Source organism: Streptomyces endophyticus, assembly GCF_035798155.1.
Classification (GTDB): Bacteria; Actinomycetota; Actinomycetes; order Streptomycetales; family Streptomycetaceae; genus Streptomyces; species Streptomyces endophyticus.
Genome location: NZ_JAOZYC010000148.1, coordinates 1 through 56,757 on the forward strand (window position 1 = coordinate 1; position 56,757 = coordinate 56,757).

Here is a 56,757-nt window from a genome sequence, read left to right on the forward strand (position 1 = left end):
GACTTTTCGGCAACGCCGCGAGCGCGCGTGCCAGACGCCGCGGCGCAGACGGGAGTTTGACGACAGGCCCTAGGCCGACAGGGCCCGGGCGCCGTCGTGCCCCCTCCCCCACCGCGCCTCACGGTGTCATGCTGAGACACATCAGCACCCCGGCGGAGGGAGCCTCCCGTGCCGCACATCGCCGTCGTCGGCTCGGGGCCGAGCGGGGTCTACACCGCGCAGGGCCTCGTTGGACAGGATCGCGTTCCGGACATCCGCGTCGATGTGCTCGACCGGCTCCCCTGCCCGTACGGGCTCGTGCGCTACGGCGTCGCCCCGGACCACGAGAAGATCAAGTCGCTGCAGACCAATCTGCGGTCGATCCTGGAGGACGAGCGGGTCCGCTTCCTCGGCGGGGTCGAGATCGGCGCGTCCCTGCCTCCCGCCAAGCTTCTGGAGCTGTACGACGCGGTGGTGTACTGCGTGGGCGCGGCGGCCGACCGGCGGCTCGGGGTGCCGGGCGAGGATCTGCCGGGCAGCTGGTCGGCGACCGACTTCGTGGCCTGGTACAGCGCCCACCCGGACGCGGTCGACGGCGGTTTCGTACGGGGCGTGCGCACGGCCGTCGCCATCGGCGTGGGCAATGTGTCGGTGGACGTGACCCGGATGCTGGCCCGCGGCGCCACCGAACTCCTGCCCACCGACATGCCGCGCGCCGCGCTCGACACCCTCGCCGCGAGCGAGGTCCGGGACGTGCACATGGTGGGCCGGCGCGGCCCCTCGCAGGCCCGCTTCACCACGAAGGAGCTGCGCGAGCTCGGCGGCCTTCCGGACACCCAAGTCCTCGTCGACGAGCGTGAGTTGACGCTCGACGCGGCGTACATCGACCCGTCCGGACTGCCCGCCGCGCAGCGACGCAACGTGGAGGTGCTGCGCGGCTGGGCCGCCGAGCCACCACGGGGCACGCGCCGCCGGATCCACCTGCGGTTCTACCTGCGCCCCGTCGAGGTGCTCGCGGGCGGCGACGGCCGCGTGGCCGGGGTGCGCTTCGAGCGGACGCGGCCCGACGGGCACGGGGGCGTGGCCGGAACGGGGGACTTCGAGGAGGTCGGCGCGGAGCTGGTGCTGCGGTCGGTGGGCTATCGCGGAGTGCCCTTGGAGGGCCTGCCGTTCGACGAGTCCGGCGGCACCGTGCCGCACGAGGCCGGGCGGGTGCTGCGGGGCGCGCGGGTGGCGCCGGGCGAGTACGTCGCCGGGTGGATCAAGCGCGGCCCGACCGGCGTGATCGGCACCAACCGCCCCTGCGCCAAGGAGACCGTCACCTCCCTCCTGGACGATCTGGATGATCTGGATGATGCCGCCACCCTCGTCCGAGACGGAGCGGACGACGGTCCTGCGCGGGATCCGCTGGCCGGATTGGTCGCGGCCGGTGCGCGGCCCGTGCGGTGGGACGGGTGGCGGGCGATCGAGCGGGCCGAGGCGGAGTTGGGGCGGGGGCTCGGGCGGGGCTCGGTGAAGATCCCCGACTGGGAGGGCCTGTTGAGCGCGGCGCGGGGTTCGTAGACGACCCAACGCGATTCAGGGGCGCGGACACGTAGCGGCAACACGACGGAAATCAACAAAACGTTCAAGTTCATTACGTTCTCGTCCATGACAACGCACCCCGTGGACCAGGTCCCACCCGCGCGCCAGTTGGTGGCGTTCGGGTTGCAGCACGTTCTCGCCATGTACGCGGGCGCGGTCGCCGTGCCACTGATCGTGGGCGGCGCGATGAAGCTGTCGCCCGCCGACCTCGCGTATCTGATCACCGCCGACCTGCTGGTGTGCGGCGTCGCGACGCTCATCCAGTGCGTGGGTGTGTGGCGCTTCGGCATCCGACTGCCGATCGTGCAGGGCTGTACGTTCGCGGCCGTGTCCCCGATGGTGCTGATCGGCACGACGGGCGGCGGACTGCCGGCGATCTACGGGGCGGTGATCGTCGCGGGCCTCGCCATGATGCTCCTGGCCCCGGTCTTCGGCCGGCTGCTGCGCTTCTTCCCACCCCTGGTCACGGGCACGGTGATCCTGATCATCGGCCTGTCACTGCTGCCGACGGCGGGTACGTGGGCCGCGGGCGGCTCCGGCGCGGAGGATTTCGGCGACCCGAAGAACATCGGGCTCGCGGCGCTCGTCCTGGTGCTCGTGCTCGGCGTGCAGCGGTTCGCGCCGCCCGCCCTGAGCCGGGTCGCGGTGCTCGTCGGCATCGTGGTGGGCACGGCGGTGGCGATACCCACCGGCTTCACCGACTTCTCCGCCGTCGGTCAAGCGCACTGGTTCGGAATCAGCACGCCGTTCCACTTCGGCGCCCCGGAGTTCCACGCGGCGGCGATCGTTTCGATGCTGATCGTGGCCCTGGTGACGATGACCGAGACAACGGGTGACTTCATCGCGGTCGGCGAGATGACGGGCCGCCCGGTGGACCGGCGCACGCTCGGCGACGGGCTGCGGGCCGACGGGTTCTCGACCGTCCTCGGCGGCGTCTTCAACACCTTCCCGTACACGGCGTTCGCGCAGAACGTGGGCCTCGTCGGCATGACGAAGGTGCGCAGCCGCTGGGTGGTCGCCGTGTCCGGCGGCATCCTGGTCCTGCTCGGGCTGCTGCCGAAGCTGGGCGCGGTGGTCGCCGCGATCCCGTCACCCGTGCTCGGTGGCGCGGGCCTGGTGATGTTCGGGACGGTCGCGGCGAGCGGCCTCAAGACCCTGTCGAAGGTGGACTTCGAGGGCAACAGCAATCTGACCGTGGTGGCGGTCTCGGTCGCCGTCGGGCTGCTCCCGGTGGGCGTGCCGACGATCTATGAGCACTTCCCCAACTGGTTCCAGACGGTGATGGACAGCGGCATCAGCGCGGGCTGCCTGACGGCGATCACGCTGAACCTGCTCTTCAACCACCTTCCGCAGAAGCAGAAGGCGGGGTCAGGTCGGCCGGCTGTCGCCGAGCCGGTCCTCCTGCCGGGCAGCCGCGTCGAGGACGGCGTCGAGAAGGCCGGGGAAGAGCGCGTCTAGGTCGGCCCTGCGCAGGCCGTTGAGCTTGGCGGTCCCCCGGTAGACCTGCTCGACCACCCCGGCCTCGCGCAGCACACGGAAGTGGTGCGTGGTGGTCGACTTGCTGACGGGCAGGTCGAAGGCCGAACAGGACAGCTCGGCCTCAGCGGAGGCGGCCATCTCCCGGACGACGGCCAGGCGCATCGGGTCGGACAGCGCGTGCAGCACCGCTTCGAGCCGGATCTCCGTACGGGCGGGGTGCGCGAGCGTGCGACCGCCGGTGGCGGCGGTCTCGGTGTGCGGTGCTGCGGCCGTCATGGACGACTCCCCTTCGCGGTGCGGGTGGCTGGATGCCTGCGGTGCGTTGCGGTGCGTTGCGATGCGTTGCGATGCGTTGCGATGCGGCCATTGTACGAGAACCATCGTAGTTTGACATCTGCCGTACTACGGTGGCTATCGTACTACCGAGGTCGTCGCCGCGAACCGCGAGGCCGTTCCGCGATCCACACCGAATGGAGTCCGCCGTGAGCGCACTGTTCGAGCCCTACACCCTGCGGTCCCTGACCATCCCCAACCGCGTGTGGATGCCGCCGATGTGCCAGTACAGCGCGGCTCCCGAGGGCCCGCTCACCGGCGCGCCGAACGACTGGCACTTCCAGCACTACGGGGCGCGCGCCGCGGGCGGCACCGGCCTGATCATCGTCGAGGCGACGGCCGTGTCCCCCGAGGGCCGCATCTCGCCGCAGGACCTCGGCATCTGGAACGACACCCAGGTCGAGGCGTTCCGCCGGATCACGTCGTTCCTGAAGTCGCAGAACACGGTGCCCGGCGTCCAGCTCGGTCACGCCGGCCGCAAGGCGAGCACCGACCAGCCCTGGAAGGGCGGCTCGCCGGTGGGTCCGGACGCGTACGGCTGGGACGCCGTCGCCCCGAGCGCGGTGCCCTTCGACGAGCAGCACCCGGTGCCGGCCGCGCTGTCGGTCGAGGGCATCAAGGAGGTCGTCCAGCAGTTCGTCGACGCCACCCGCCGCTCCCTGGACGCCGGATTTCAGGTCATCGAGCTGCACGGCGCGCACGGCTACCTCATCGGCGAGTTCCTCTCCCCGCACTCCAACAAGCGCACCGACGAGTACGGCGGCTCCTACGAGAACCGCACCCGTTTCGCCCTTGAGGTCGTCGACGCGGTCCGCGAGGTGTGGCCCGAGGAGCTGCCGCTGCTCTTCCGCATCTCAGCGACCGACTGGCTGGACGGCGAAGAGGGCTGGACCGCCGACGACACCGTCCGGTTCGCCGCCGAGCTGAAGGACCACGGCGTGGACCTGATCGACGTGTCGACCGGCGGCAACGCGGCGGGCGTCCGCATCCCGCTCGGCCCCGGCTACCAGGTCCCCTTCGCCGCCCGCGTACGCAACGAGGCCGGGGTACCGGCCGCCGCGGTCGGCCTCATCACCGAGCCCGAGCAGGCCGAGAAGATCCTCGCCAACGGTGAGGCCGACGCGGTCCTCGTCGGCCGCGAGCTGCTCCGCGACCCGTCGTTCGCCCGCCACGCGGCGCGCGAGCTGGGCTCGGAGAGCCACGTACCGGACCAGTACCACCGGTCCGTCTGAGCGGATAGCGCACGGCCGTACGCCTCCGTGGTCCATGGACCACGGAGGCGTACGCGTGTCAGTGCCCGGCCACCACGCCGGACAGCTCATTGGTGCTCTTCGGCAGCTTCACGGACGTGCGCTTCTTGCCGGTGTCCAGGTCGATGGCGTGCAGGGCCTTCTCGCCGGGGTCGGAGACGTACGCCGTGTGGTCGCGGACGAACAGCGTGGGCCGGGGTTGCTGCCAGTCCAGGGGTTCCCGCCACTCGCCCACGGCGTCGATCCTCTTCTCGATCCTTCCGGTGTCCGGGTCGATGACGTGGATCCTGCCGTCGGTGCCCAGGACCAGCGCCTCGCCCTCAGGACCCCTGGCCAGCGAGCGGAACGAGTAGCTGGTCCCCAGGTCGACCAGGCGGAGCTTCTTCTTCTCCGTGTCGACGAGGGAGACGCGGGTGGGGCGTTCCAGCTCGGCCTCCTCGTCGGTCTTGTAGTCGCCGAGGAGGACCGGGGAGGCGTCGCTGCCGGCCTGGTTGCCGATGCGGCCGTAGTCGTCGGGGGCGTCGACCTTGGTGAACTTCCCGTCCTTGTAGATGAGGATGCCGTCCTCGCAGCCGACGCCGACCGCCTCGCCCTTGGCCGCGGCCTCGCCGTGCACGCCGGGGCACTTCTCGTTGCGGGCGATCTCCTTGTTGTCCTTGTCGAGGACGAGGACGCCGGTGCGCGTCTCCTTGTCGCCGAGCGTGCTGAGGAGTTCGCCGTTCTCCAGCTCGATGGCCACGCCGTGGTGCGCCTCCGCCGAGGTGTAGCTGCGGCCCTTGGGCTTCGTACCGCTGCCCAGGTCGGCGGGGTCGAAGACGTTGACCTCACCGGTGCCGTCGGTGAAGAGCACCGTCCTGCCCGCGTGCCGGACGACATGGCCCGGCTCCGAGCCCTTGTACGTGATGTCGGTGAAGCGCTGTCCGGCGGCGTCCAGGACGCGGAAGCCGCTGTCGGTGGAGACGACGACGTGGTCCTTGTCGCCCGCGGGGTTGAGGCGGTTGAAGCCCGGCAGGTCGATCGTCCTGCTGAGCCCCAGGCTCTTGCCGTCGAGTATGTAGAGGCCGCCGTCGAAGCCGGCGACGAGCGGGTCCTTGACCGCCGCGGCGGGGGTGGCGCGCTTGGCCTTGGACGAGCTCGTGGTGTCGTCCTCGTTCCCGCAGGCGGTCAGCACGGTGGCGAACGCCAGGGCGCAGGCCGTTCCTCCGAGGGCTCTCCTGCGGGGTGTCGGGGTCGTGTTCACTTGTGTTCCTTCCCTGTTGGACGTTCGGAGGTCAGCGGGCCGTCAGGCCCTTGGTCATCGCGGTCGTGTTGGCGCGCATCATCCGCAGGTACGTGTCGGCGCCCTCGCCCTCGGCCGTCAGGGACTCGGAGTACAGCTTCACGACCTGGACCCGGCCGCCCATCTCCTTGCGCAGCACGTCGGCGAGGCGGGTGGGTTGGGAGGAGTCGGCGAAGACGGTGCGGACACCGGCCTCGTCCATGGCCTGGGTGAGGGAGCGCAGGTCGGAGGAGCTGGGTGAGGCGAGGGTGGTGCCGCTGGGGACGACGGCGCCGACGACGCGGAGGTCGAAGCGGTCGGCGAGGTAGCCGAAGACGTGGTGGTTGGTGACGATCGCGCGCCGCTGCTCGGGGACGCGGGCGAAGGACTCCTTCATCCAGGTGCTGAGCTTCGCCAACTCCTGGTCGTAGCGCTCGGCTTGGGCGCGCACCGCGCTCTCGTCGACGCCGCCGACGTGCTTGACGACCTGGTCGGCGATGAGTCCTGCCGCCTTGCGCATGCGGTCCGGGTCGGTCCAGAAGTGCGGGTCGGCCTGGCCGTCCCCGGCGTCGTCGCCGGTGTGGAAGGTAAGCGGGTCGACGGCCTTGCCGACCTCGAAAGTGGCGACGCCGGATGCGCGGGCGGCATCCACGTGACGCAGCACGTTCTCCTCCAGGCCGAGGCCGTTGTGGACGACGAGGTCGGCCCGTTCGATGTCGGCGGCCTGGCGCGCGGAGAGGCCAAAGGAGTGCGGGTCGGCGTTGGGCTTCATGAGGACGGTGACGTCGGCCTGGTCGCCCGCTATCTCGCGGGTGACGTCGCCGAGGATGTTGGTGGTGACGACGATGCGGGGCCGCGCGTCGTCGGTGGTGCAGGCGGTCGCGGTGGCGGCGGCCACCAGGGTCAGCAGTCCGAGCAGCAGACTGCGCAGCCGTGCCGTGCCCACGCGTACGTGCTTCTTCGCCTCGTCCGCGCTCATCGGCCGGTCTCCGCCATCAGCACGGGTTCGACGTCGAGATCGAAGGTGCGGGCGATGCGCAGGTCGTCGTTGTAGTCGATCTCGAACACCCGCTTGCCGTCGGGGTCGTTGACGTAGGCGCGGCTGCGGTCGACCTCGACGACGGGGGCGTTGCGGGTGTGCGGTTTGCCGGTGTGCGGCTTCCCGGTCAGGAGCTTCTTGGTGCGGGTGGTCTCCTTCCCCGTCCCGATGTCGTAGCCGTGCAGCCGGCCGTCGGCCTCCAGGACCAGGAGCGGCGCGCCCTCCCCGGCGGTGTTGGCGACGACGGTCCCGGTCTCCACCCGCTTCCAGGCACGCTCGCCGACGTCGAGGACCCATACGGAGTCGCCTGCTTGCGCGGTCAGGGTGTCGCTTCCGGGGCGCTGCCGGAACTCGGTGGCCCGCTCGGTGTCCGGTACGTCCTTCTCGTAGGGGATGGACTCGGCGGTGAACTTCCCGTTCTCCTCGCGTACGAGCAGCGCGCCGTCGGCGCAGCCGAACACGACACCGCGACGGGTGACGGCGTCGCCCTTCGGGTCCTCGCACTCGGCGTCCGGCACTGTGACGCGCTTGCCCTTGCGGTCGAGCACGGTGAGCCCTGTCGTGCCGTCCTCGTCGGCGAGGGCCAACAGGTGTTCCTCGTAGGGGATGACGGGTCCGGTGTACGTTCCCGGCAGCGCGCGGGTGCGTACGATGTCGCCCTTCTCCAGCGTGCCGCGGTCGTACAGGACGGTGCGCCCACCCTTGTCGGTCACGGCGGTCACGGCAGCGTCACTGCGCACCAACGCACCTCCCCCTACGGGCAGTTGACCTACGTCGCGGATCGCGGCGCGGTAGTAGTGGACGTGGTCGCCGTGGTCCACGGCCCAGGAGCCGCCGTCGAGGACGTGGGTGGCGCCGGAGGCGTGGAGGTAGCCGAAGCGGCCGTCCGTGGCGAGGTGGGCGGCGTCCGTGACCTTGTCCGTCTTCGTCACCTTGCCGGTGATGAGGTCGAGGGCGCGGGTGCTTCCGCTGCCGGGGTCGTTGAGGAGGAGCCGGGACTGCTGCTCGGCACCCTCCTTCGCGCCCTCCACATAGCCGTGCGGGGTGGTGGACGGCGAACTCGCCGCCGTTTTGGGGTCGTTGCCTTCAGGTGAAGCGCAGCCCGCGGCGAGCAGGGCGGTGAGCGCCAGCGGGACCGGGGCCCACTTCGCGGTGTTGATTCCGGCGGTCAAGACATTGCCTCCGACGTGCTTCGGTCGACTTCGAGTACGGGAGCGGGGGCGGGGGCGGCGTTGTCGGCGGCACGGCTCGTACGGCGGTGGCGGACGCCGGAGGCGAGATGGGAGAGGAAGAAGAGACTCACGGCGAGCGCCGAGACGGTGGCCCCGGCAGCGGTGCCGAGGTGCCACGACAGGAGCAGCCCGCCGAAGGTGGCGGCGGCGCCGAGCAGGGCGGCGCCCACCATGACCCCACGCACGCCGCGCGCCCAGGGCAGGGCGGCCGCGGGCGGCGCGATCAGCAGGCCGAGGACGAGCAGCGTGCCCACGATGCGGAACGAGGCGACGATCGCGAGCCCAAGGAGACCGAGCAGCACGGCGTGCGCGAGCCGCGGGCGCAGGCCCAGCGTCCGGGCCTTGCGGGCGTCGAAGGTCAGGGCGAGGAAGGCCCGATGGCCGAGGGCCGAGACGAGAAGCGCCACGCACAGGGCCACCCCCAGCACGGCGAGGTCCTGTCCGCGCACCGCGAGCACATCGCCGAAGAGGAATCCGGTCAGATCCACCGCGAAGGACTGCGAGCGCGACACGATGATCACGCCGAGCGACAGCATGCCGACGAACAGCAGCCCGATCCCGGTGTCCCGGGACAGTCGCCTGGCCCTGCCGAGAGCGGTCACCCCCGCCGTCATCACCGCCGCGCTCGCGACCGCGCCCACCATCAGGTTGCCGCCGAACAGCGCGGCCAACGCGACACCGGGCAGCAGCCCGTGGGACATCGCGTCCCCGAGGAAGGCCATCCCCCTGAGCACCACCCAGGTCCCGGCCAACGCACATATCGCGGACACCAGGATTCCGCCCCACAGGGCGCGCTGCACAAAGGCCACCTCGAAGGGGGCCGTCAACCACTCCATGCGAGGACAGTACAATGAAAATCATGTTCAACAAACCGACCATCGCTCCGACCCCACGACGGAACCGGGCCGCTCGCGTCCACCTCGACGGGCTCTGCGCCGGCTATCCCGGCCGCAAGGTTCTCCATCAACTGACCGCCGACATACCGGAGTTGGCGAACGTCGCGCTCGTCGGGCCGAACGGCAGCGGGAAGTCCACGCTGCTCGGTGTGGTGGCCGGTGTGATCCGCCCTACATCAGGAGAGGTACGGCACCACGGGGACCGGCGGCCGGCTTTCGTGCCGCAGCGCGGTGCCCTCGGGGACACGCTCCCCCTGACCGTGCGTCAGACGGTGGAGATGGGGCGCTGGGGCGGGCTCGGCTCCTGGCGCAGGCCCGCGCGGCGGGACCGCGCCGCCGTCGAGGCCGCGCTCGACCGGCTCGGCATCGGCGACCTCGCCGGGCGCCAGTTGGGCGAGCTGTCCGGCGGGCAGCGACAGCGCACGCTGGTCGCGCAGGGGCTCGCCCAGGAGTCCGACCTGCTGCTCCTCGACGAGCCGACCACCGGCCTCGATCCGGACGCCCGCGGCCGCATCGGCTCGCTGCTCACGGAGCTCGCGGGCGAGGGGGTGACCGTCGTGCAGGCGACCCACGACCTGGAGGCCGCGCGCGCGGCGGATGTCTGCCTGCTGCTGCGCGAAGGACACCTCGTCGGTCAGGGGCCGCCCGACGAGGTGCTCACCGAGTCGGCGCTCGCCCGGGTCTGGCAGCCCGCCTGACCTCGGCCGCGCGGGTCACTGCGCCTGGCCGTCCACACCCACGCGTTCCGTCGGCCCGCCGAAGGGGAGGACGAGCGTCCGGCTCGCCATGAGCCAACGGCCGTCCAGCTTGCGGAAGGTGTCCTCGTAGTGGCCGACGTTCACGGGCAGCCGGGTCGGGACGATCGCGCTGCCGCTGTGGCCGTCGACGCGGTAGGTGGCGAAGTACGTGGTGGCCGTGGCGGTGTCCGGTGACTCGACGGTGACCAGGAGGTTCGTGCACATCCGCCGGGACAGGCGGTCGGCCGGGCGGGTGCCGAAGTAGCCGCGCAGGGCCTGCCTGCCCTCGATCCTCCGGTTGCCGTAGGGCCATTCCCAGACCCCGTCGGGCGTGAAGAGTTCGCAGACCGTGGCCGGGTCCCCGAGGTCGAGGCGGCGCACGAGTTCCAGGATCAGTCGCTCGCAGGCGCGTTCCGCCAGGAGGCGTTCCAGTGCGTCGAGTTCGTCCGCCGCGCTTGCCTGGATCATCCGTCAGTCCTACCAAGTGGGCCCGTATGCCTACGAGTTCTTTTCGAAGCGGCGCCGCGTCGCGTCGTCCGCCGGCAGGAACGTCTCCAGGTGCAGCCCCTCCAGGGCGGCGTCGGCGGGCGTGGTGAGCTGCGCGGAGGTGCTGAAGAAGCGCAGCGGTCCCGCGCCCGGCACGGTGAGTTCCAACGTGAGGACGGGACTGCCGGTGGGGGCGGCGCGGGGCATGGCGGCGAGGTGTCGCGCGGCCTCCTCGGCCAGGGCGAAGTGGCGCGGGTCGTGGGTGCGTTCGGCGCGGTGGACCAGCTGGTGGTGCAGGTGGGAGGCCCACTCCGTGAAGTTGCGGATCCGCGGGGCCAGGCCCCGCTCGTGCACGCACAGCCGGATGACGTTGATCGGGGGTTCGAGGAGCTCGGGCGCACATCCTTCGAGCAGCGCGGCCACGCCGGCGTTGGCGTCGACGACGTCCCAGTAGGTGTCCAACAGCAGGGCTGGGTACGGCATATGGGCGTCGAGGAGTCCCCGCAGCCCGTCCATGACGACCGCGAGCGAGGCGTCCGCCAGGTCCCTGTCCCGGTAGTGCGGCGCGTAGCCGCCCGCGAGGAGCAGCTGGTTGCGGGCGCGCAACGGGACGTCGAGGTGGTCCGCCAGGTGCAGGATCATCTCGGGCGTCGGGTGCGCCCTGCCGGTCTCCACGCGGCTGAGGTGCCGGGTGGAGACCGCGGAGCGGTTGGACAGCTCCTGCTGGCTGAAGCGGCGCCGTTCGCGCCAGCCGCGCAGCAGCGGGCCGACGGTGCGGGCGTCCGCGGGGTCCGCCGCGGCGAGGGAGTCCACGAGGGTGCTCATGACGGCAGCGTACGGCGGCGGGGCGCGCTCTCCATGACCTCTGAGGTCATGGAGCTTCCGGCGCCGCCCGGCCACGGTGGTGGGCATCAACACACCGCATCTCAACGGAGGTTCGACCATGACCGCACAGCACGCCGTCGACGCCTACCTCGCCACCTGGAACGCGCAGGGTGAGCAGCTCACGAAGCTCATCGCGGAGCACTGGGCGCCCGACGCCACCTACACCGACCCGCTGGCCGAGGTGGCGGGCCACGCCGCGCTCTCCGCGCTGGTCGAGGGGGTGCACGAGCAGTTCCCGGGCTGCGTGTTCACGCCGGTCGGCGACGCGGACGCCCACCACCGGCAGGTGCGGTTCCAGTGGGGCCTGGGCCCCGAGGGGGCCGAGCCGCTGGTGATCGGCTCCGATGTCCTGGTGCTGGACGAGGAGGACCGGATCCGGGACGTCCGGGGTTTCCTGGACAAGGTCCCGGCGGCCTGACGGGACAAGGCCCCGGCGGCCTGACGGGACAAAGTTCCGGCGGCCTGACACGTACGCGGCGGCCCCACGGATCACCGGATCGCCGGATCACGACACCCTCCGCCCCACCACCGCCGCGGCCGCCCGGCGCGACGCCCTCGACGCCCGTGCGCGGGGGCGCAGCGCCGCCTCCGCGCGGCGGCGGACCGGTGCGCAGTACGCGGCGGCACGCAGGGTTACGCCGCGCAACTCGTCGGCGCTGCGCAGCAGTTCCGCGGCGAGGGTCGTCCGGCCGCGGGCCGCCGCGATGTCCGCGGCGAGTTCGGCGGTGCAGGCGGCGCCCTCCGTGTCGTCGTGGGCGAGGTGGCTGCGCAGGGCGCGGTCCGCTTCCTCGGCGGCGACCTCCAGCGGGCCGCCTTCCCAGCGCAGCAGCTCGGCCTGGGCGTGCGCGAGCCAGGCCTCGGCGCAGGGGTCGTGCGCCTCGACCGCCCCCACCCTCGGCCGCACCAGCTCCTGGGCGGCCTCCGGGTCCGTACGGACCAAGGAGAGCGCGAGGCCCGCGCGGCAGGCGGCGGCGCCGGGGCCGAACCCCGGGGCCTCGCCGAGGAGTTCGACGGCCGAGCGGAACGCGTCGGCGGCCTCGTGGACGCGACCCTGTCGCAGCGCGGCGACGCCGCGTGCGTGCCCGAGCAGGCCGAGGCAGCGGTCGTCGCCGTCCCGTTCGGCCGCCGGCCGGCCGTTCAGGAGCGCGGCTTCGGCGGCCTCGTCGTCGCCGCACAGCACCTCCAGGTATCCGGCGAGCCACCACGCGCGGCCCGGCACCGGGCCCTGGTGGAGGCGCAGCACCCGCCGCAGCGCAGCCCGCCCCTCGCGCGCCCGGCCGCACGCCGCCCACAGGAACCAGAGGTGCACCACGGTGTCGAGGGCGACGCCCGACTCCGCCGTCGGCGAGAGGGGCCCCGTTCGAGGGTCCATCGCCCTTTGGAGATCGGGGAGTTGGCGCAGCACGAGGGTCCGTGCCTCCCGCTGCCGTCCCCGGCTCCAGCGCTCGGCGGTACGCCGGGCGAGCCTCGCGCACCACCTTCGGTGGTGCAGGGCGAGCGACCAGCGCTCGCCTGCCGCCTCCAGGGCGCGCAGGCACACCTCGCGCATCGGCCCGGTGAGCCGGGAACGCGGTCGGCCGCCGGGGTCCCCCTCCCCGCCCTGGTCGCCCGGCACGAGGGCGAAGGGCGCGACCCGCTCCATCAGGACCGGGATCCGCGCGGCGGGCAGCGCCCCGGAGGCGCACACCTCGCGTGCCGCGTCGAGGTCGAAGTCCCCCTCGAACACGGCGAGGCGACGCAGGAGCCGGCGCTCGCCGCGGGTACTGCGTGCGTAGGCCCGCTCGGCGGCGGCGACCGCCCGCGAGCTGTACGGGCGCCGCTCGACGGCCGCCAGGTCCGCCGGTCCGCTCAGGCGCCGCCCCGCGTCCAGGAGCGCGCCGGGCAGCCCGTCCAGGCGGTGGGCGAGGGCGGCGGCGCGGGTGGAGGTGTCGGGGTCGGCGAGGAGCCAGCGCCCCGCCGCGTCGGCGAGCAGGCCCACGGCGGCGCCGCCGGTCAGCGGCGGCAGGCGGTGCACCGCTTCGCCGGGCAGCCAGCTGGGCCGGTCGGAGATGCGCAGCACGGTGAGTCCCGGCACGTCCTCCAGGAGCCTGGCGAGCAGGTCGGTGCCCGCGTCGCCGAGGTGTTCCCAGTCGTCGAGGACGAGCAGCGGACGCGCGAGCAGGTACCTCCCCGGCCGGACGCCGAGCCGGTGGCGCAGCCGGACCGCGACCCCGTCGAGCACGCTCGCGTCGAACCCGGACCCCGACTCCCACACCACTTCGCGCCGGCCCCGCACGCGTACCTGCTCGACGGCCGCCCCCGCGAGCCGGGTCCTACCCGCCCCGGAGGGGCCCACCAGGGACACCAGGCGCCAGGACGCCAACCGCGTGAGCAGCGCCGCCAGTTCGCGCTCACGCCCCTTCAACTGCCCTTCAGTCATGCCGACCCACACCCTCGCAGAGTTTCGCGTTCCGATGGACGAGCACTGCGACGTGTACTTCCATGAGTACTGCGCCACCAGTTGCGCATGAGACCGGTGACACATCCGGCGCGTCGCACTACCCATGGTTACTCTGTACCGCAAATACGTGTGGCATATGCGGAGATTCAACAGGGGGAACCATAAGAACAGGCGAATCCGCCGTTTCCGAGGCGGATCTGACACTGATCCATGCACTGCAGCTGGCGCCGCGCGCGAGCTGGGCCCAGTTGGCGGCGGAAGTCGGCCACTCCCCGGGCACCCTCAACCGGCGCTGGGCGCGGTTGACGGAGGCGGGCGTCGCGTGGAGCGGCGTACTGCCGGGCGCGATGTTCGACGGTGGTACGACCTTGTGCTCCGCGTGGATCCAGGTGCGCTGCGGGGCGGGCAGCGTCGCGGCCACCGCCGCGGAGCTCGCCCGCGACCCGGGCACGCTGTGCGTGGTGCACCTCGCGGGCGCGGCCGACCTGTTGGTCTACTACGCCTGCTACGACACCACCGCCCTCGACCGCTACCTGGGCGAGCGCCTGCATCTGCTCCCCGGCGTCCGGGCCACCCGCGCCCACCTGATCACCAAGATGCACGGCCCGCTCTCCCCGCTCCGGCTGCACCAGCTCGGCCCGGACATCCGCAGGCGGTTGTCCGCTCTCGCCCCGTCCCCTTCGCCCGGCGCCGCACGGCAGGACGGGTTGCCGGACGCCACCGACCGCGTCCTGCTGCACGCCCTGGCGGGCGACGCCCGGCTCGGCGCGACGGTTCTCGCCAAGGCCTGCGGCCTGAGCGAGACGACGGTCCGCCGCCGGATCGACCGCTTGGAGGCCCGCTCGGGCCTGCACTACATGGTCAAGCTCGCGCCCCGGTACACGTCCCGCCCTCTGCTCGGCTTCCTGTACCTGAACGTGCCTCCGGAGCAGGTCACTCAGACCGCCGCGACCGTGCTGCGCCAGCGCGGCACCCGCCACGTGTCGTCCGTGACGGGCCCGCACAACCTCCTGGTCTGCGCCTGGCTGCGCTCCCCCGCCCAGCTCGCCGAGTACGCCGAGCGGTTGACCCGCGCGGTCCCGGCGGTCCGGGTCACCGAGACGACCCTGGCCCTGCGCATCCAGAAGCTGGGCGGGCAGATCCTGGCGCCGGACGGGACGCGGGAGCGGTTCGTGGCCCCGGACCTGTGGGGGACGGACCCGCACGCCCGGTGAGCGAGGCCCGCCGCTACGACTGCGCGTCCGCGGGCGGCGCGTCCCCCGGGTTCACGACCCGCGCGAGGAACGAACGGGTGCGCTCGTGGCGGGGGTTGCCCAGGACCTCGTCCGGGCTGCCCTCCTCGACGACCACGCCGTCGTCCATGAACACGACGCGGTCCGCGACCTCGCGGGCGAAGCCCATCTCGTGGGTGACGACCAGCATCGTCATGCCCTCGTCGGCGAGCGAGCGCATCACGCCGAGCACATCGCCGACGAGTTCCGGGTCGAGCGCGCTGGTCGGCTCGTCGAACAGCATCAGCTCGGGCCCCATCGACAGGGCGCGGGCGATGGCCACCCGCTGCTGCTGGCCGCCCGACAGCTGGGCCGGGTAACCGGCCTCCTTGTCGGCGAGGCCGACGCGTTCGAGGTTCGCGCGCGCCGTCCGCTCCGCCTCGGCCCGGTCGCGGCCGAGGACCCGGCGCTGCGCGATGGTGAGGTTCTCCAGGACGTTCAGGTGCGGGAAGAGGTTGAACTGCTGGAAGACCATGCCGATCCGGCGGCGTACGCGGTCGATGTCGAGGTCGGGGTCCGTGAGGTCGGCGCCTGCCACCACCACGCGTCCGGACGTGGGCTCCTCCAGCAGGTTGGCGCAGCGCAGCAGGGTGGACTTGCCGGATCCCGAGGGGCCGATGACGCAGACCACCTCGCCCTGCGCGACGGTGAAGTCCACCCCGCGCAGCACCTCCAGGTCGCCGAAGGACTTGTGCAGTCCCTGGATCTCGATGGCCGCGGTCATGCCTGTGTCCTCGTCCTCGGTGCCGTTCGGTGCGTCCTTGGTGTCATGTGCCACGCCCCGCTCACCTGGCCTTCGCGTGCCGCGCCTCTAGGCGGCGCACCAGATAGCCCAGGGGGACGGTGACGAGCAGATAGCACAGGCCCGCGACGAAGATGGGCGTGCTGTTGGCGGTCTCGCCTGCCAGGTCCCGGCCGAACTTGGTGAGTTCGCGGGTCTCCAGGGAGACACCGAGGAAGAGGACGAGCGAGGAGTCCTTGAACAGCAGGACCAGTTCGTTGGTGAGCGGCGGCACGATGATGCGGAAGGCCTGCGGGATGACGATCGAGCGCATCGCCAGGGTCCGCGACATGCCGAGCGTGCGCGCGGCCTCCATCTGGCCGCGGGGCACGGCCTGGATGCCGGCCCTGATCGTCTCGGCCATGTACGCGGCGGCGACCAGGCCGAGCGCGATGGCCACCTGCCCGTAGACGCCGCCGGGCAGGGCGGTGCCGGGGAAGGCGAGCGGCACGCCGACGCCGATGAAGATGAAGATCAGCAGGGCGGGCAGGCCACGGAAGAACTCGATGTAGATCGAGGCGAGCCACCGGTAGGGGGCCACCGACGACAGCCGCATCAGGGCGATGACCAGGCCGAGCACGAGGCCGACGACGAACCCGGTGAGGGTGTAGATCACCGTGTTGACCAGCGCGGTCGTGATCAGGTCCGGGAACATCCGGCGGGCCACGGACGGTTCGAGGAACTGGCGCTGGAGCTGCCCCCAGTCGGCGAGCGTCGCGACGAGCAGCACCGCGACGGCGAGGACCACGTACTGGACGACGCGCGTCACCTTGCGCCTGCGGCGCGGCGACATGCGCATGCGCGGTGTGGCATCACCCCCTGAACCGCCGTCCACCGAAGGTGTCTTGACGGTGCTCATTTAGCGGCCCCGTCCTTCGGCATCGGGCCGATCCACTGCTCGTAGAGCTTCTTGTACGTGCCGTCCTTCTTGGCCTGTCCGATCGCCTTGTTGACCGCGGCGAGCAGCTTCGGGTTGCCGCCCTTCTTCACGGCGAAGCCGTACTCCTCGCCGGTGGGGACGGTGCCGACGAGGACGAACTTGTCCTTGACCGCGGAGTCCTTCAGCCAGTTCTGGACGACCGGGTAGTCCTGGACGAGGACGTCGACCTGCCCGGTGCGCAGCCCGTTGAGCTCGGCGTCGGAGCTCTCGAAGGACTGCGAGTCGACGCCCTTCTTGTGGGCCAGGTCCTCGCCGGTGGTGGCGGCCTGGGAGCCCAGCTTCAGCTTGCTGCCCTTGATGTCGTCGAGGCTCTTCGCGTCGACCCCCTTGCGGGCGAGCAGCGCCTGGTCGGCGTCGAAGTAGGGGTCGGAGAAGTCGAGGTTCTGCTTGCGCTCGGGCGTGATGGTCATGCCGGCCGCGGCGACGTCGCACAGGCCCGCGTTGAGGTCGGCCCCGGTCTTGATGGTCTCGAAGGACTTGTCGATGATGTCCTGCTTCACCCCGAGCTGCTTGGCCACGAGGTCCATCAGGGAGACGTCGAAGCCGACGACCTTTCCGTTCTTCTCCGACTGGAACGGCGCGTACGGCAGGTGCGTGCAGGTGGTCAGCTTGCCCTTGTGGACCAGCTTCACCCCGCCCGCGGTCGTCGTGACATCGGCGCTCTTGCTGCACGAGGTCGTCAGGGCCACGAGGCAGGCCGCGGCGGCGATCGGGACACAGCGGCGGGCGAGGCGTGCGGTTGAAGTCACGGGGCTTCCCTGGGACATGGAGGAGCGGGCGGTGCCCGGCACGGGCGGCCGAGAGCACGTCGGTCCGGACTGCGGGACCGGCACTGACCTCGGTAAACATGAGGTTCGGACACACTGTCGCACGGGCGCGGCAAGGTCTACATCGTATTTCTTTGGTCACCCCAAGAAACGGTTACCGATCTTGACTTGCGGGATGAACCCCATAGCTTGTACGCATGTTTGACTCGCGGCACATCCAGACGTTCGCCGAGGTCGTGCGCACGGGCTCCTATGCGGCGACGGCGCGGGACCTCGGGTACACGCAGCCCGCCATCAGCCAGCAGATGAAGGCGCTCGAACGCGCCGCCGGCACGCCGCTGTTCGTCCGGGCGGGGCGCGGTCTGCGGCTCACGGACGCCGGGCAGCTACTGGCCCGGCACGCCACGGGCATCCTCAGCTCCATCGAGACGGCGCACGGCCAGTTGAAGGCGATCACCCGCCTGGAGTCGGGGCGGATCCGCGTCTGCGCCTTCCCCGCCGCCAACGCCACCCTGCTCCCGGCGACCGTCGCCCGCGTCGCCGCGGCCCATCCGGGCATCCGCGTCGAGCTGTTGGAGGAGGAGCCGCCCGACTCACTGCGCGCGCTGCGCGAGGGACGGTGCGATCTGACACTCGCCTTCTCACCGGGGAACGCCGGCGAGCACGGCAGCGAGGAGGGGCTGGTCGAGTTGCCGCTGCTCGACGATCCGCTGATGGCGCTGCTCCCGGTCGGCCACGCCCTCGCCGGCAACGGCCGCGTGGAGCTGGTGCAGTTGGAGCGGGAGCGCTGGATAGCCGGGTGCCGACGATGCCGGGGCCACCTCGTCGCCGCCTGCGCGGCGGCGGGCTTCGCGCCGGACATCGCCTTCACCACCGACGACAACCTCGCGGTGCAGGAACTGGTGGCCGCCGGGGCGGGCGTCGCTCTGGTGCCCGGCATGACACTGCCTCTCCTGCGGCACACCGACGTCGTGGCCCTCCCGCTCGCCCCTGCGGGCGGCCGCCGCGTCTCGGCCTTCGTCCTCGAAGGACACGAGACGGCTCCGGTCACCGCGCTGCTGCTGCGGACGCTGAGCGAGACGGCGGCGTAGCGGGTCCGCTCTTCTGGCAAAGTGTGTCGCCGGACGATCAGTTCACACTGCACCCACCACGCCGAGGAGCCGTCGCGATGAGCCGCCGCACGTCCAGACAACGAGTCGCCACCCTGTCCGCCCTGGTGTGTCTCCTGAGTCTGACCGCCGCCGCGCCCGCCGCGCCGTCGGCCACCCAGCAGTCCGCCAAGAAGCAGCCGGTCAGCCTGCTCGACTCGGTCCCCAAGTCCGGCGTGCTGCGTGTGTGCACGACCGGCGACTACAAGCCGTTCACGTACAAGGACCCCGAGGACGGCTCGTACAGCGGCATCGACATCGACATGGCGAAGGACCTCGCGAAGAGCCTGGACGCCAAGGCCCGGTGGGTGGACACCACATGGGCGAATCTGTCGAGCGACCTGGCGGCCGGGAAGTGCGACGTCGCCGTCGGCGGTGTCTCGATCACGCTGCCGCGCGCCCGCCAGGTGTACTTCAGCGAGCCGACCCGCGAGGACGGCAAGACGCCGATCGTGCGCTGCGCGGACAAGGACAAGTACCAGACGCTCAAGGACATCGACCAGGCCGGGACGACCGTCGTCGTCAACCCCGGTGGCACGAACGAGCAGTTCGCCCGCGCGAACATCAAGCAGGCCACCATCAAGCTCCACCCGGACAACCGCACGATCTTCGACGAGATCGTGGCGGGCCGGGCGGACGTGATGATGACGGACGCGAGCGAGACGCTCTACCAGTCCAAGCTCCACCCCGAGCTGTGCTCGATCCACCCCGACAAGCCGTTCTCGTTCGCGGAGAAGGCGTACGCGACACCGCGCGGCGACCGCGACTTCCACGAGTACGTGAACCAGTTCGTGCACCTGACGACGCACGACGGCACGTACAAGAAGTACGAGTCGGAGTGGCTGAGTTGAGCCCCGGACGGCTCAGAGGATGACGGGTGTGAGGTCGGGGCCCGCCCCGCCCTCGTACGCGTCCTCGTACGCGTCCTCGTCGAACGGGTACAGCGGGCGCTCCACCCGGTGGTGTCCCAGGCGCAGCAGGTCCTGGTCGACGCCGCCGGGGGTGAGCGCGAGCAGCCAGTCGGCGGCCATGTCGTGCAGCTCCGGCTCCAGGTAGCCGATCTTGACGACGACCACGTCGTACGTCCGCGGGTCGATGCCGAGGCCGCCCTCGGCAGGGCCCGTGAAGTCGGCGAGGGTGTGGAACGGCTTGCGGCGCTCGACGAGGATCACGGTAAGGCCGCCGACGCGGACGGCCGCCATGTCGACACCGCGGTCGTACGCCCCGCCCTCCGCGCGGTCCTTCTGGTCGGCCGCGCGCTGCAACGCCTCGACGGTGCCGGTGAGTTCGTAGGGACCGCCGTGATTCGCGTCGACCTTGCCGCCGACGGAGAGCGTCACCTCGGCGCCCACCCCGGCCTCGAAGCAGCGGGCGACGGCGACCGGGTCGGTGATGCCCGGGTGCACGGCCGTGACCTTCCCCGTGCGGATCGCGTCGTTCTCCAGCAGCTTGCCCAGCATGTACGCGAGGTCGCCCGCGCCGCCCGCCGTCGGGTTGTCGCCGGAGTCGCTGATGAGGAACGGCCGCTTGTCGGAGGCGACGGCCTTGTCGACGCACTCCTCTGCCCTGCCGGTCGGGCCGACGAAGAGGAAGTCCTTGCGGGCGTCCCAGTAGCGGCGGGCCAGCGACTCGGCTTCCTGCGCGGCCAGTTCGGCGTCCTCGCCGGTGACGACGATGGCCGCCTTGCAGCGCGGCTCGTCGGCCCAGGCGTAGCCGACCCACATGGCCGCGTCGAGGATGCCGTCCTTCTGCTCGATGTCGGCGAGCGAGGCGTAGAGGGACTTGGCGGGCTCCAGGCGGGTGCTGGTCTTCTCGCCGGGCAGCAGCACCGGGACCTGGACCCAGGCGCGGTGCGGGCGGGCGCCCTCGCGCAGGCAGTGCACGAGATTGCGGGCGGCGCGTTCGCGGGTGTCCCAGGCGTCCTCGTGCGGGGCGAGGCGGTGCGCGGTGAGCAGGTCGATGGGCTCGGCGAAGCGGCGGGAGACGTTGCCGTGCAGGTCCATGCCGGTGGAGATCATCGGGCGGCCCTGCGCCGGGTCGTCCGGGGTGCCGTTGTGGTCGAGCGCCGCGCGGACCGCCTCGGTGAGGTCGCCCTCGGCGTCGGTGAGGCCGATGACGCTCATGGCGCCGTGGATGTCGTAGACGAGACCGTCGAGCGGGCCCGCCTCCCGTATGCGGGTGACGAGTTCGTTCTTGAGGATCAGGTACGACTCGGCCTCCACCGGGCCGCCGGGCAGCGACGTCGCGTGCAGCAGCGGCACCCACTCGACGTGCTCAGCGAGGTCGGAGTCGGGCCGCGTCCACGTATAGCGGTCGAGGAGATCCTGGCCGCGCGTCTGCCGGAAGTCGTCGGCGGTGGAGCGGTGCGGGCAGAACGTGGACGACTCGATGCCGATGCCGCCGATGCCGATGCGCAGGCGGCGGCCGGTGATCGGGGTGGTGCTCGTCATGCGTGGACGCTCTCTTCCTTAAGGGCGGTGGCGGTGGACGACAGGTTCTGGTGCAGCGCCGTGAGGCCCGCGCCGAGCAGGCCCGCGTCGCGGCCCGCGGCCGTCGTGGTGATCTCCAGGTCCGCCGTGGCGAGCGGCAGACAGCGCTCGTAGAGCACGCCGCGGATGGCGGCCACGAGGGGTTCGGCGGTGGCGAGGACGCCGCCGATGGCGACGGCCCGCGGGTTGAAGAAGTTCACGACGACGGAGAGCACGGTCCCGATGTGCCGTCCGGCGGCCCGTACGAGGGTGGTGGCGACGGGGTCCCCGTCGGCGACGAGCCGGAGCAGCTCGGTGGTGTTCGCCACCTCGACGCCCCGCGCCGCGAGTTCGCGGATGAGGGCGGCGCCGCTCGCGACGGTCTCCAGGCAGCCGATGTTCCCGCAGGAGCAGGGCCGCTCGCCGGCCTCCTCGACGCGGACGTGGCTGATGTCTCCGGCACTTCCGTTGGCACCGTCGTGCGGGCGGCCCGCGACGATGACGCCGCTGCCGATGCCGCGTCCCGCCTTCACGACGACCATGTGGTCGAGTTCGGGCCGGGAGGTGCGGTGCTCGCCGACCGCCATCATCGTGGCGTCGTTGGCGACGGTCACCGGCATGCCGAGCCGCTCGGTGAGGACGTCGCGCAGCGGGTAGCGGTGCCAGCCCGGCATCCGCGAGGGGCTGAGCACGCGGCCGTCCGCCGGGTCGACGGGACCCGGGAAGGAGACGCCGAGCGCGCGCACGGTCCGCCCCGACTCGCGCTGCTTCTCGGCGAGTCGGGCCACCTGGGCGCAGAGCCAGTCGACGGCGGACTCGGGGCCCGCGGTGATGTCGTGCGGCAGGTCGACGGCGTCGTGCACGGCCGCGCCGAGGTCGACGGCGCCGAGCCGCGCGTGCCGGCTGCCGAGGTCGGCGGCGAGCGCGACGCCGCCCTGCGCCTTGACCCGCAGCAGCCGGGGCCTGCGCCCGCCGCGCGAGGCGCCCTCGCCGGACTCGGTGAGCACGCCCTGGGCCACCAGCTCCTGCACGCGCAGCGAGACGGTGGAGGGCGCGAGGCCCAGTTCCCTGACGAGGTCGGCGCGGGAGGAGGCGGCTCCGGACGAGACGAGCCGGAGTATGTGCCGGGCCGAACCCGGCTCGCCTTCGTTCGCGGTGTCCGTCATCCGGTCCCCCTGGAGACTTACTTCGGTTAGTTCGTTCGAGGTCGGACCGAACACTAACCACTGACGAACCAAGTCCGCCAGGCCCCACCGATTTTGAACTACTTTCCGAATGAACCTATTGACTTGCTTCGAACGGTCGACTTAGCGTTCGGGCGCCCCTCGTCGAATCTTCACACGGGGCCGGATCCCGTCCCCTTGGAGGCCCTTCGGCATGCGTTCCCTCAGGTCAAAGGCGTCCGCGGCGCTCGCCCTCGCGGCGGCGCTCGTAGCGCTCACCGGCTGTACGCACGAGGCCGGCAGCATCGCCATGGGCCGCACGGGCGGCACTCCCGTCGAGGGCGGCACGGCCACCATGGCCCTGCCGCCCGCGGCGACCCCCAACTGGATCTTCCCGATCGGCGCCCCCGGTTACGGCGCCTCCTACAACTACGCGATCCTGAGCCAGCTCTTCACTCCCGTGTACGACGCCGTGCAGGAGAAGGGCGAACTGGTCACCCACGGCCCGAGCACGCTGGGCCTGGAGCCGAAGTACAGCGACGGCAACAAGACGGTCACCGTGCCGCTGCGCAAGAGCAGCACGTGGTCCGACGGAACCGAAGTGACCTCGCGCGACCTCGAGTTCTGGTTCAACCTCGTCAAGGCGAACAAAGTCGACTGGGGCAGCTACTCGGTCGGCACCATGCCGGACAACGTGAAGAAGTTCGAGGTCGTCGACGACCACACGGTGCGGCTCCACCTGGACCGGGCGTACAACCCGGACTGGTTCACGGCGAACCAGCTCTCCCTCATGCGCGCCATGCCCCAGCACGCCTGGGACGCCAAGAAGGACGGCGGCGAGGTCGGCGACTTCGACCGCACCACGAAGGGCGCCAAGGCGGTCTTCGCCCGGCTCACGCAGCACGCCAAGAGCCTCGGCTCGTACGGCAGCGACCCGCTGTGGAAGACCGTCAACGGGCCCTGGAAGCTGGCCGGCTGGCAGGACAACGGGCAGGTGACGCTCGTCCCGAACGAGAAGTACACGGGCCCCAAGTCGGAGCGCCCGCACCTCGACAAGGTCGTCTTCAAGCCGTTCACCACCGCCGACTCCGAGTACAACGTGCTGCGTTCCGGTGGCGTCGACTACGGCTACATCCCGCCGTCGGTGATGGCGCAGAAGGAGAAGTTCGAGGACAAGGGGTACCGCGTCGACCCGTGGGAGGGCTGGGCGGCCACCTACATCGTCTACAACTTCAACTCCACGCACGCGGGCCCGGAGATGAACCAGCTCTACATCCGGCAGGCGATGCAGCACCTCGTCGACCAGAAGGCGATGAGCAAGGTCATCTGGCAGGGCAGCGCGACCTCGACGCTCGGCCCGGTCCCGGTCACGCCGAAGAGCCAGTACCTGTCGAAGAAGATGGCGCACAACCAGTACCCGTTCTCCGTCTCCAAGGCCAGGTCGCTGCTGTCGGCGCACGGCTGGAAAACGGTCGACGGCACGGCGCGCTGCGTACGGCCCGGCACCGGCGACGACGAGTGCGGCAAGGGCATCGGGAAGAACGACCCGCTGACCCTCACCCTGCTCTCGCAGTCCGGATCGACCGAGACGACGAACATGATGCAGGAGCTCAAGTCGTCGCTCAGCAAGGCCGGTATCGACCTCAGCGTGCGCCAGCAGCCGCTGAACTCCGTGCTCGGCAACTCCGTCCCGTGCAAGGCGAAGGACCCCGGCTGCACCTGGGACATGTCCTTCTTCGGCACGGCGGGCAGCTGGTACTACCCGCTCAACCCGAGCGGCGAGCAGCTCTTCTCCACCGGAGCCTCCTCCAACTTCGGCAACTACAGCGACAAGAAGGCCGACAGCCTCATCCGCGCCGTGCAGTACGCGCCCGACATGAAGGCCGTCCATGAGTACGGCGAGTACCTGGCGAAGCAGCTACCGGTGATGTGGATGCCGAACCCCGCGTACCAGGTGTCGGTGATCCGTAACGATCTGCGCGGCGTCGAGCAGAACCCGACCGTGACGTTCGCACCGTCGCACTGGTACTTCGTCAAGGACTCCAAGAACGTCAAGAACGTCAAGAAGGGAGCCGATCAGTGACCGGCTTTCTGGTCAAGCGTTTCCTTCAGGCGCTCGTCGTCCTGTTCCTCGTCTCGATCATCGTCTTCACCCTGCTGCACCTGCTGCCGGGCGGCCCCGCCCGCGCGATCCTCGGCCCCAAGGGCACCCCGCAGCAGATCGAGCACTTCAACCACGTGCAGGGCTACGACCGTTCGCTGCCGACGCAGTACCTGATGTACCTCAAGCGTCTGGTGACGGGTGACCTCGGCGAGTCGTACAAGCTCAACTCGCCGGTGCTCGACCTGCTCACCCAGCGCCTGCCGAAGACGCTCCTGCTCACCTTCATGTCGACGGTGCTCGCGGTGGTCATCGCGGTGCCGCTCGGTCTCCTTCAGGCGGTGCGGCGCGGCAAGGCGTCCGACTACGCGCTGACCGGCCTCGCGTTCCTGATGTACGCGACGCCCGTGTTCTTCCTCGGCCTCATCATGATCATCCTGTTCGCGCAGGTGCTGCCGATCTTCCCGGCGGAGGCCCCGCAGGGCGAGACGATCGGGCAACTGCTCGGCGACATATCCGGGTTGATCCTCCCCGTCGTGACCATGGCGTTCGGGATCGTGGCGATGTTCAGCCGCTACATGCGCTCGGCGGTCCTCGACAACCTCACCGAGGAATACGTGCGCACGGCCATGGCGAAGGGCCAGTCGAGCCGCCGGATCATGGTCAAGCACGTGCTGCGCAACGCCCTGATCCCGCTCGCCACCCTGCTCGGCCTCTACCTCCCGACCCTGTTCAGCGGCGCCCTCGTCGTCGAGTCGATGTTCAACTACCCCGGTATGGGGCTGCTGTTCTGGAACGCCGCACAGGGTTCGGACTTCCCCGTCCTCCTCGGCGTGACCCTCGTCGTCGGCATCGCGACCGTCCTCGGCTCGCTGCTCACCGACATCCTGTACGCCGTCCTCGACCCGCGGATCCGGAGCGTGTCATGACCACCACTGTGACGACCTCTGCCATACCCGGGCAGGAGGAGGCCGCGCAGGCCACGCCCTCGCTGGCCCGCCGCACCCTGCGCGTGTTCACGGGCAACAAGCTGGCCCTGAGCGGCGTCATCCTGCTCGCGCTGCTCCTGGCCTTCTGCTACCTGGGCCCGCTGGTCCACCCGACCGAGCAGATCCACACCGACCTGTCCCGTGCGAACCTGACGCCGGGCACGTCCGGCCACCTCCTGGGCACCACCGACCTCGGCTACGACATGGTGGGCCGGCTCATGGTCGCGGGGCAGACGTCCCTGGAGATCGGCCTGGCGGCGGGCCTGTTGGCGACCCTGTTCGGCACCGTGTACGGCGCCGTCGCCGGATACTTCGGCGGCTGGGTCGACGCGACGATGATGCGGATCACCGACGCCGCGCTCGCCATCCCGGCGATGTTCCTGCTCGTGGTCGTCGCCGCGATCATCACGCCCAGCAAGGGCATCCTGATCCTCATCATCGCGGGCGTCGCCTGGCTCTCCCCCGCCCGCCTGGTGCGCGGCGAGGCGCTGTCCCTGCGCAACCGGGAGTACGTACAGGCGATGCGGATGATGGGCGGTGGCGGCGCCCGCGCCGTCTTCAAGCACATCGTCCCGAACGCCATCGGCACGGTCATCGTCAACTGCACGTTCCAGATCGCCGACGCCATCCTCTACGTCAGCTACCTGGCCTTCCTCGGCCTGTCGATCCCGCCGCCCTCCGCCGACTGGGGCTCGATGCTGTCCGCCGGCATCACCTACACGCAGAACGGCTACTGGTGGCTGATCTTCCCGCCGGGCATCGCGATCGTCCTGGTCGTCGCCGCGTTCAACTTCATCGGCGACGGACTGCGCGACGCGTTCGAAGTACGGCTGCGCAAGTAGCGCTCACGTGGGACAAGGCAACGCAAGGGACCGAGGAAAGCTGACATGACCGAGCCTCTGCTCAGGATCGAAGACCTGCGCGTCGACATCTCCACGCGCGACCGCACCGTTCACGCCCTCGACGGCGTCTCGCTCGAACTGGCGCCGGGGGAAGCACTCGGCATCGTCGGCGAGTCCGGCTGCGGAAAGACCATGACGGCGCTCAGCGTCCTCGGCCTGCTGCCGCCCGGCGGCGAGGTGACCGGCGGACGCATCATGTTCGAAGGGCAGGACCTGGCGGCGGCGTCCGCCCCGGTCCTCCAGGACGTGCGCGGCAACACCATCGGCATGGTGTTCCAGGACCCGCTGACCTCCCTGAACCCGACGATGACGATCGGCGCGCAGGTCGCGGAGCCGCTGCTGCTGCACCGGGACGTGTCGAAGAAGGAGGCGTGGGCGCGCGCCGAGGAGACGCTGCGCCTCGTCGGCATGCCGCAGCCGGCCGAGCGGATGAAGGCGTATCCGCACCAGCTGTCCGGCGGCATGCGCCAGCGCGTCGCCATCGCCATGGCCCTGGTCTGCGAGCCGAAGCTGCTGATCGCGGACGAGCCGACGACGGCACTCGACGTGACGACGCAGCACCAGATCCTGGAGCTCATCGACGGTCTGCGCGAGCGGCTCGGCATGGCGATGATCCTGGTCACGCACGACCTCGGCGTCATCGCGAACCGGGTCGACAAGGTGGCCGTGATGTACGCGGGCCAGGTGGCTGAACAGTCCGATGTACGCGGCCTGTTCGCCCGCCCCCGGCACCGCTACACGGAGGCGCTGTTCGCGGCGCTGCCCGAACGCGCGGCGGACAACGAGACGGAGCTGCACACCATCCCCGGCCTGCCGCCGAGCCTGACGGTGCGGCCCACGGGGTGCCGGTTCGCGCCGCGCTGCCTGTTCGCGACGGACGACTGCCGGACGCTGGAGCCGTTCCTCGAAGAGGACGAGGCTCAGGGCGCGGACCACCGGTTCGCGTGCTTCCACCCGGTGCCGCACGAGACGGACGCCGGCACACCGGACGAGGTGATCGCACCGGCCCCGATCCCGACGCAGCCGGCCCCCGGCGACGTCCTGGTCGAACTGGACACGCTGGTCAAGGAGTTCCCGCTCAAGGGCGGCCCGTTCTCGCGCAGCAAGGGCACGGTCAGCGCGGTCGGCGGGGTGTCGCTGAGCATCCGCAAGGGCGAGACGTTCGGCATGGTCGGCGAGTCCGGCTGCGGCAAGACGACGCTCGGCCGGATCGTGGCGGGCCTGGAGGAGCCGACGGCGGGTTCCGTACGTTTCGGGGGCCGGGACCGCGCCGAACTGTCGCGCGCGGAACGGCGCGCGCACCGCCGCGACGTCCAGCTGATGTTCCAGGACTCGACGGCGGCGATGGACCCGCGGATGCGGGTCGGCGAGATCCTGCGCGAGCCACTGGTCATCCAGGGCGTCGGCGACAAGGCCGAGCAGGAGAAGCTGATCGGCGAACTCCTCGACGCGGTGGGCCTGCCGCGCGGCGCGGTGCACCGCTACCCGCACGAGTTCTCCGGCGGCCAGCGGCAACGGCTCGGCCTGGCACGGGCGTTGACGCTCTCCCCCGACCTGGTGGTGGCGGACGAGCCGGTGTCGGCGCTCGACGTGTCGGTCCAGGCGCAGATCCTGAACCTCATGCGGGAGTTGCAGCGCGAACGCGGCCTCACCTACCTGTTCATCTCGCACGACCTGGCGGTGGTCCGCTATCTCGCGGACACGGTCGGCGTGATGTACCTGGGCAAGCTGGTGGAGGTGGGCCCCGCCGAGCAGGTCTACGCACACCCGCTCCACCCCTACACGCGTGGTCTGCTCGACACGGTGAACGTGCCGGATCCGGAGGCGGCCGCCGTCGGCACCCCGCTGACCGGCGAGACCCCGTCGGCGGCGAAGCCCCCGTCGGGCTGCCGGTTCCGCACGCGGTGCCCCGTCGCGCAGGACGTCTGCGCGACGACGGAGCCGCCGGTCTCGACGCCGGACTCGGCGGATCACCGGGTCGCGTGCCACTTCCCGCTGGCGGTGCCGACACCGGCCTGACCTGCGGCGATGGTCCACGCGGGGGCCGTTGTCAGTGGTGGGGTGCAGACTGACCGATACCTGGAGACAACGACGTTTCGGAAGGTATCGGCATGACTGACGTACTACTGGCAGTAGGCACCCGCAAGGGCCTCTTCCTGGGCCGCAAGCGCATGGGCGGCTCGGGCCCCGGCTCGGCGTCCTTCGAGTTCGACGCGAGCCCGTACTTCAACGCGCAGGCGGTGTACTCGGTCGCCATCGACACCCGCGGGGAGCGACCACGGCTCCTCGCGGGCGGCGACAGCGCGCACTACGGCCCGTCGGTCTTCCACTCGGACGACCTGGGCCGCACCTGGACCGAGCCGTCCAAGCCGGCCGTCAAGTTCCCCGAGTTCACCGGGACTTCGCTGGAGCGGGTGTGGCAGCTGCACCCGTCGGCCTCAGAGCCGGACGTGGTGTACGCGGGCACGGAACCGGCGGCGCTGTACCGCTCGGAGGACCGGGGCGAGACGTTCGAGCTGTGCCGCCCGCTGTGGGAGCACCCCACGCGTTCGCAGTGGGTGCCGGGCGGCGGCGGAGAGGGCCTGCACACGATCCTGACGGACGAGCGGGACCCGCGCGCGGTGACGGTGGCGGTCTCCACGGCGGGGGTCTTCCGCACGGCGGACGGCGGCGAGAGCTGGGACCCGGCCAACTCCGGGGTGGCCGCGGTCTTCCTCCCGGACCCGAACCCCGAGTTCGGCCAGTGCGTGCACAAGGTGACGCGGGACGCCGCCGACCCCGACCGCCTCTATCTGCAGAACCACTGGGGCGTGTACCGGAGCGACGACGGCGGCGGAAAGTGGCTCGACATCGGCGAGGGCCTCCCCTCGACCTTCGGCTTCGCCGCGGCCGCGCACCCGCACCGCGGCGACACGGCGTACATCTTCCCCATCACCGCGGACATCGACCGCGTCCCTGCCGACCACCGATGTCGCGTCTACCGCACCCAGGACGCCGGCACCACCTGGGAACCCCTCACCCACGGCCTCCCGGCGGACGACCACTACGGCACGGTCCTCCGCGACGCCCTGTGCACGGACGACAACGACCCGGCGGGCGTCTACTTCGGCAACCGCAACGGCGAGGTGTACGCGTCCGCCGACGACGGCGACACGTGGGAGCAGGTGGCGTCGCATCTGCCGGATGTGCTGTGTGTGCGGGCGGCGCTGGTGGGGTGACGCACGGGCTGCCGCACGGGGCCGGGGGCTGATCCACTCAGCTCCCGGAACCTCCCACTTGACTCGGTTGGGCGCTGTCGAGGCGGTACCAGACCGTGGCGTCCGGAGGCAGGAGCCGGGCCGTGGCCGGGAGAGGCAGGCTGGTGAGGGACGGAGGTCCGGAGGGGATGTCCGGCAGGAGCGCCGGTTCGGGGGACGGGTTGGTGACGCAGCGCAGTGAGCCGACCGTGAAGTCGAGTACGGGGTCGGCCTCGGCGGAGTGCCAGGTGATGTCCGTGTCCGCGGTGAGGAGGGTGCGGCGCTGGGTGATGGCTTCGCGGTAGAGGGCCAGGGAGCTGGTGGGGTCGGCCTGTTGGGCCTCCACCGAGAGGGCGGCGAAGGTCGCGGGCTGGGGCAGCCAGGGGGCGGCCGGGCCGAAGCCGTACGAGGGGCCCGTGCGCTCCCAGGGGATCGGGACGCGGCATCCGTCGCGGCCCTTGCGGGCGCCGGCCGAGCGGTGGCGGACCGGGTCGCGCAGGGCCTCGTCGGGGAGGTCGGCGACTTCGGGGAGGCCCAGTTCCTCGCCTTGGTAGAGGTAGGCGGCACCGGGGAGGGCGAGGAGCAGGAGGGCTGCGGCGCGGGCGCGGCGTGCCGCGAGGGCCGGCGGTACGCAGGGCTCCGTGCCGCCCGACCGCAGCCAGGCCTCGATGTCGGTGCCGGACGGCAGGGCGAGGCGGGAGGCGTGGCGTACGACGTCGTGGTTGGAGAGGACCCACGTGGGGGTCGCGCCGACCTCGACGGCGAGGGTGAGGGAGCGGTCGATCGTCGCCCGCAGCGTCGCGCCGTGCCAGTCGGCGCCGAGGAAGTCGAAGTTGAACGCCTGGTGGAGTTCGTCGGGGCGTACGTACTGGCCGCGGCGGTCGAGGGCCGCCCAGGATTCGGCGACGGTGACGCGGGGCGGCTCGTAGGCATCGGTGACGGCGCGGAAGCCGCGCAGCAGGTCGTGCACCTCGTCGCGGTCCCAGAACGGGTGCTTGCCGTGCCAGCCGTCGCCCACGATGCGGTGGTGCACCTGGTCGGGGCCGAGGTCGCGGAGTGGTTCGGCGAGGTCCTTGGCCATGCCGTGGGCGACGTCGAAGCGGAAGCCGTCCACGCCGCGGTCGAGCCAGAAGCGCAGGACGTCGTGGAACTCGGCGACGACCTCGGGGTGGTTCCAGTCGAGGTCGGGCTGGGTGGCGTCGAAGAGATGGAGGTACCACTGGCCGTCGGGCACGCGGGTCCAGGCGGGGCCGCCGAAGACGGACTGCCAGTCGGTGGGCGGCCGGGTGCCGTCCTCGCCCCGGCCGTCGCGGAAGACGTAGCGGGCGCGGGCCGGGCTGCCGGGGCGTGAGGCGAGGGCCTGCTGGAACCACGTGTGCTGGTCGGAGGTGTGGTTGGGGACGATGTCGATGATGACGCGCAGGCCCAGTTCGTGGGCGCGGGCGAGGAGTTCGTCGGCGTCGGCGAGGGTGCCGAAGCGGGGGTCGATGTCGCGGTGGTCGGCGACGTCGTAGCCGCCGTCGCGCATCGGGGACCGGTAGAAGGGGGTGAGCCATACGGCGTCCGCACCGAGGTCGGCGACATGGGACAGGCGGGCGGTGATGCCGGGGAGGTCACCGATGCCGTCGCCGTCGCTGTCGGCGAAGCTGCGGACGTAGATCTGGTAGATGACGGCGGAGCGCCACCAGGCGTCGTCCGGGTTCACGGGGTGTCTCCCTTCCGGCCAAGCAGGGTGGCCAGTTGGGCGGTGCCGGAGCGCGGCGACGTGAGGACGGGCACACCGAGCGCGTCCTTCGGCAGTGCGGCGAGCGCGTTCGCCATCGATGCCTGGGCGAGGACAAGGACGTCGTGGTCTGCGGCGAGCCGCTGGGCCTGTGCGGCGATGATCCGGTCGTGGCGGTCCTGGTCGCCGCCGGTCCGCGCCTCGTACGCGCCGGGACAGGCGGTGGTGGTGAGGGTGATGTCCCGGCCCTGGTCGGTGGCCGCGCGGCGCACCAGGTCCGCGGTGGGTGTGAGCGTCGAGTCGAGGGTGGCGAGGACGGCGATGCGGTTGCCGGTGCGGACGGCTTCGGCGGCCATGGGTTCGTCGACGCGCAGCACCGGGATCCCGGCGAGCGGTCGGGCCTGTTCGGCGAACGGGCCGACGGACGAGCAGGTGACGAGGACGGCGTCGGCACCGGCCGCCTCGGCCTGCTGGACGTAGGCGGCGAGCCGGGCGGCGGTGCGGGGCAGCGGCCCGTGGTCGATGGTGTCGGCAAGCAGGCTCTCGTCGACGACGTGGTACGGGCGTGTGTGCGGGGCGAGTTCGCGCAGCAGTGGATCGAAGGTGGCGGGCAGTCCCGCGACGGTGTGCAGGACGCAGACGCGTGGGGTGCGGGCGCTCATGCGGAGGCCTCCTCGCGAGTGGCGGCCTCGCGACTGGCGGCCTCGCCGTCGCGTGCCGCGGTCGTGTCCCACCAGGGGCGCCCGTGGGTGTCCACGATGTCGCCGAGGCGGCGGAGCCGGTCCGTGCTGGGGCCGCGGAGCGCCGCGTCGCGGTCGCCGGTGAGGGCGTCGGTCCACAGGGCGCGGCCCGCGAGGAAGCCGGAGGCTCCGGCGCGGCACGCGGCCTCGACGGCGGCCGGGAAGTCGGCGGCGGTGACGCCCTGGGAGAGGACGACCCACGGCACGTCGACGACCGCGTCGATGCGGGCGGACTGTTCGGTGAGGTGGGCGAGGGAGCCGACGCCGCCGTCCGGGACCTGGCACTTGTACAACGAGGGCCGCAGTGGGGCGAGTTCGATGGCGGCCTCGACGATGGCGTCGTTGAGGACGAAGGTGCCCTCCTCGCCATGGGCCGGGCGGGCCACCGGTTCCAGGACGGAGGCGAGTCCCGCGGAGCGGCACAGGTCGATGAAGCGGGAGGCCAGTTCGACGCGTTGTTCACGCTGATCGTCGCGGCGCCAGATGACCAGGAGCTTCAGACCGCGGGTGCCGTGGGCGACGACCGCGGCGGTGTCCACGGCCTCGTCCAGGGACGTGCCCTCGACGGCCTGCCCGGGTTGTTGGTCGAGCACGTCGACCGCGAGGATCGGCGCGCAGGAGCCGGGCAGCACCTGGTCGTCGATGAGCCGCCGGTAGCCGTAGTCGCGGTCGATGAGCAACGCGGAGGCGTGGGGGGCGAGTTCACGGGCAACGGCCATTTTGAAGTCGGTGAGGTGGGCGTGCGGGATGTCCTCGCCGGGGACTCCGGCCCGCTCGGCCATCATCGTGCGCAGCGAGTCGCGCTGATCGGCGGCGACCATGGCGAACGTGCCGGTGGGGCGGGCAAGTTGAGCGGGAGCGACGGAGCCTCCGGCGAGCGTGGGGGTGGTGCTGGTGCGGGTCATGGGTGGGGTTCCTCGGGGTCGGTGACTGAATCGGGGTCGAAGCCGTCGTGATGTGCGGGCTGCACCGGGGGCCGCCCGACCTACCCTCGGCGGCGAGTGGGCAAATCAAGCCCCTGCGGCGATTGAGCAGCGGGGTCCGGGGCGGGGCCCCGTGGCGTGGGGGCGGCGAGGCCCAAGGCAGAACCCCGTGGCGTGGGAGCGGCGGCCAGTAGCAGGAAACGCTCCCGGTGATGCACCCTGTGCGCCTCCGCCGTCGCCGCGTCGGGTACCAGTGGATGCGAAGGCGCGGCGGGCGCCGGGCCGTCGAGGCCGATGGACGTGCCCGCCAACAGCGCCGCACCCACCCCCGGCGCCTCCGGTTCCGCGCACACGCGGGTGGGCCACGGGCAGACCGCCGCCTTGAGCGCGGTCCAGGCGGTGAGGCGGGTCGAGCCGCCGAGCAGCGTCACCGAACCGGGAGCCGCCCCACCGCACAGCCCCGCCTGCGTGTCGGTCATCCAGCGCGCCTGGTGCGCCGTGCCCTCCAGGATGGCGCGGGCGATGTGGGCGGGTCCGTGCTCGATCCGCAGGTCGTGCACGGCGAGCCGGGCCCGCGGGTCGGGCCGCGGTGCGCTGCGCCCGTGCACGTACGGGGTGACGGTCGGGCCGCACGGTGTCGCGGGCAGCGTGGCGACGAGCCGGGCGAACTCTTCGTAGCGGGCCCGCCCTTGCGCCCCGTCGAGGAACCGGTCGCAGAACCACTCCACCAAGAGGCCGGATCCGGCGGTGCCCGCGAGCACGATGAAGTGGGTGCCGTCGGCGTGCCGGCCCCAGGACATGCCCTCGGCGGCGGCGCGGGCCCGGTCCGGCGGGTCGCCCGTGACCGTCAGAACCGCCTCCGCGGTGCCCATGGAGTCGGCGACGTGCCCGGGCTCGCGCACTCCGGCGGCCCAGGCCCCGACGAGGTGGTCGTGCCCGGCGACCACCACGGGGGTGCCGGCACGCAGCCCCACCTCACCCGCGGCCTCGGCCGTGACGTGTCCCACCGGTTCCCCGACCCCGCACACCCGCGGCATGTGGTCGACGCCCAGGCCCGCCTCCCCCAGCAGCTCGGGGATCCACCGGCGCCCGACCGGGTCCCACGCCATGGTGCGCTGCGCGAACGTGGCATCCGTGCCGACCGCCCCCGTCAGCGCGTGCGCGACCAGATCGGCGGCGCCCGCCCATGTCCGCATGCGCGCGGGCAGCCCCGTGTCCTCCGCCACCAGCGCACACCACTTGGCGAGCGGCACCTTCGGGCTGGGCAACACCCCGGTACGGGCGTGCAGTTGATGTGCGCCGAGGGCGTCGGCCAGCCGTGCCGCGTGCGGTGCCGGGGCCGGGTCCGACCAGGCGCGCACGGGGCCGATCGCGCACCCCTGCGCGTCGAGCGGCACACCCGCCTCCGCCATGCCGGTCACCCCGATGGCCTGCGGTGCGCGGCCGGCCTCCCGTACACACTGCGCGAGGGCGCCGAGCGCGGCGGCGACGAGTGCGTCCGCCGGGTGGGTGTGGGGCGAACTTCCGTACGGCGTCGGCGACGCGGACCGTCCGACGACCCGCCCGTCCGTGTCGCACAGTACGGCCTTCACATGGGTCGTGCCGATGTCCAGCCCACCGAGCAGCATCTCCGCGCTCATCGCCCACCCCCGTCGTCGACCGCCGGCAGCGCACCCGAGCGGGCCGCCTCCGCGTACCAGCGCCCGCTGTCCTTGATGGTGCGGCGCTGCGTCTCCCGGTCGACGTGGACGAGGCCGAATCGCGGCCAATACCCCATCGCCCACTCGAAGTTGTCGAGCAGCGACCAGTGGTAGTAGCCCTCCACGGGCGCGCCCGCGCCGATCGCGCGGTGCACGGCGGCGAGGTGGGCGCGCAGGAAGGCGGTGCGTCGAGTGTCGTGCACGCGGCCGTCGTCGCCCGGCTCGTCTCCGTAGACGGCGCCGTTCTCGGTGACCAGGAGCGGCACGCCCGGGTAGTCGCGGTGCAGGCGCAGCAGCAGGGACTCCAGGTCGTCGGGGACGACCTCCCAGCCGAGGTCGGTGCGCTCGACGTCGGATCGGCCCTCCTCGACCGTCCAGGGCCACGGCCCGTCGCCGGGCCGGGCGCTGACGATGCGGCGCGTGTAGTAGTTGACACCGATGAAGTCGCTGCCTGCGGCGATGGTGTCGAGATCGCCCGCGCGGATGAAGTCGAGCTCCCCCACCACCCGTTCCCAGTGGGCGCGCATGTCGGCGGGGTAGCCGCGACCGTGCACGGGGTCGAGGAACCAGCGGTTGACGTAGCCGTCGGAGCCCTCGGATGCGACGCGGTCGGCGGCGTTCGCCGGGTCGTCGGGGGCGTGCGGGAAGAGCGAGTAGGCGATGCCCGCGCGGGCGTCCTCGCGCCCGGTGGCCCGCAGTTCGCGGACCGCGAGGCCGTGGGCGAGGAGCAGGTGGTGCATCACGGTGACGGATGCCTTGAGGTCCTTCTCGCCCGGTGCGTGCAGGCCGAGTTGGTGGCCGAGCAGGCCGACGATCCAGGGCTCGTTGATGGTGACCCAGTCGTGGACGCGGTCGCCGAAGGCGTCGAAGCAGATGGCCGCGTAGTCGGCGAACCGCTCGGCCGTCTCCCGGTTCCGCCAGCCGCCGCGCTCTTGAAGCGCCTGCGGCAGATCCCAGTGGTAGAGGGTGACGAGCGGTTCGATGCCGTGCTCCAACAGCCCGTCGATGAACCGGTCGTAGTGGTCGAGGCCCCGCTGCTCGACCCGGCCGGTGCCCTCGGGCATGATGCGCGGCCAGGCGAGCGAGAACCGGTGGGCGTTGGTGCCGAGTTCGGCCATCAGCGCGACGTCGGCGGCGCGGCGGCGGTACTGGTCGACGGAGATCTCACCGGTGTCGCCGCCGTCGATCGCACCCGGCACACGGCAGAACCGGTCCCAGATCGACTCGCCGCGCCCGTCGGCATCGACGGCGCCCTCGACCTGGTACGAGGAGGTGGAGGTGCCCCACCGGAAGCCGGCGGGGAAGTGCAATCCGGGCGTCGTCACAGGGCCTCCTGAAACTCGGGAAGTTCACGGGCGAGCTCGCAGGCGTACAGCAGCACGCCGGCCGACCAGGCGTGGGAGAGCGTGAGCAGCATTCCCTTCGCCTGAAAGCACTCGGTCTGGTAGAAGCGCTCGCTGACCATGCCGCGGTAGGCGTTGAAGTCGCCGTCGGCGCGGGCCACGAACTGGCGGAAGCAGTCGAGGTTCTCGCGCGTCGAGCGCAGGTAGTAGGTGTCGTCGAGGTGCCGGGCCAGGCGCACGAACTCGGGCAGGCAGATCAGGCCGAAGGCGTGCAGGTGCTGGTTGGAGGGCGAGGCCTGGTCGGCGCCGCGGGTGCGGAAGCCGTAGCGGGCGAGGAAGGTGTGCTCGTCGAAGTGGACGTCGTAGGTGTAACGGAAGGTGAGGGTCCAGTCGGCGGCGCGGCGGGCCAGGTCGAGCCACTGCCCCTCCGCGTCCCCCGACTCATGGAGCAGCGTGTACGCGATGATCGCGTTGTAGCCGTCCTCGGAGGTCGGGGCGAGGGAGACGTCCTCGGGGGCGCCGCACAGGAACTCGGAGCGCACGTCGTCGGCGAACGCGGCGCCCGCGCGCCGGGCCGCTTCCAGGTAGGCGGGCTCCTCGAAGACCTCCGTGGCCTCCACGAGCGCGCCGACGAAGGCGAGTCCCGCCGCGCCTTCATGGTCGAGTCCCTTGCCGTCGTGCACGTCGTGTGCGGCGGCGAGGCGCCCGGTGGCCGGGTCCTGCCCGGCGAGCGCGGCGGCCAGATTGCCCCGCACGGCAGCCTCCCACGACGGGTGCGCGTGGCCCAGCGCCCGCTCGGCGACCAGCGCCCGCAGCGTGAACAGGGTCGCGTCGCCGAGGGTGCGCGCGTGCAGCCGGTCGGCGTCGCCCGTCCACCCCGCCGACCAGCCGCGCGAGCGCGACCACTGGCCCCAGAAGGTGCCGCCGGGTGTGAGGTGGGCGCAGATGTGGTCGATGACGGCGACGGCTGCCGCGGCCTGCTCGGTGTCGCCCACCCGCCGGGCGTGCAGCAGCAGGGCGTGGGCGTAGGGCACACCGCTGATCCAGGAGACGTGCATGGCCTGCCGGTCGCCGCTTGCGCCGAGCGCCTCGCGGTCGAAGGCGGCGGTCTCCAGGAGGACGGGCGGGTCGCTGCGGTAGTGCCAGCGATGCAGCCCCTCGGCGGACAGCGCGGCGGCCTCGTCGATGCCGACCCAGGCGGCGGGCTTCCCCTCTGGCACCGCTTGATGCAGGGCACGCAGCACGCGCGCGTAGGCGTGCGGATCGGCGTCGAGGAGGTGCACGGTGAAGCGCAGGGTGTGTTCCTCGCCGGGCTGCCAGGTGTGCAGGGGCGTGTCGGCGGGCCTCGGGGTGTCGGAGCCGTAGTACGTGACGGGTTCCTCGCGGTAGGGGGCGTGCAGCCGCAGCGCCGGCCGCTCGCCGTCCACCAGGGCGAAGCCGACGCCCTGTTCCCCGAGCGGGCCGGTCTCCGCCAGGGCGAGGGCGGCGCCGCCACGCCGGTCGCGGGCGAAGACGGCGGGGGTGGCGCAGCGGTCGGCGCGGAAGGACCAGGCGGATGCGGTGAGGCCCGTCGGGTCTTCGCCGTCGGTCGCGTAGCGCGGGTAGGGGCGGGCGCAGTCGGGGCGGCGGTTCTCGCCGTAGAAGGCACCAGGGATGAGCCAGCCGGGGTCGTCGGTCCCGCCGAGACGCAGCTCTACACGGAGCCCGGCGGCGACGGGTTCCGGCCCTTCGTGACGGACGTCGAGTTCGGCGTCGTACGACACGCCGTACGAGACGTCGTCGGCGCGGTTCAGCCGGAGGACGGCGGTGAAGCCGTGGGCGCTGCCGGCGAGGGTCGACGGATCGGCCGGGCGCGGCGTGACGGGCACGGGCAGGCACTCCCCGGCCGCGTTCAACACCCCCACCACATAGGGGAGTTCGACGAGCCCATCGGTCGCGGCGCGCAACACCCCTTGCGGCTCAGTCAAAGACTCGGGCATCGACATTCCAGCCTTCCAGCAGTACGGCGCGGCCCTCTTCGGGGGCGTCGCGCCAGGTGACGGGCGTTTCGACGGACTCTCCGGGCAGCAGGTCGAGCATGTTGTCGCCGAACACGGCCCATCCGGGGGCTTCGATGGGCCGGGCGTCGGTGAGGCGGAGACCGAGGGCGGCGGGGCCCTCGACGTGCGTGAGGCGTACGGCGCGTCGGTCCGGCGCCCAGTCGAGCGAGACGCGGGCCGGGGGCAGGTCGAGGTAGGCGGAGAGGTCGGCGCCGACACCGTGGACGTACCTGTTGGAGGCCTTCACCGACCCGTCGCCTCCCAGCAGTTGGAGATCCAGCACGAACAGCGGACCCGGCAGATCGGAAACGGGAACAACGATCTCCGCGCCCCGGCTCTCCTCCACCACCTGTCCGTCGAGTGCCACGATCCGCGCGACCGTCACACCGCCGCGCCACCCGTGCACCCGCGCCTCGAACCGCTCCCGGCCCGCCCATGCCTGCGTGGCGAACGACGCACACACGTGATCGGGCCGATACGCGCGGCGCACCCCGTGGTAGGCGGGCTTGGGGTCGCCGCGATGGTCGACGGCGGCGGTGCACCAGGCGTTCGGGAACGGCTCGTTGAACTGCCAGGGGATGGCGCCGGAGGAGCGCGGGGCGCGGCGCAGGTTGGCCTCGACGGCGTAGCGCAGTCCTTCGTACTGGAGTTGCTGGCTCGCGCGGCGCGTCCGGTCCACGCTGTCGAGCCGGCCGCCGAAGGTCCGCTGGACCAGCGGCGCGTTGTTCCACCAGGCGCCGAGGTGCTCCATGACGGGGTTGCTCCGGTCGACCGGCCACTGGGCCTGCGCGGGGACCACGGCGTCCCAGGTCCGCCGGTTGGCCATGCCCTCCACGCCGAACTCGGAGTGCAGCAGGCTGGTTCCGGCGTCGTACAACTGCTGGTGGGCGCCGAGACCTTGGTGCTCCCAGGGGCCGTGCACATCGTGCTGTCCGTCCGGCGTGCGCTCGATGTTCTCCCGCGTGTTCAGGAAGTCGCGTCCCGAAGGCGAGCCGGGCAGCCAGCCGCGGTCGGGGTCGAGTACGCGGACCACGCGGGCCAGCCGCTCCACGACCGCCGAGGACTTCTCGTCGAGCGGCGTGGCGGTCACCGTGTCGTGGAGTTCGTTGCCGGGCCCCCACAGGGCGAGCGCCGGATGGTGGCGCAGGGCGGGCACGATCGCGCGCGCCTCGCGTTCCATCAGGTCGAGGTAGGTGTCGTCGACAGCGGGGACGGAGTCGATTCCGGAGCTGGAGAGGCTGAACTCCTGCCACACCAACAGACCCAGTTCGTCACAGAGTTGATAGAACTCCTCGGTCTCGATGAGCCCGCCGCCCCACACCCGCAGAAGGGTGACGTGCGCTTCGGCGGCGAGCCGGAGCAGGTGCGCGAGCCGGTCCGGGCGCGGCACCCCGTAGAGCGCGTCCTGCGGAACCCAGTTCCAGCCCTTGGCGTGGACGCGGCGGCCGTTGACCTCGATCGTGTAAGGCAGGGCGTCGTCGGGCGCACCGGGGTTCGGCACCATGCGTACGGTGCGGAACCCGACCGTGCGCACCACGGGTTCGCCGCCCGATGCCCGTACGGTCACCGTGTAGAGCGGCTGGGCGCCGTGGCCGTTGGGCCACCACAACTCTAGTTGTGGCACGCCGACTTCGGCCAGTACGAGCCCGTCCCCCGCCCCGAACGGAGCGGACAGCCGCGCGACCAGCCCCCCGTCCGGACCGTGCACCACGGTGTGCAGCACCCCCGCCTCGCCCGCCTCCACGGCCGCCTCGACCTGGACGCTCCCCCGGCCATCGGCGTCGACGCGCGCACCGACCACCGCGTCCCGCAACCGCACGGGGCCCGCGATCTCCAGGCGCACCGGTTTCCAGATGCCCTGGTGGACGAGGCGCGGGCAGAAGTCCCAGCCGTAGTTCATGCGTGTCTTGTGGGTGCGCACCCGGTCCGTGCGGCCCACCTGGGGTTCGCCGGGCGGGGCCGGGTGGACGACGACGGCCAGGAGATGCGGGCCCCCGTCCGCGTACGCGCTGACATCCACCTCGAAGGGCACGAACATGCCCTCGTGGTGGGCCAGTTCATGGCCGTCGACGAGGACGGTCGCCTCGTGGTCGACGCCGTCGAAGCGCAGCAGGGCGCGCTCCCCCTCGGCCAGGTGCGGCAGGTCCACGACGCGGCGGTGGAGCCAGGCGCGCTGCGACACCCATTCGCTGAGCAGGCTGTCGGTGCCCACGTACGGGTCGGGGATCTGCCCGCCCGCGCGCAGGTCGTCGAGGACCGATCCGGGGACTCGCGCGGGGAACCAGCCGGGTTCCCCGTCCGGGCGGCCGGGGCCGCACAGCCAGCGCCAGGTGTCCCCCAGGCAGGCCCGCAGCTCCCAGCCGTCGTCGAGCGTGTGCACGTGGGTCAGGCCTCCGGCGAGCTGTTCACGGGCACGGGGAGTTCCAGCAGGTCCGTCTCGGTGACGGGCGCCGCCGGGTCGGCCGGCACGCGGAACGTCTTGATCTCGTGGGGCCCGAACTCGGCTTCGATCACCCGCTGTTCCCCCAGCATCGGCAGCGAGATCCGCGCCGACGCGGCCGCGCCCCGCGACTCGTAGGCCCGCACGATCGCGTCGCCGGACGCGTCCTCGTCTCCCTTGATGACGGTGACGAGGACGCTGCCCGCGCCGTCGTCCGCGTACGACTCACGCCGGCCGACCGGGCCTTCGTGGAAGGTCTCCAGGAGCGCGAACGACGGCTGGTTCAGCTCGGCGGCGCGCCGCGCGGGGTCGGCCGCGCGCCAGTCGTCGCCGTGCGGGAGCAGCAGATAGCGGAACTCCTGGCGGCCCTGGTCCAGGTACTCGTAGACGCCGTCCTCTTCGAGGATCTTCGGCTCGTGCCAGGCGTAGACGGGACTGCGCAGCGCCGTCATGCCGATCTCGGCGCCGGTGACGTCGTGGCCGTGCTTGCTGTCGTTGACGACGGTGAGACCTGCCCGCTCGCCGCTCGGCAGGGTGCCGGTCACGTCGACCCAGGCCTGGGTGGGCTCCTCGGTGCCGTCGGGGGTGCGCTCGATGAACCCGTACGGGATCTCGTGCGTGGCCGTGACGTCGGTGAGCGCGGTCGGGAAGCGGAGCTTGAGCGTCTTGAGCTGCTCGTGCCAGTCGACGGCGGTGCGCACCTCGACGGAGCGGGCGCCCGCCGAGAGCACCAGTTCCTCCGCCATGCGCGAGACGCCGTACGTGGACTCGATGCGCAGCACCGCGCGCACCGGGCCCGACTCGACGAGGCGTACGCGGCGGCAGGTGAAGGACCCGATGGCCTGGTCGTAGGCGCGCACGCGGTGGCCCCAGGTATCGCTCTTGTCGTCGACGACGACGGCGTGCGGGGCGGGCTTCGCGGGGATCAGCTCGGCGCCGGTCGACTTGTCGACGAAGGAGGTGAGCCAGCCGCTCGCCGGGTCGACCTCCAGACGCAGGTGCTCGTTCTCCAGGCTCGTGTCGGTCGCCGTCACCGGGCCGTCCATCTCCGGCGTCCCCGGCAGCAGGTGGTACACCCGGTGCCCGAGCGCCGGAACCGTGGCGCGGAACGCGAGCCGGCCCCGGCTGCCCATCATGCTGGCCTCGGAGCGCGTCAGCTGCACCGGCACCGACCTGCCGTCCTCGTCCGTCAGGCGCACGGTCGCGGCCTGCGCGAACTCGACCTCGACGTCCTGCTCCAGCTGCCACGGGTGCGGGTTGAAGACGACGACGGGCACGGTGCCTTCGTCGAGGGGGATGTCGATGCGGCGGGCGATCGCCTGGGTGGCCCGGTTGAAGACGTCGGCGGCGATCGAGCGGGCGCGGCCGTAGTCGTCGCGGGCGTCGTCGTACGCCGAACGGATGGACGTCCCCGCGAGGATGTCGTGGAACTGGTTGAACAGCACCAGCTTCCAGGCCTCCGTCAGCTTCTCGACGGGGTAGGTCTCCCCTGCCACGGCCGCCGCCACCGATGCCCACTTCTCGGCGCGCTGGAGATCGTTCTCGGCGCGGCGGTTCCACGCCTTGACGCCGGAGTGGGCGGAGTAGCAGCCCGGTCCGTGGTGCTGCAGCTCGCCCGCGTGCACCGGCACGTCCTCGCGGTCGCGGACGCGCTCGAAGAACCGCTCCGGGTGGGAGAGTTCGAGCCTGGGCAGGCCGCCGAGGGCGTCGAGGCGGGCGATGGAGTCGAGGTTGGCCTTGGTGGGGCCGCCGCCGTGGTTGCCTACGCCGTAGAACACCATCAGCTCGGGCTCGTCCGCCGGCATCATCGCGAGGGACTTGTCGAGATGGTTGCCGATGTCCTTGCCGGGCGTGCAGTACTCGTTGGGCAGCCGGTAGGCCAGCACGCGGGAGCCGTCGGGCGCCTCCCAGTGGAAGAACTGGCCGGGCAGCACCTGCTCGTGCGGGCCGGGCCGCAGGAAGATGTAGCCGTCCATCCCGGACCCCCGCAGGATCTGCGGGATGGTCGCGTTGTGCCCGAACGGGTCGAGGTTGCAGCCGATGGTCGCGGCCTCGCCGAACTTCTCGATCAGGTACCGCTGCCCGTACAGGGCCTGGCGGACGAAGGACTCGCCGGACGGGATGTTGCAGTCGGGCTCGATCCACCAGCCGCCGACGATCCGCCAGCGGCCCTCGGCGACCCGCTTGCGAATCGTGGCGAACAGCTCGGGGTCGTGCTGCTCGATCCACTCCAGGTACATCACGGAGTCGCAGGTGAACACGAAGTCGGGGTACTCCTCCATGCGGTCGACGGCGGACTGGAACGTGGCCCGGATCTCCTGCAGCCCCTCCGGCCAGCGCCACAGCCACACCGGGTCGATGTGTGCGTTGCCGACGAGGTGCAGGGTGCGCTCGCGGGAGTTGGGCTTCTCGGTGGTCATACGGCGGCCTCCGGGCGGTGGTCGTGCGGGTGGTGGTCGTGCGGGTGGTGGGTGTCCGGGCCCGCGGCCCAGGCGTCGACGTGCTCGCTGAGCAGGTGCAGGAGCGTCAGATGCATCTCCTGGATCCGGGCGGTGCTGTGCGCGGGAGCGACGAGGACGTGCTCGGCCTGGGCGGCGGCGGGCATGCCATCGTTGTCGCCGCCCGCGAACAGGACGGTGCGCGCGCCGCGCTTGCCCGCCTCCTCCAGGCCCCGGATCACGTTCGCGGAGCGCCCGGACGTGGTGAAGCCGACCACCATGTCGTCGCCGGTGACGAGGGCCTCGACCTGGCGGGCGAAGACCTCCTCGTACGCGTAGTCGTTGCCGATGCAGGAGACGACGGACGGGTCCGTGACGAGCGAGACCGCCGGGAGCGCCCGGCGTTCGCGCAGGTAGCGGCCGATGAACTCGCCCGCGAGGTGCTGTGCGTCGGCGGCGCTGCCACCGTTGCCGAAGGTGTAGAGGCGGCCGCCGCGGCGGAACACCTCGATCAGCGCGTCGCCGACGGTGCGCAGGGTCGGCAGCAGCTCCTCCAGGCGCCGCGCGGCGGCGACGTGTTCGGCGATCTGGGTCGTCGGACTGAGGCGGGCGGTGGGCGGGGCGGACATGGTGCTCCAGGGGCGAGGCGAGGTGCGGGGCGGGTCGGTGTCAGCTGAGGGTGGGCATCGGTGTGCCCGCCCCGTCGTGTTCCGTGAGGCGTTCGAAGGCGATGGCCGCCGCGCCCAGCACTCCGGCCCGGTCGCCGCCGGTGGCGGTCACGATGCGGGCGGCGCCTGCGGCAGGTCCCATCGCGAGGCGGGCCACCTTCTCCCGTACGGGGGCCAGGAGTTGTTCGCCGGTGCGGGTGACACCGCCGCCGAGGACGACGAGCTCCGGCTCGTAGAGGTTGACGATGGAGGCGAGGCCCTGGGCGAGGATTTCGCAGGTCTCCTGCCACAGCTCCGCGGCGAGTTCGTCGCCCTCGCGAGCGGCGCGCGCCACCTCGGCGGCGGTGATCTCATCGTCCGGCAGCCCCGCGAGCACGGTCCGCCGGTCGAACTCGAGGGCCTCACGGGCCCGTTCGGCGATCGACGTGCCGGACACGTACGCCTCCAGGCAGCCGGCCCGGCCGCAGCTCTTGCAGGTCCGGCCCTCGGAGCGGACGGTGATGTGTCCCGGCTCCCCGCCGTTGCCCGCCGCGCCCCGGTAGGTGCGGCCGTCGATGACGAAGCCGCCGCCGACTCCGGTGGACACGGTGAGGTACACGAGGTGGCGGGTGCCGCGTCCTGCGCCGAACCGCCACTCCCCCGCCGCGCCCGCCGTGCCGTCGTTGTCGAGGACGGACGTCAACCCGTAGGCATCGTGGGCCAGTTGCGCGATGGGAATGTTCAGCCAGCCCGGCAGGTGCGGCGGCGCGACGAGCACACCCGACGTGGAGTCGAGCGGCCCGCCGCAGCCGATGCCGCAGCCGAGCAGGGCGCGCCGCGCGTCCTGCGGCGCGAGCCCGGCCGCGCTCAGAGCGGCGTGCCCGAGCGTGAACAGGCGGTCGAGACAGGCCTCGGGCCCCTCCTCGACGCGGGTGGGCACCGTCAGGAACGACAGCGTCTCCCCGTCCTCGCGCACCACGCCGGCCGCGAGCTTGGTGCCACCGATGTCGAGCGCGAGCACGCTTGAGTTGGTCATGTGACTGTTCAGCCCTTGCTTCCTGTGGTGGCGATGCCCTGCGTGAAGTGCCGCTGGCAGACGAAGAAGGCGATGATCATCGGCACGGTGACCACGACACTGGCCGCGCAGACGATCTCCCAGCGCATCTCGCCGCCGTCGCCGAACTGGTCAAGGACGGCCTTGAGGCCCCGGGGCACCGTGTACAGCTGGGGGTCGCGCAGATAGATGAGGGGTCGGACGAGGTCGGTCCAGGAGGCCTGGACCTCGAAGATGAAGGTGACGATGAGGGCGGGGCGGCACAGCGGCGCCGCGATCCGCCAGAACAGCGTCCAGTAGCCCGCGCCGTCCACTCGGGCCGCCTCGAACAGCTCGCGCGGCAGGCCGAGGAAGAACTGGCGGAGGAGGAAGATGTAGAAGGCGCTGCCGAACAAGTTGGGTGCCCACAAGGGGACTTGGGAGCTGGCGAGATGCAGCCAGTTCCACACCATGTACTGCGGCACCATCGTGACGGCGGCGGGCAGCATCATCGTGCCGATGACGAGCGCGAACAGGGCGTCGCGGCCGGGGAAGCGGAAGTACGCGAACCCGAAGGCGACGATGGCGCTGCTGACCGTGACGGTCACGGCTGCGGCCAGGGTCACCAGGACGCTGTTGCCGATCCAGGTGAACAGCGGCAGCGCGTTCCAGAGTTCCTGGTAGTTCGACCACTGCACCACGTGCGGGATCAGCGCGTTGTCGAAGACGTCGGTGGACGGCTTGAGCGAGGCGCTGATCAGCCACACGAACGGGTAGAGGAAGACGACGGAGGCGAGCAGCACGCCGACGACGCGCAGCGCCCGCTTGGCGGTCCCTTCCTTCGTGTCGGGTCGCATCGTGAGCTGGGTCATCGCTGGTCACCCTCGTAGTAGACGAACCGCTTGCTGACCTTGGCCTGGATGATCGTGATGACGAGGATCACCAGGAACAGCAGCCATGCCAGGGCGGAGGCGTACCCCATGTGCATGTACTGGAAGGCCTGTTGGAAGAGGTAGACGACGTAGAACAGGGCCGCGTCGCTGCTGTACGACTGCGTGGTGGCGGTGCCGAAGAACGCGGTGTACGCCTCCGTGAACGTCTGCAGCGAGGCGATCGTGTTGACGATCAGCGTGAAGAACAGGGTGCCGGAGATCTGCGGCAGCGTCACGTGCCGGAACGACGTCCAGCGGCCCGCTCCGTCCAACTCGGCTGCCTCGTACAGGTCCTTGGGGACACTGCGCAGCGCCGCGAAGTAGATGACGACGGTGGAGCCGACCGACCACAGGCTGGTGAGCACGAGACCCGGCTTCACCCAGAAGCTGTCGGTGGTCCAGGACGGTCCTTCGATGCCGAAGAACCCGAGAACGTGGTTGATCAGGCCGACGTTTCCGTTGAACAGGAGCAGGAAGAGGATGCCGACGGCGACCGGCGGTGTCATCACCGGCAGATAGAACACGGTGCGGAAGAGCCCGGCGGTGCGGCCGACCTTCAGCAGCAGCATGGCGAGTACGAGCGCGAAGGCCATGGCCAGCGGCACCCGCAGCACGGCGAAGATCAGCGTGTTCATCAGCGACTTCGCGACCTGCGGGTCCTCGAAGAGCTGCTGGTAGTTGGCGAACCCGACGTTGTGGGTCGATCCGATGGCGTCGTAGTCCGTGAAGGACAGCACGAGGCTGGCGAGCATCGGGCCCGCGGTGAAGACGACGAAGCCGACGATCCACGGCGAGATGAAGCCGTACGCGGCCCAGATCTCGCGGCGCCGCGCGCTGCCTGCGGCCTTCGGCGTTCCGGTGGCCGGGCCCTGGGCGCGCGCTGTCCTGCCGGACTTCGAGGACCTCGGGGGCTTCGGGGTGAGGACGGACTGCACGCTACTCACGTCCTTCGTTGGCGAGGTCGAGCGCGCTCTGCGCCTTGCGCTGCGCCTGGTCGAGTGCCTGCTGAGGGGTCTGCTCGCCGGAGAGGACCCGGTTCACCGCGGACTGCCAGGCCTCCTTGAACTCGCTGCCCGCCGGGTTGGACGGGACCGCGAAGCCCTTGCGGGAGAGGTCGAAGACGATCCGGGTCGCCTTGTCGAAGGCCTTGTTGCCGGTGGGCTTCCAGACCTCGTGCTCGATGATGCGGTCCGCGGCGAGGTTGCCGGTGACGTCGCCCGTGTAGGGCGAGCCGCTCGCGCGCGTCTCCTTCGCCTTGGCCCGCGCGGCGTGCACCCACGTCTTCGTCGACGTCATCGTCTTGATGAACTCGCAGGCGGCTTCCGGGTGCTTGGCGTTCTTGGGGATCGCCCAGCCGAGGCCGGAGGACCAGTTGAGCGGCTTGCCGTCGCGGCCACGGAACACGTCGGGCGCGAGGTCGATCTTGGGCGAGGCCCCGGCGAGGACGTTGACGTACCAGTCCTCCATCGGGAACGAACCGAGCTGTTCGCGCACGAACTCGTTCTTCGCGCCGAACATGTCGAACGAGTCGCGCAGCGCCTTCAGCTTCCCCCAGCCACCCTGTGCGTCGACCAGCTTCACCGCGTACGTGAGGGCCTGCACGGCCTTCGGGTCGTTCAGCTCGGCGGTGCGGCCGTCGGCGCTGATCAGGTCGGCGCCGTTGGCCTTGGCCCACATCGGGAAGAACTCGGGGATCTTCGGGTCGAAGCCGATCCGGGTGAGCTTGCCGCCGCTGCGCTTCTGCAGCGTGCGCGTCGCGGCCTCCAGCTTCTTCCAGTTGCCGGTGGTGAACTCGGCGGCACTCGTGCCGTTGTCCTTGAGCACCTTGTCGTTGGTGAGCAGCAGCCGACTGTCGTACGAGTCCGGGAGCGCGTAGACCGTGCCGTCGAGGGAGCCCTCGTCGATGGCGGTCCTCACGTAGCCGCCCGTGTCGATGCGCTCGCGCTTGAGGCAGTCGGTCAGCGGCATCAGCGCTCCGCGGGCCGCGTAGCCGCCGACGAGGGTGCGGTCCATGACGACCGCGTCGGGGGCGTCGCCCGCGGCGACGGCGGAGAGGAACTGCTGCGAGTCGAAGGCGCCTTCGTTGACCTGGATGCGCAGGCCGTCGGGCGCGAGTGCCTTGCGGGCCGCGTCCATACGGTCGCTCGCGAGGGCGTCGGACTGCATGAACCCCATGGTGGTGAACGTGGAGTTGCCGCTGTCGGCCATGCTCACGCCGCCGCAGCCGGACAGCGCCGGCAGCAGGGCGAACGCCGCGACGAGTCCCGCCGCCTTCCGGCGTATGCGCTGAGGTGGTGCCGCCATCATCTCTCCTTTGAGTGGCTGGCTACACGAGGGTGGGGAGGGGGATGCGGCTCAGATCCACCGAGGTCCTGTCGACCTGCCGTCGGTGTGGCATCGATCCCATGTGAGAACGTAACCATGTCGGGTGCGAGCGTCAACGGTTTTCGGCCGTGCAGTTGCTGGAATTGAGCGGTGGGTCCGAGTGGGGTCAGTTCTTGGGGGGCGCGGTCGAGCCGCGCAGCACCAACTCCGGCTGCAGAACGACCGATTCGGCCCGTCCCGCCCCGTCCCGCCCGACCCGGTCGAGCAGCAGCTCGGCGGCGCGCCCACCGAGATCGAACACGGGCTGCCGTACGGCGCTCAGGCCCGGCTCGACCATCTTCATCCACGCCAGGTCGTCGAACGAGACGACCGAGCAGCCCTCCGGCACGGCTGAGCCGCGCCGCTTGAGCTCCTGCCACACGAGTTCGGCCATGACGTTGTTCGCGGCGAACACGGCGGTCAGGGCGGGGTTTCCGTCGAGGAACGCGGCGAGCTGCGCGGCCTGGTCCCCCTCGCCCTGGCTCAGGTCGAGCACATGCCGGCGCGGCACGGGCAGGCCCGCGTCACGCAGCGCCGACCGATAGCCCTTGAGCCGGTTGCGCCCGGTGTCCCACTGGACCTCGTCGACGACGATGCCGACGTCACGGTGGCCGAGTCCGATCAGGTGCTCCACGGCGAGCCGCGCGCCCCGCTCGTTGTCGATGGCGACGGCGTCGCAGCCGCGCACCCCCGACCTGCGGTCCAGCTCCGTGACCGGCACGCCGTGCCCGACGAGGGTCTCGGTGGCCCCGCGCGCGACGGGCGTGAGCAGCACCCCGTCGGCCCGCATCGCCAGGAAGGCGCGCGCCCCGGCGGCGGCCCGCTCCTCGTCGGCGTGGTCGTCGACGAGCACCATCTGGTACCCGGCCGCGGACAGGGCGTGCTCCACTCCGGCGGCCAGCTCGGCATAGAACTGGTTGCGCAGGTCGGAGACGAGGACACCCACGAGGCCGCTGCTGCGCCCCTTCAGGGTGCGCGCCGACACGTCCGGTACGTAGCCGAGCCGCTCGGCGGCGGCCTCGACCCGCTCCTTGATGTGATCGGCGACGTAACCGTGTCCGCCGAGCGCCCGGGAGGCCGTCGAGCGCGAGGTGCCCGCGGCCTCGGCGACATCGCGCAGGGTCGCCCGCGCGCGCCTGCCGCCCGAACCGCCGCCGCGCACAGCCGCCGCCCCGTTCGCCATCAGGCCGTCCTTCCCGTCGCCCCCGCCGGCCTTTTCGGCCCCGCCGCGCCACTCCCGCACTGGTCACGTCCGCGCCATCGGGCCCACATCGTCCGCAACGCAGCGTAGTCGATGTCCTCCAGCGGCTCGCCCGTCCGGTCCACATGGGTACTCAGGTAGAGCGCGGGGACACCGAGTTCGTCCTTCATCCCGGTGTACGCGCGCCACTGTTCACGGTCGGGCGCGCACCAGTCGTCGGTGTCGACGGGTGTCCCGGGGCAGGCGGCCGAGGCGACGGCGGCGCGCAGCCGCATCTGCGGCACCACGCGCGCGTACGGGTCCGGATCGTCGAGGCGCAGCATGTCGTTGAGCCGGATCATGTCGGTGACGTCGGCGAAGGCCGGGTGCGGGGTGTGGGTGACCACGAGCGCGTCCGGCTTCGCGTCCTTGGCCGCCTCGTACACGACCTCCAAGTAGGCGTGCAGGAGCGCGATCCCCCACACGCCGGCGTCGTGGATGCGCAGCCCTTCGCCCGCCGGGGTGTCGGCGGTGAAGTCGATCTTCAGGCCGTCGGCGTCGATCCCACCGGCCCCCTCGGGCGACAGCATGGTCCGGATGTTCTCGGCGAGGAGCGTCCGGGCCTCGGGGTGGGTGGGGTCGAGAGCGACCGGGTGACCGTCCGTGGTGCGCACGCACAGTTCGTCGGGGACACCTTCGGTGGCCCAGGCCCGCCACCACAGGAGGACCTTCTGGCCACGGGTGTGGCGGGCGGCGATCCACTGCTTCAACGACGGCCAGCGGGTGGTGTCCGGCTGCCAACTGCCGTACTGGCGTTGCCATTTGTCGTCGATGACGACGGTCCCGGGTACGAGGCCGTGGGCTTCGAGGTGGTCCAGGTGCGCGTCGTACTCGGCCTGCGTGCTCAGCGCGGGGGCGGGGCGACCGGTGGCGCGCGAGCGGGCCATCTGGGCGCCCCAGCCGCAGAACATCGGCTCCGTCCACCATCCGGGGCGGTCCTCGGGAGCGGTGCGCGGGCGCGCGGCCCAGCCCTCGCGCTCCAGCCATTCGCGGTGGGCGCGCAGGCCGGTGTACGGGTCCGGGTGGCCGGGCGAGACGAGCACGGAGGGCGAGCGGTGCACGCCGTCGACGCGCGTGTGCCCCTCGTGGGCGAGGGCCAGGTGGAAGCCGCCATCTGAGGGCACGTACGTCAGCTCGGTGAAGGTCAGGGCGTCGAGGGGCGCTCCGGCCGATACGGTCCACCAGCCGTGCGGCGCCGCCGCGGAGGCCGGGTCGGCGGCCGGGTCGGCGGCATCGTCGAGGCGGTCCTCGGTCAGGGCGAGGGCGAGCGGGGCGGGCGTGAAGAACCAGTGGCCGCGGCCGGGGCGGGCGTCGCCGCACACTCCGATGACGGCGCTCTCGCCCGCGCCCCGGGTGAGACGGCGGGGCGGGCCCGGGTTCGGCGTGAAGAGCGTCTGCCAGGCGTGGCCGCTCGGGCGCAGGCCGCCGCCGCGGCCGCCGAGCGCGGCGCGCCCGGCGAGCAACAGGCTCTGCCGCAGCGCGCCTTCACCCTCGACCTCCCAGCCGAGGACGGGCCCTTCGGGTGTGCAGGTGATCCGGGTGCGGGCCGCGCGCCAGGCGCTGCTGCGGCGGGCGATCGTGACCACCGGGTGCGGGCCCGTGACATCGAGTTCGGGGGTCTCGAAGGACAGGGTCTCGTCGGTGCGGTCGGTGCGGTCGAGGGCTCCGGCGAGTTCGAGGTGGACGGGGTGGTTCGGCACGGAGGCGTCGGTCGTGCGCAGTTCGCCGGACTGGCCGTCGGCAGCGACGGTCAGTCGCCAGCTCGCGGCACGCACCTCCACGGCCCCGTCGACGTACCTGCCGTGCACGGATGGTGTTGTCGTCATCGCACGCTCACCAATGCCTCCGCCTGCTGTCCGAACGCCATCTGCCCCACCGTCAGATCCACCGCCACCCGCATCCGCTCCGCCACTGGGGCGTCGGCGGGCACCCGCAGGGTGAACCGGGCCTCGGCCACCTCCCCGGCGGTCAGCTTGAGTTGGCGTACCGGTGGATCGGCGCGCCAGTCGGGCGGGACGACCAGTTCGAGCCGGGCCGTCTCCGCCCGGGGGAACGGATTGCGCACCTCGACCGTGAGCGGCACCGTGCCGCCCGGCGCGGGCGCGCTGCGATACGGGAAGATCCGAGCCCCGAACCCCTCCGCCTCGAAGTCGACGTCGCGCGGCAGCAGTTCACGGTGCAGGCGGGCCAGGCGCGCGCCCTCCGTGGACAGCATGTCGAGGTAGGCGTCGCTCACCTCGAACGGGTGCCAGTGCCCACTGATCATCACCTCCGGGCGCAGCCGCTGGTACAGCTCGGCGCTGCGCACGAAGTCGTCGATGCGGAAGCGGTTGCGGTACTGGTAGTTGAGCAGTTCGGGCTGCCCGCTCTCCGGCGTCCACGCGGTGTTCTGCTGGTCCCCCGTGGCGATGACCCGACGGCCGTCGACGGTGAAGGAGTACGCCGCCGCGTAGAGAGTGTGGCCGGGCAGTTCGTGGACACCGATCTCGTACTCGCGCCAGCGCACGGTGCCGTTGTCCGGCAGCGCGCGGTCGACGGGGATCGGGTCGTACCAGAGGCAGGGCAGGTCCCAGCGGGTGGGCGCGGCGAGCACGGGGGCGATGTGGGCGGGGGCCCAGACCTGGGTGCCGTGCACCTCCCGGAGGAGGTTGAAGCCGGCGACGTGGTCGTCGTGGTAGTGCGTCGGCAGGGCGACGTCGACGCGCTCGACGCCGTGGTCGCGGCGCAGCGCCTCGATCGAGGCGAGCAGCGGCCGGCGCGAGGAGCGGTCGTGGCCGCCCGGCAGGCCGGTCGTCAGGTCGAAGCCGAAGTCGATGAGGAGGGCGGTGCCGCTGTCGGAGAGCAGGGCGTAGGAGTTGGCCATGCTCGTGACGTTGCGCAGCAGGTGCGGGGTGACCGGCTTCCACGGCCTCGCGAGCATCGGCTCGGGGTCCCAGGGGGTGGCGCGGCGCATGTCGATGAGGTCTTGGAGGTGGGTGCGCAGTCGGGCCACCGCGGCGGGCGGGTCGGTGACGGTTCCGCCGTGGGAGGGGAGCAACAACTCTGGTCTCTGGTCGAGGAGTTGGAGGCACGAGAGGATCGTCGCCGCAGCACCTTCCACGCCCGCGTTCGGATGCCATCCGGTGTACGCCCACTGCGTCGCGGCGAGCGACCACACGCGGCCCTCGCCGTGGATCAGGTCACCGGTGAAGGCGAGACGGCGGCCGCCGATGTCCACGACGTAGCCGACCGAGCCGACGGTGTGGCCCGGCAGCGGCAGCGTGTGGATGTCGAACGCGCCGTGCCGGACGGTGCGGTACTCGGCGACCGTGCCGGTGACCGGGACCTGGTTCAGGAGGGAGAAGCGGTCCTGGCGCACGTCGTAGTCGTTGGCCAGGGGGCGGGTGCGCCAGTGCTCGTCGACCGCGTCGATCAGGTCGCGTTCCACTGGGGGCACCCAGATCCTGATGCCCTCGCGGGCGGCGCGGGCCAGGCCCTGGACCTGGTCGCGGTGGTGGTGGGTGACGAGGATGTCGGTCACCCGGTCGATCCCCAGGGCGGCGAGTTCGTCCAGGACCCGGCCCGCGCCGAAGTCGATGAGGACGGCTTCGCGGTCGCTGCGGAGTACGTAGACGTGGCACGTGTCTTCGAAGCGGAAGACGTCCTCGGTTATCCGCCGGTATGGCATCGATCCCATGTGGGAACGGTGCCATGTTGATGGGGGCGGGTCAATGGTTTCACTGCGGCGGGGTTGCGGTCTCGGGGCGCTGCCCCGGACCCCGCTGCTCAATCGCCGCAGGGGCTTTCATTGGTCGCCTGGGCCAGCAGGCGCTGCAGGTGCAGGCCCCTGTGCGCGTCCAGTTCACTGGACCGCCCCAGCCGCACCGCCTCCGCGAACTCGCGCCGCAGCACCGGCCAGCATTCCTCGTGGTCGATCTCGGAGGTGTCGTAGATCAGCTCCGGGCCCGGGCCGAAGAGTTCGACTCGGGTCAGGGCGCGGTCCCGGGCAACGCGACCCGAAAGCGACGCCTGGCTCACCGCGCCGTTCTCGTGTTCGCAGGTCAGCTCAAGCCAGCGGCGGGAGTCGCCCGTGGCGCGGATCGACGCGATCGGGCCCACGGCCGCGTCGAGGAGGTCGAGGAGGTGGGGGCCCAGGTCGAGGAGGGCGCCGTGTTCCAGGCGCCAGGACGTGGCGAAGTCGCCGCCCAGGAAGGCTCCGTGGAGGTAGCAGGAGCGGGCGCCCGTCACCTCGGTGTGCCGTGCCTGTTCGATGAAGCGGCGCGTCGTCGGGTGGTAGCGCTTCGTCAGGACGAGTTGGGAGACGACGCCCGCCTCGTCGATGGCGTCCACGAGGCGTTCCGCCGATGCCAGGTCCAGGGCGAGGGGCTTCTCCAGCAGCACCGCCTTGCCCGCCTTCGCCGCCCGCGGCGCCAACTCCGCCTGCACGGACGGCGGTACGGCGAAGGCGACCGCCTCGCAGTGGTCGAGGAGTTCGTCGAAGCTCGCCGCCACCGCCGCGCCATAGGGCTCGGCCGTCGCGCGGGCCGCGTCCGTCCGGCGGGCCCAGACGGCGGTGAGGCGGGTTTCGGGGCCCGCGGCGAGCATGCGGGCGTGCATGGTGCGGGCCCAGGGCCCGGCGCCGACGAGTGCGACCCGGACGGGGGCGTGGGGCCATGCGGCGTTGTCTGTCACGAGGTTCCTTGCGGTTCTTGCGCGGCGGCGGCGTCGTCGGCGGTGGCGGTGGCGGTGGCGTCGGATTGGGCTTCGGCGAGCGCGCGCAGGCGGGCGTCCGCGCGTTCGGGTGCGTAGAGGACGTCGACGACCATCGCCGCCGCGCCGATCAGGCCCGCGCGGTCGCCGAGCCGAGAGGTGACGACGTCGAGGTGGGCGGTGGTGCGGGGCATCGCGCGCTGGTAGAGGAGTTCGCGTACGCCGGTGAGGAAGGGGATGCTCGCGAGGTCGCCCGCGAGCATCAGGACGCCGGGGTTGAGGAGGGTCACGACCGTGACCAGGACCTCGCCCGCGCGCTGTCCCGCTTCGCGGGCGAGGCGGACCGCGTCCGGGTTCCCCTGCTCCAGGAGTGCCTTGACGTCGGCGCCGGTGGACACCTCCATGCCCTGGTTGGAGAGGTCCCTGGCGAGCGCGCGGCCGCTGGCCACCGCCGCCAGACAACCGTAGGACCCGCACATGCACAGCGCGTCGGGCTTGTCGTGCAGCCGGATGTGGCCGATGTCGCCCGCGCCGCCGTCGACGCCGCGGAAGATCTCGTTGTTGACGACGACGCCCGCGCCGATGCCGGTGGACACCTTGATGAGGACGAAGGCGGCGCAGTCGGGGTGGCCCACCCGGTGTTCGGCCAGTGCCATCAGGTTGGCGTCGTTGTCGACGAAGACGGGGACCGTCCGGCCCGTCGTGTCCTCCATCGAGGCGCCGACGTGCTCGGCGTAGGCCTCCCGCATCCGCTCCCTGATCGGGAAGCGGTCCCAGCCCGGCATGATCGGCGGCTGGACGACCTGCCCTGTCTCCCAGTCCACCGGGCCCGGCACCGACAGGCCGATGCCGCAGACCCGCTCGGCCGGGGTGCCGGACGTCGTAAGAAGCTCCGGGAAGCAGCGGGCGAGGCGGTCGAGCACGCGGTCGGGCCCGTCGCCGATGTCGAGGTCGACGGTCCGCTCCGCGAGGACCGTGCCCCCGAGGTCGAGCACGGCCACGCGCGCGTACCGGGTCTCCAGGTCCACCGCGAGGACGGCCGCGTGGCCGGGGTCGAAGACGATGCGGTGCGAGGGCCGCCCGCCGGTGGACGTGCCGGTGTCCTGGCGCAGCCAGCCCGCCCGGTCGAGTTCGTCGAGGCGGAACCCCACCGTGGACCGGGACAGGCCGGTCGCGCGTTGCAGCTCGGCGCGGGTCGTGGCGCGGCCGGCGCGGATCAGCTGCAGCAGCCGGCCCGCGCTCGCCGGGCTTGGCGTGCTCATCGCCTTCTTCCCCCTGCTCACCTGCGTTGTTCCCTCCGGTCAGCTCTTGTCCGCGCCGGCGGTGAGACCCTCGGTCAGCAGGCGTTCCGCGGCGAAGAACAGGATTACCACGGGGATCGTCAGCACCACGGACCCGGCCATCAGCACCGTCTTGGACACCTCGATGCCGTTGGACAGCTGGGCGAGGCCGAGCGACACCGTCCACTTGTCGGGGTCGGCGGCCAGGAAGAGGAGCGCGAAGAGGAATTCGTTCCACGCGATCATCAGCACGTAGAGGCCCGTGGCCATGAGCGAGGGCAGCGCCAGCGGGAGGATGATCTTCCGGACCGTCTGCAGGCGGCTGCAGCCGTCGAGCGCCGCCGCCTCCTCGATCGAGAGCGGGATGGTGACGAGGTAGTTCTTGAGCATGTAGATGGCGACCGGGACGGTCTGCGCGACGTACACGATCGCGAGTCCCACGAGGCTCGACGACAGGCCTATCTTCGCGAACATCACGAACAGCGGGACCGCGAGCAGCGTCGACGGGAACATGTAGACCGCGAGGAACAGCGCGCTGACCTGGCGGTTGCCGAAGAACTTGAGGCGGCTGATGGCGTACGCGCCGGGCACCGCCGCGAGCAGGGTCAGGAAGACCGTGCCGAGGGACACCAGGGCCGAATTGCGCAGGAGTTGGAGGAAGCCCTGGCCGCCGTTGTCGGTGGAGCGCAGCACTTCGGTGTACGTGTCGAGGGTGAACTGCTTGGCCGACACCCACAGCGAGCCGGGGTCGAGGAGCAGTGCGTCGATCGGCTTCACCGACAGCAGCAGCATGTAGTAGAAGGGCACGATCGTGATCAGCGCGAGGAACGCGATGACGACCCAGCGTGCGACGCCGAAGAACCGCTCCTCGAACCGGGCGCGTGTCATGACCCGCCTGCCGCCACCGGTACTGGTGCTGGTGCTGGTGCTGGTCACGACTCCTCCTGGACCTTGTTGCCGAAGAACTTGAAGTACAGGCCCAGGAGGACCATGAGGGCGACGGCCAGGACGAGGGCCTGGGCGGCCGCGGCGCCGACGTCGTAGCGCGAGGTCAGGAAGTCGTAGACGCGCACGGCCGCGACGTCGGTGCCGGCGCCGCCGCCGGTCAGCAGGTAGACGTCGTCGAACTTGTTGAACGTCATGATGAAGCGCAGCACGCACAGCAGCGCGATCACCGGCATGAGCTGCGGCAGCATGACGTGCCGGAAGCGCTGGGTGGGCGTGGCGCCGTCGACCATCGCGGCTTCCTCCAGGCCGTCCGGGACCGCCTGGAGGCGGGCGAGGATGAAGAGGAAGGCGAAGGGGAAGTAGCGCCAGCACTCGAAGGCGATCACCGTGAGCAGGGCCAGCGGGATGTCGAAGTGCAGGCCGAGCAGGTGGACTTCGTAGCTGCGCGTGGACAGGAACGCGATGGGGTCGTCCCAGCCGAAGAGCTTCTGGCCCCACTCGTTGACGATGCCGTACTGCGGGCTGAGCGCGACCTCCCACACGAACGCGACGGCCACGACCGGTGCCACGTACGGCAGCAGCATCGCGGCGCGCAGCAGGCCACGCCCCCGGAAGGGCTTGCGCAGGGCGAGCGCGGCGATCAGTCCGAGGGCGACGGAGCCGAAGGTGGCGCCGACGGTGTAGAGGAGCGTGGTGCCGAGGCTGGACCAGAAGCCGGCGGAGTCGAAGACCTGCGAGAAGTTGCGCAGGCTCCAGTTGCCGAACAGGCCCATGTCCTGGATGTCGACGAGCTTGGCGCGCTGGAAGGCGAGCAGCACGGTCCACAGGATCGGCAGCACCACGACGACGAGGACGACGAGGAAGGTGGGGCTGACGAAGGCGAGGCCCGCGCGGTTGGTGCGGCGGCTCGCGGT

Annotated in this window: 46 protein-coding genes (1 of these 46 only partly in view); 13 read left to right on the forward strand and 33 right to left on the reverse strand. The window is 71.6% G+C overall.

Annotation, left to right across the window (positions count from 1 at the left end; all coding sequences use genetic code 11):
* The first annotated feature begins 168 nt into the window (after positions 1-168).
* The gene (locus OKJ99_RS28565) at positions 169-1,542 is read left to right on the forward strand and encodes a ferredoxin--NADP reductase domain-containing protein (RefSeq protein ID WP_326020668.1); all 1,374 of its coding nucleotides are present in this window, start codon (positions 169-171) and stop codon (positions 1,540-1,542) included.
* Positions 1,543-1,629: 87 nt separating this feature from the next.
* Positions 1,630-3,021: a nucleobase:cation symporter-2 family protein gene (locus tag OKJ99_RS28570; RefSeq protein WP_326020670.1), complete on the forward strand. Its 1,392-nt coding sequence runs from the start codon at positions 1,630-1,632 to the stop codon at positions 3,019-3,021.
* On the opposite strand, the gene OKJ99_RS28575 is transcribed toward OKJ99_RS28570, so the two are convergent.
* Complete coding sequence (locus OKJ99_RS28575) at positions 2,932-3,318, reverse strand: ArsR/SmtB family transcription factor (protein ID WP_326020672.1); 387 nt, start codon at positions 3,316-3,318, stop codon at positions 2,932-2,934. The genes OKJ99_RS28570 and OKJ99_RS28575 overlap by 90 nt on opposite strands.
* Before the next feature lie 206 nt (positions 3,319-3,524).
* Between OKJ99_RS28575 and OKJ99_RS28580 the strand changes: the two genes are divergently transcribed.
* Positions 3,525-4,607 (forward strand): NADH:flavin oxidoreductase/NADH oxidase, encoded by a 1,083-nt coding sequence (locus tag OKJ99_RS28580; RefSeq protein ID WP_326020674.1) that lies wholly within the window; start codon positions 3,525-3,527, stop codon positions 4,605-4,607.
* Positions 4,608-4,665: 58 nt separating this feature from the next.
* Here OKJ99_RS28580 and aztD read toward each other — a convergent pair whose 3' ends face one another.
* From aztD to aztB, 4 genes are read right to left on the reverse strand one after another with little or no spacing between them, the layout of a single operon-like run.
* Positions 4,666-5,865: a zinc metallochaperone AztD gene (gene aztD, locus OKJ99_RS28585; RefSeq protein ID WP_326020676.1), complete on the reverse strand. Its 1,200-nt coding sequence runs from the start codon at positions 5,863-5,865 to the stop codon at positions 4,666-4,668.
* A gap of 31 nt (positions 5,866-5,896) precedes the next feature.
* The gene (gene aztC / locus OKJ99_RS28590) at positions 5,897-6,862 is read right to left on the reverse strand and encodes a zinc ABC transporter substrate-binding protein AztC (protein WP_326020678.1); all 966 of its coding nucleotides are present in this window, start codon (positions 6,860-6,862) and stop codon (positions 5,897-5,899) included.
* A complete protein-coding gene (locus OKJ99_RS28595; protein WP_407700782.1) occupies positions 6,859-8,094 on the reverse strand; it encodes a hypothetical protein in 1,236 nt (411 codons plus the stop codon). Before OKJ99_RS28595 ends, aztC begins: the two co-directional genes overlap by 4 nt.
* The gene (aztB, locus tag OKJ99_RS28600; protein ID WP_326020680.1) at positions 8,091-8,990 is read right to left on the reverse strand and encodes a zinc ABC transporter permease AztB; all 900 of its coding nucleotides are present in this window, start codon (positions 8,988-8,990) and stop codon (positions 8,091-8,093) included. Before aztB ends, OKJ99_RS28595 begins: the two co-directional genes overlap by 4 nt.
* 14 nt (positions 8,991-9,004) lie before the next feature.
* On the opposite strand from aztB, the gene aztA reads away from it, so the two are divergent.
* Positions 9,005-9,748, forward strand: a complete 744-nt coding sequence (gene aztA, locus OKJ99_RS28605) for a zinc ABC transporter ATP-binding protein AztA (RefSeq protein ID WP_326020681.1) — start codon at positions 9,005-9,007, stop codon at positions 9,746-9,748.
* 15 nt (positions 9,749-9,763) lie between these two features.
* Here aztA and OKJ99_RS28610 read toward each other — a convergent pair whose 3' ends face one another.
* Positions 9,764-10,255, reverse strand: a complete 492-nt coding sequence (locus tag OKJ99_RS28610) for a nuclear transport factor 2 family protein (protein ID WP_326020683.1) — start codon at positions 10,253-10,255, stop codon at positions 9,764-9,766.
* Positions 10,256-10,285: 30 nt separating this feature from the next.
* Positions 10,286-11,098: a helix-turn-helix domain-containing protein gene (locus tag OKJ99_RS28615; RefSeq protein WP_326020684.1), complete on the reverse strand. Its 813-nt coding sequence runs from the start codon at positions 11,096-11,098 to the stop codon at positions 10,286-10,288.
* A 118-nt stretch (positions 11,099-11,216) separates the two neighbouring features.
* On the opposite strand from OKJ99_RS28615, the gene OKJ99_RS28620 reads away from it, so the two are divergent.
* Positions 11,217-11,576, forward strand: coding sequence for a nuclear transport factor 2 family protein (locus OKJ99_RS28620; RefSeq protein WP_326020686.1), 360 nt, complete (start codon positions 11,217-11,219; stop codon positions 11,574-11,576).
* A gap of 87 nt (positions 11,577-11,663) precedes the next feature.
* Here OKJ99_RS28620 and OKJ99_RS28625 read toward each other — a convergent pair whose 3' ends face one another.
* Positions 11,664-13,577: a hypothetical protein gene (locus OKJ99_RS28625; RefSeq protein WP_326020688.1), complete on the reverse strand. Its 1,914-nt coding sequence runs from the start codon at positions 13,575-13,577 to the stop codon at positions 11,664-11,666.
* 62 nt (positions 13,578-13,639) lie between these two features.
* Here OKJ99_RS28625 and OKJ99_RS28630 point away from each other — a divergent pair, with 62 nt between their 5' ends.
* Complete coding sequence (locus OKJ99_RS28630) at positions 13,640-14,812, forward strand: Lrp/AsnC family transcriptional regulator (protein ID WP_326020690.1); 1,173 nt, start codon at positions 13,640-13,642, stop codon at positions 14,810-14,812.
* Positions 14,813-14,825: 13 nt separating this feature from the next.
* Here the strand turns inward: OKJ99_RS28630 and OKJ99_RS28635 are convergent, their stop codons facing one another.
* The 3 genes from OKJ99_RS28635 to OKJ99_RS28645 all read right to left on the reverse strand — a co-directional run bounded on the left by OKJ99_RS28635 (position 14,826) and on the right by OKJ99_RS28645 (position 17,357).
* On the reverse strand, positions 14,826-15,593 hold the full coding sequence (locus tag OKJ99_RS28635; protein ID WP_326020758.1) for an amino acid ABC transporter ATP-binding protein: 768 nt from the start codon (positions 15,591-15,593) through the stop codon (positions 14,826-14,828).
* A gap of 61 nt (positions 15,594-15,654) precedes the next feature.
* Positions 15,655-16,449, reverse strand: a complete 795-nt coding sequence (locus tag OKJ99_RS28640; RefSeq protein WP_326020760.1) for an amino acid ABC transporter permease — start codon at positions 16,447-16,449, stop codon at positions 15,655-15,657.
* 56 nt (positions 16,450-16,505) lie between these two features.
* Positions 16,506-17,357, reverse strand: coding sequence for a transporter substrate-binding domain-containing protein (locus OKJ99_RS28645; protein WP_407700783.1), 852 nt, complete (start codon positions 17,355-17,357; stop codon positions 16,506-16,508).
* A gap of 197 nt (positions 17,358-17,554) precedes the next feature.
* Here OKJ99_RS28645 and OKJ99_RS28650 point away from each other — a divergent pair, with 197 nt between their 5' ends.
* Together OKJ99_RS28650 and OKJ99_RS28655 are read left to right on the forward strand one after the other, a co-directional pair.
* Positions 17,555-18,448: a LysR family transcriptional regulator gene (locus OKJ99_RS28650; protein ID WP_326020691.1), complete on the forward strand. Its 894-nt coding sequence runs from the start codon at positions 17,555-17,557 to the stop codon at positions 18,446-18,448.
* Positions 18,449-18,525: 77 nt separating this feature from the next.
* Entirely contained in the window at positions 18,526-19,356 is an 831-nt protein-coding gene (locus tag OKJ99_RS28655) for a transporter substrate-binding domain-containing protein (RefSeq protein ID WP_326020692.1), read from the forward strand.
* 12 nt (positions 19,357-19,368) lie between these two features.
* Here OKJ99_RS28655 and OKJ99_RS28660 read toward each other — a convergent pair whose 3' ends face one another.
* Both OKJ99_RS28660 and OKJ99_RS28665 read right to left on the reverse strand, forming a co-directional pair.
* The gene (locus tag OKJ99_RS28660) at positions 19,369-20,955 is read right to left on the reverse strand and encodes a M81 family metallopeptidase (RefSeq protein WP_326020693.1); all 1,587 of its coding nucleotides are present in this window, start codon (positions 20,953-20,955) and stop codon (positions 19,369-19,371) included.
* A complete protein-coding gene (locus OKJ99_RS28665; protein WP_326020694.1) occupies positions 20,952-22,139 on the reverse strand; it encodes an ROK family transcriptional regulator in 1,188 nt (395 codons plus the stop codon). The genes OKJ99_RS28660 and OKJ99_RS28665 overlap by 4 nt, the downstream gene beginning before the upstream one ends.
* Positions 22,140-22,350: 211 nt before the next feature.
* Here OKJ99_RS28665 and OKJ99_RS28670 point away from each other — a divergent pair, with 211 nt between their 5' ends.
* The 5 genes from OKJ99_RS28670 to OKJ99_RS28690 all read left to right on the forward strand — a co-directional run bounded on the left by OKJ99_RS28670 (position 22,351) and on the right by OKJ99_RS28690 (position 29,346).
* Entirely contained in the window at positions 22,351-24,219 is a 1,869-nt protein-coding gene (locus OKJ99_RS28670; RefSeq protein WP_326020696.1) for a peptide ABC transporter substrate-binding protein, read from the forward strand.
* Positions 24,216-25,166, forward strand: coding sequence for an ABC transporter permease (locus OKJ99_RS28675; RefSeq protein ID WP_326020698.1), 951 nt, complete (start codon positions 24,216-24,218; stop codon positions 25,164-25,166). The genes OKJ99_RS28670 and OKJ99_RS28675 overlap by 4 nt, the downstream gene beginning before the upstream one ends.
* Positions 25,163-26,068 (forward strand): ABC transporter permease, encoded by a 906-nt coding sequence (locus tag OKJ99_RS28680; RefSeq protein ID WP_326020700.1) that lies wholly within the window; start codon positions 25,163-25,165, stop codon positions 26,066-26,068. The genes OKJ99_RS28675 and OKJ99_RS28680 overlap by 4 nt, the downstream gene beginning before the upstream one ends.
* 45 nt (positions 26,069-26,113) lie before the next feature.
* The gene (locus OKJ99_RS28685) at positions 26,114-28,147 is read left to right on the forward strand and encodes an ABC transporter ATP-binding protein (RefSeq protein ID WP_326020702.1); all 2,034 of its coding nucleotides are present in this window, start codon (positions 26,114-26,116) and stop codon (positions 28,145-28,147) included.
* A gap of 92 nt (positions 28,148-28,239) precedes the next feature.
* A complete protein-coding gene (locus OKJ99_RS28690) occupies positions 28,240-29,346 on the forward strand; it encodes a WD40/YVTN/BNR-like repeat-containing protein (protein WP_326020704.1) in 1,107 nt (368 codons plus the stop codon).
* 37 nt (positions 29,347-29,383) lie between these two features.
* Here OKJ99_RS28690 and OKJ99_RS28695 read toward each other — a convergent pair whose 3' ends face one another.
* From OKJ99_RS28695 to OKJ99_RS28790, 20 genes are all read right to left on the reverse strand, one after another.
* Complete coding sequence (locus OKJ99_RS28695; protein ID WP_326020705.1) at positions 29,384-31,069, reverse strand: glycoside hydrolase family 13 protein; 1,686 nt, start codon at positions 31,067-31,069, stop codon at positions 29,384-29,386.
* Positions 31,066-31,749: an aspartate/glutamate racemase family protein gene (locus OKJ99_RS28700; protein WP_326020707.1), complete on the reverse strand. Its 684-nt coding sequence runs from the start codon at positions 31,747-31,749 to the stop codon at positions 31,066-31,068. The genes OKJ99_RS28695 and OKJ99_RS28700 overlap by 4 nt, the downstream gene beginning before the upstream one ends.
* Positions 31,746-32,732 (reverse strand): hypothetical protein, encoded by a 987-nt coding sequence (locus OKJ99_RS28705; RefSeq protein WP_326020709.1) that lies wholly within the window; start codon positions 32,730-32,732, stop codon positions 31,746-31,748. Before OKJ99_RS28705 ends, OKJ99_RS28700 begins: the two co-directional genes overlap by 4 nt.
* Positions 32,733-32,812: 80 nt before the next feature.
* On the reverse strand, positions 32,813-34,390 hold the full coding sequence (locus OKJ99_RS28710) for an FGGY-family carbohydrate kinase (protein WP_326020710.1): 1,578 nt from the start codon (positions 34,388-34,390) through the stop codon (positions 32,813-32,815).
* Positions 34,387-35,775, reverse strand: a complete 1,389-nt coding sequence (locus OKJ99_RS28715) for a GH1 family beta-glucosidase (protein WP_326020712.1) — start codon at positions 35,773-35,775, stop codon at positions 34,387-34,389. Before OKJ99_RS28715 ends, OKJ99_RS28710 begins: the two co-directional genes overlap by 4 nt.
* Positions 35,772-37,760, reverse strand: coding sequence for a hypothetical protein (locus OKJ99_RS28720; RefSeq protein ID WP_326020714.1), 1,989 nt, complete (start codon positions 37,758-37,760; stop codon positions 35,772-35,774). The genes OKJ99_RS28715 and OKJ99_RS28720 overlap by 4 nt, the downstream gene beginning before the upstream one ends.
* Positions 37,753-40,212 carry a glycoside hydrolase family 2 protein gene (locus OKJ99_RS28725; RefSeq protein ID WP_326020715.1) on the reverse strand — a complete coding sequence of 820 codons (2,460 nt, stop codon included), beginning with the start codon at positions 40,210-40,212 and terminating at the stop codon, positions 37,753-37,755. The genes OKJ99_RS28720 and OKJ99_RS28725 overlap by 8 nt, the downstream gene beginning before the upstream one ends.
* 5 nt (positions 40,213-40,217) lie before the next feature.
* Positions 40,218-42,692, reverse strand: a complete 2,475-nt coding sequence (locus tag OKJ99_RS28730) for an alpha-mannosidase (protein ID WP_326020716.1) — start codon at positions 42,690-42,692, stop codon at positions 40,218-40,220.
* Positions 42,689-43,339, reverse strand: a complete 651-nt coding sequence (locus OKJ99_RS28735; RefSeq protein ID WP_326020718.1) for a D-sedoheptulose-7-phosphate isomerase — start codon at positions 43,337-43,339, stop codon at positions 42,689-42,691. The genes OKJ99_RS28730 and OKJ99_RS28735 overlap by 4 nt, the downstream gene beginning before the upstream one ends.
* 40 nt (positions 43,340-43,379) lie before the next feature.
* Positions 43,380-44,393, reverse strand: coding sequence for an ROK family protein (locus tag OKJ99_RS28740; protein ID WP_326020720.1), 1,014 nt, complete (start codon positions 44,391-44,393; stop codon positions 43,380-43,382).
* Between the two features lie 8 nt (positions 44,394-44,401).
* Positions 44,402-45,262 (reverse strand): carbohydrate ABC transporter permease, encoded by an 861-nt coding sequence (locus tag OKJ99_RS28745; RefSeq protein WP_326020721.1) that lies wholly within the window; start codon positions 45,260-45,262, stop codon positions 44,402-44,404.
* On the reverse strand, positions 45,259-46,257 hold the full coding sequence (locus OKJ99_RS28750) for a carbohydrate ABC transporter permease (RefSeq protein WP_326020722.1): 999 nt from the start codon (positions 46,255-46,257) through the stop codon (positions 45,259-45,261). The genes OKJ99_RS28745 and OKJ99_RS28750 overlap by 4 nt, the downstream gene beginning before the upstream one ends.
* 1 nt (position 46,258) lies before the next feature.
* Positions 46,259-47,626 (reverse strand): ABC transporter substrate-binding protein, encoded by a 1,368-nt coding sequence (locus tag OKJ99_RS28755; RefSeq protein ID WP_326020724.1) that lies wholly within the window; start codon positions 47,624-47,626, stop codon positions 46,259-46,261.
* 187 nt (positions 47,627-47,813) lie between these two features.
* Complete coding sequence (locus tag OKJ99_RS28760) at positions 47,814-48,869, reverse strand: LacI family DNA-binding transcriptional regulator (RefSeq protein ID WP_326020725.1); 1,056 nt, start codon at positions 48,867-48,869, stop codon at positions 47,814-47,816.
* Entirely contained in the window at positions 48,869-50,752 is a 1,884-nt protein-coding gene (locus OKJ99_RS28765) for an alpha-amylase family protein (protein WP_326020727.1), read from the reverse strand. The genes OKJ99_RS28760 and OKJ99_RS28765 overlap by 1 nt, the downstream gene beginning before the upstream one ends.
* Positions 50,749-52,602, reverse strand: a complete 1,854-nt coding sequence (locus OKJ99_RS28770) for an MBL fold metallo-hydrolase (RefSeq protein WP_326020729.1) — start codon at positions 52,600-52,602, stop codon at positions 50,749-50,751. The genes OKJ99_RS28765 and OKJ99_RS28770 overlap by 4 nt, the downstream gene beginning before the upstream one ends.
* Positions 52,603-52,691: 89 nt before the next feature.
* Positions 52,692-53,597 (reverse strand): Gfo/Idh/MocA family protein, encoded by a 906-nt coding sequence (locus OKJ99_RS28775; protein ID WP_326020731.1) that lies wholly within the window; start codon positions 53,595-53,597, stop codon positions 52,692-52,694.
* A complete protein-coding gene (locus OKJ99_RS28780) occupies positions 53,594-54,877 on the reverse strand; it encodes an ROK family transcriptional regulator (RefSeq protein WP_326020733.1) in 1,284 nt (427 codons plus the stop codon). The genes OKJ99_RS28775 and OKJ99_RS28780 overlap by 4 nt, the downstream gene beginning before the upstream one ends.
* 39 nt (positions 54,878-54,916) lie before the next feature.
* On the reverse strand, positions 54,917-55,783 hold the full coding sequence (locus OKJ99_RS28785) for a carbohydrate ABC transporter permease (RefSeq protein ID WP_326020763.1): 867 nt from the start codon (positions 55,781-55,783) through the stop codon (positions 54,917-54,919).
* 44 nt (positions 55,784-55,827) lie between these two features.
* Positions 55,828-56,757, reverse strand: partial view of a carbohydrate ABC transporter permease gene (locus tag OKJ99_RS28790; RefSeq protein WP_326020735.1) — the 3' portion only. Its footprint extends 93 nt past the window's final position; 930 of the gene's 1,023 nt are visible here — the last part of the coding sequence; the start codon falls outside the window, past its right edge; it ends in the stop codon at positions 55,828-55,830.

What these genes read in the sequence shown, in the direction of transcription:
- OKJ99_RS28570 (WP_326020670.1), top strand. Translation starts at nt 1,630, where the DNA reads ATGACAACGCACCCCGTGGACCAGGTCCCACCCGCGCGCCAGTTGGTG.
- OKJ99_RS28575 (WP_326020672.1), bottom strand. Translation starts at nt 3,318, where the DNA reads ATGACGGCCGCAGCACCGCACACCGAGACCGCCGCCACCGGCGGTCGC.
- aztC (WP_326020678.1), bottom strand. Translation starts at nt 6,862, where the DNA reads ATGAGCGCGGACGAGGCGAAGAAGCACGTACGCGTGGGCACGGCACGG.
- aztB (WP_326020680.1), bottom strand. Translation starts at nt 8,990, where the DNA reads ATGGAGTGGTTGACGGCCCCCTTCGAGGTGGCCTTTGTGCAGCGCGCC.
- aztA (WP_326020681.1), top strand. Translation starts at nt 9,005, where the DNA reads ATGAAAATCATGTTCAACAAACCGACCATCGCTCCGACCCCACGACGG.
- OKJ99_RS28610 (WP_326020683.1), bottom strand. Translation starts at nt 10,255, where the DNA reads ATGATCCAGGCAAGCGCGGCGGACGAACTCGACGCACTGGAACGCCTC.
- OKJ99_RS28615 (WP_326020684.1), bottom strand. Translation starts at nt 11,098, where the DNA reads ATGAGCACCCTCGTGGACTCCCTCGCCGCGGCGGACCCCGCGGACGCC.
- OKJ99_RS28620 (WP_326020686.1), top strand. Translation starts at nt 11,217, where the DNA reads ATGACCGCACAGCACGCCGTCGACGCCTACCTCGCCACCTGGAACGCG.
- OKJ99_RS28625 (WP_326020688.1), bottom strand. Translation starts at nt 13,577, where the DNA reads ATGACTGAAGGGCAGTTGAAGGGGCGTGAGCGCGAACTGGCGGCGCTG.
- OKJ99_RS28630 (WP_326020690.1), top strand. Translation starts at nt 13,640, where the DNA reads ATGAGTACTGCGCCACCAGTTGCGCATGAGACCGGTGACACATCCGGC.
- OKJ99_RS28635 (WP_326020758.1), bottom strand. Translation starts at nt 15,593, where the DNA reads ATGACCGCGGCCATCGAGATCCAGGGACTGCACAAGTCCTTCGGCGAC.
- OKJ99_RS28640 (WP_326020760.1), bottom strand. Translation starts at nt 16,449, where the DNA reads ATGCGCATGTCGCCGCGCCGCAGGCGCAAGGTGACGCGCGTCGTCCAG.
- OKJ99_RS28645 (WP_407700783.1), bottom strand. Translation starts at nt 17,357, where the DNA reads ATGTCCCAGGGAAGCCCCGTGACTTCAACCGCACGCCTCGCCCGCCGC.
- OKJ99_RS28650 (WP_326020691.1), top strand. Translation starts at nt 17,555, where the DNA reads ATGTTTGACTCGCGGCACATCCAGACGTTCGCCGAGGTCGTGCGCACG.
- OKJ99_RS28655 (WP_326020692.1), top strand. Translation starts at nt 18,526, where the DNA reads ATGAGCCGCCGCACGTCCAGACAACGAGTCGCCACCCTGTCCGCCCTG.
- OKJ99_RS28660 (WP_326020693.1), bottom strand. Translation starts at nt 20,955, where the DNA reads ATGACGAGCACCACCCCGATCACCGGCCGCCGCCTGCGCATCGGCATC.
- OKJ99_RS28665 (WP_326020694.1), bottom strand. Translation starts at nt 22,139, where the DNA reads ATGACGGACACCGCGAACGAAGGCGAGCCGGGTTCGGCCCGGCACATA.
- OKJ99_RS28670 (WP_326020696.1), top strand. Translation starts at nt 22,351, where the DNA reads ATGCGTTCCCTCAGGTCAAAGGCGTCCGCGGCGCTCGCCCTCGCGGCG.
- OKJ99_RS28680 (WP_326020700.1), top strand. Translation starts at nt 25,163, where the DNA reads ATGACCACCACTGTGACGACCTCTGCCATACCCGGGCAGGAGGAGGCC.
- OKJ99_RS28685 (WP_326020702.1), top strand. Translation starts at nt 26,114, where the DNA reads ATGACCGAGCCTCTGCTCAGGATCGAAGACCTGCGCGTCGACATCTCC.
- OKJ99_RS28690 (WP_326020704.1), top strand. Translation starts at nt 28,240, where the DNA reads ATGACTGACGTACTACTGGCAGTAGGCACCCGCAAGGGCCTCTTCCTG.
- OKJ99_RS28700 (WP_326020707.1), bottom strand. Translation starts at nt 31,749, where the DNA reads ATGAGCGCCCGCACCCCACGCGTCTGCGTCCTGCACACCGTCGCGGGA.
- OKJ99_RS28705 (WP_326020709.1), bottom strand. Translation starts at nt 32,732, where the DNA reads ATGACCCGCACCAGCACCACCCCCACGCTCGCCGGAGGCTCCGTCGCT.
- OKJ99_RS28710 (WP_326020710.1), bottom strand. Translation starts at nt 34,390, where the DNA reads ATGAGCGCGGAGATGCTGCTCGGTGGGCTGGACATCGGCACGACCCAT.
- OKJ99_RS28730 (WP_326020716.1), bottom strand. Translation starts at nt 42,692, where the DNA reads ATGACCACCGAGAAGCCCAACTCCCGCGAGCGCACCCTGCACCTCGTC.
- OKJ99_RS28735 (WP_326020718.1), bottom strand. Translation starts at nt 43,339, where the DNA reads ATGTCCGCCCCGCCCACCGCCCGCCTCAGTCCGACGACCCAGATCGCC.
- OKJ99_RS28740 (WP_326020720.1), bottom strand. Translation starts at nt 44,393, where the DNA reads ATGACCAACTCAAGCGTGCTCGCGCTCGACATCGGTGGCACCAAGCTC.
- OKJ99_RS28745 (WP_326020721.1), bottom strand. Translation starts at nt 45,262, where the DNA reads ATGACCCAGCTCACGATGCGACCCGACACGAAGGAAGGGACCGCCAAG.
- OKJ99_RS28755 (WP_326020724.1), bottom strand. Translation starts at nt 47,626, where the DNA reads ATGGCGGCACCACCTCAGCGCATACGCCGGAAGGCGGCGGGACTCGTC.
- OKJ99_RS28760 (WP_326020725.1), bottom strand. Translation starts at nt 48,869, where the DNA reads ATGGCGAACGGGGCGGCGGCTGTGCGCGGCGGCGGTTCGGGCGGCAGG.
- OKJ99_RS28765 (WP_326020727.1), bottom strand. Translation starts at nt 50,752, where the DNA reads ATGACGACAACACCATCCGTGCACGGCAGGTACGTCGACGGGGCCGTG.
- OKJ99_RS28770 (WP_326020729.1), bottom strand. Translation starts at nt 52,602, where the DNA reads ATGGGATCGATGCCATACCGGCGGATAACCGAGGACGTCTTCCGCTTC.
- OKJ99_RS28780 (WP_326020733.1), bottom strand. Translation starts at nt 54,877, where the DNA reads ATGAGCACGCCAAGCCCGGCGAGCGCGGGCCGGCTGCTGCAGCTGATC.
- OKJ99_RS28785 (WP_326020763.1), bottom strand. Translation starts at nt 55,783, where the DNA reads ATGACACGCGCCCGGTTCGAGGAGCGGTTCTTCGGCGTCGCACGCTGG.